This is a genomic window from Exiguobacterium sp. s133, assembly GCF_018618595.1.
In the GTDB taxonomy this organism is placed as follows: domain Bacteria; phylum Bacillota; class Bacilli; order Exiguobacteriales; family Exiguobacteriaceae; genus Exiguobacterium_A; species Exiguobacterium_A oxidotolerans.
In genome coordinates this window covers 1-57671 of record NZ_JACSMK010000011.1, presented here as the reverse complement: position 1 = coordinate 57671, position 57671 = coordinate 1, and the positions used below count along the sequence as shown (strand labels likewise).

58 protein-coding genes and 1 riboswitch (1 of these 59 running past the window's edge) are annotated in these 57671 nt (G+C 49.5%); of the genes, 33 read left to right on the top strand and 25 right to left on the bottom strand.

Going from position 1 to position 57671, the window contains the following annotated elements; genetic code table 11:
• The 3 genes in view from KNP96_RS13465 to KNP96_RS13455 are tightly spaced (at most 12 nt apart) and all read left to right on the top strand, a layout consistent with a single transcriptional unit that may run on beyond the window.
• Nucleotides 1-593, top strand: partial view of a glycerophosphodiester phosphodiesterase gene (locus tag KNP96_RS13465; RefSeq protein WP_239456723.1) — the 3' portion only. The gene continues 133 nt to the left of window position 1, outside the view; only the last 593 of its 726 coding nucleotides appear in the window; its start codon lies off the left edge, out of view; its stop codon occupies nt 591-593.
• Between the two features lie 12 nt (nt 594-605).
• Complete coding sequence (locus KNP96_RS13460) at nt 606-1082, top strand: hypothetical protein (protein ID WP_088837203.1); 477 nt, start codon at nt 606-608, stop codon at nt 1080-1082.
• Nucleotides 1072-1638, top strand: a complete 567-nt coding sequence (locus tag KNP96_RS13455) for a guanylate kinase (protein ID WP_088837202.1) — start codon at nt 1072-1074, stop codon at nt 1636-1638. Before KNP96_RS13460 ends, KNP96_RS13455 begins: the two co-directional genes overlap by 11 nt.
• 207 nt (nt 1639-1845) lie before the next feature.
• On the opposite strand, the gene KNP96_RS13450 is transcribed toward KNP96_RS13455, so the two are convergent.
• The 4 genes from KNP96_RS13450 to KNP96_RS13435 all read right to left on the bottom strand — a co-directional run bounded on the left by KNP96_RS13450 (nt 1846) and on the right by KNP96_RS13435 (nt 4608).
• The gene (locus tag KNP96_RS13450; RefSeq protein ID WP_214771099.1) at nt 1846-2382 is read right to left on the bottom strand and encodes a DUF402 domain-containing protein; all 537 of its coding nucleotides are present in this window, start codon (nt 2380-2382) and stop codon (nt 1846-1848) included.
• 66 nt (nt 2383-2448) lie between these two features.
• Complete coding sequence (locus KNP96_RS13445) at nt 2449-2940, bottom strand: tetratricopeptide repeat protein (RefSeq protein ID WP_214771096.1); 492 nt, start codon at nt 2938-2940, stop codon at nt 2449-2451.
• 68 nt (nt 2941-3008) lie between these two features.
• Entirely contained in the window at nt 3009-3452 is a 444-nt protein-coding gene (locus tag KNP96_RS13440; RefSeq protein WP_088837198.1) for a MarR family winged helix-turn-helix transcriptional regulator, read from the bottom strand.
• Nucleotides 3453-3519: 67 nt separating this feature from the next.
• A complete protein-coding gene (locus tag KNP96_RS13435; protein WP_235195154.1) occupies nt 3520-4608 on the bottom strand; it encodes a GTP pyrophosphokinase in 1089 nt (362 codons plus the stop codon).
• A 130-nt stretch (nt 4609-4738) separates the two neighbouring features.
• Between KNP96_RS13435 and KNP96_RS13430 the strand changes: the two genes are divergently transcribed.
• Entirely contained in the window at nt 4739-5875 is a 1137-nt protein-coding gene (locus KNP96_RS13430; protein ID WP_214766160.1) for a Six-bladed beta-propeller, TolB-like protein, read from the top strand.
• A gap of 196 nt (nt 5876-6071) precedes the next feature.
• On the opposite strand, the gene KNP96_RS13425 is transcribed toward KNP96_RS13430, so the two are convergent.
• Complete coding sequence (locus tag KNP96_RS13425; protein ID WP_029330285.1) at nt 6072-6494, bottom strand: organic hydroperoxide resistance protein; 423 nt, start codon at nt 6492-6494, stop codon at nt 6072-6074.
• Nucleotides 6495-6600: 106 nt separating this feature from the next.
• Here KNP96_RS13425 and KNP96_RS13420 point away from each other — a divergent pair, with 106 nt between their 5' ends.
• Nucleotides 6601-7035 (top strand): MarR family winged helix-turn-helix transcriptional regulator, encoded by a 435-nt coding sequence (locus tag KNP96_RS13420; RefSeq protein WP_214766158.1) that lies wholly within the window; start codon nt 6601-6603, stop codon nt 7033-7035.
• A gap of 20 nt (nt 7036-7055) precedes the next feature.
• Here KNP96_RS13420 and KNP96_RS13415 read toward each other — a convergent pair whose 3' ends face one another.
• The gene (locus KNP96_RS13415; protein WP_029330281.1) at nt 7056-7511 is read right to left on the bottom strand and encodes a hypothetical protein; all 456 of its coding nucleotides are present in this window, start codon (nt 7509-7511) and stop codon (nt 7056-7058) included.
• 135 nt (nt 7512-7646) lie between these two features.
• On the opposite strand from KNP96_RS13415, the gene KNP96_RS13410 reads away from it, so the two are divergent.
• The 4 genes from KNP96_RS13410 to KNP96_RS13395 all read left to right on the top strand — a co-directional run bounded on the left by KNP96_RS13410 (nt 7647) and on the right by KNP96_RS13395 (nt 11492).
• Entirely contained in the window at nt 7647-8150 is a 504-nt protein-coding gene (locus tag KNP96_RS13410; RefSeq protein ID WP_088837195.1) for a PH domain-containing protein, read from the top strand.
• The gene (locus KNP96_RS13405) at nt 8147-9598 is read left to right on the top strand and encodes a PH domain-containing protein (protein WP_214771094.1); all 1452 of its coding nucleotides are present in this window, start codon (nt 8147-8149) and stop codon (nt 9596-9598) included. Before KNP96_RS13410 ends, KNP96_RS13405 begins: the two co-directional genes overlap by 4 nt.
• Before the next feature lie 33 nt (nt 9599-9631).
• Complete coding sequence (locus KNP96_RS16955) at nt 9632-10573, top strand: alpha/beta hydrolase (RefSeq protein ID WP_214771092.1); 942 nt, start codon at nt 9632-9634, stop codon at nt 10571-10573.
• 133 nt (nt 10574-10706) lie between these two features.
• Nucleotides 10707-11492 carry a PP2C family serine/threonine-protein phosphatase gene (locus KNP96_RS13395; protein ID WP_214771090.1) on the top strand — a complete coding sequence of 262 codons (786 nt, stop codon included), beginning with the start codon at nt 10707-10709 and terminating at the stop codon, nt 11490-11492.
• Nucleotides 11493-11778: 286 nt separating this feature from the next.
• Here the strand turns inward: KNP96_RS13395 and KNP96_RS13390 are convergent, their stop codons facing one another.
• Nucleotides 11779-11922, bottom strand: coding sequence for a hypothetical protein (locus KNP96_RS13390; protein WP_214766150.1), 144 nt, complete (start codon nt 11920-11922; stop codon nt 11779-11781).
• Nucleotides 11923-12088: 166 nt separating this feature from the next.
• Here KNP96_RS13390 and KNP96_RS13385 point away from each other — a divergent pair, with 166 nt between their 5' ends.
• From KNP96_RS13385 to KNP96_RS13375, 3 genes are all read left to right on the top strand, one after another.
• Nucleotides 12089-12682, top strand: coding sequence for a hypothetical protein (locus KNP96_RS13385; RefSeq protein WP_214771088.1), 594 nt, complete (start codon nt 12089-12091; stop codon nt 12680-12682).
• 27 nt (nt 12683-12709) lie between these two features.
• On the top strand, nt 12710-13903 hold the full coding sequence (locus KNP96_RS13380) for a hypothetical protein (protein ID WP_214771086.1): 1194 nt from the start codon (nt 12710-12712) through the stop codon (nt 13901-13903).
• A gap of 267 nt (nt 13904-14170) precedes the next feature.
• On the top strand, nt 14171-15142 hold the full coding sequence (locus KNP96_RS13375) for a phosphotransferase (RefSeq protein ID WP_214771083.1): 972 nt from the start codon (nt 14171-14173) through the stop codon (nt 15140-15142).
• A 127-nt stretch (nt 15143-15269) separates the two neighbouring features.
• Here KNP96_RS13375 and KNP96_RS13370 read toward each other — a convergent pair whose 3' ends face one another.
• On the bottom strand, nt 15270-16739 hold the full coding sequence (locus tag KNP96_RS13370) for a potassium/proton antiporter (protein ID WP_239456722.1): 1470 nt from the start codon (nt 16737-16739) through the stop codon (nt 15270-15272).
• A 176-nt stretch (nt 16740-16915) separates the two neighbouring features.
• Here KNP96_RS13370 and KNP96_RS13365 point away from each other — a divergent pair, with 176 nt between their 5' ends.
• The 9 genes from KNP96_RS13365 (at nt 16916) to KNP96_RS13325 (ending at nt 27451) form a co-directional block, all read left to right on the top strand.
• Nucleotides 16916-17788 carry an SDR family NAD(P)-dependent oxidoreductase gene (locus KNP96_RS13365; RefSeq protein WP_088837187.1) on the top strand — a complete coding sequence of 291 codons (873 nt, stop codon included), beginning with the start codon at nt 16916-16918 and terminating at the stop codon, nt 17786-17788.
• 233 nt (nt 17789-18021) lie between these two features.
• Entirely contained in the window at nt 18022-18507 is a 486-nt protein-coding gene (locus KNP96_RS13360) for a GNAT family N-acetyltransferase (RefSeq protein ID WP_029330260.1), read from the top strand.
• 73 nt (nt 18508-18580) lie between these two features.
• On the top strand, nt 18581-19630 hold the full coding sequence (locus KNP96_RS13355; protein WP_214771080.1) for an oxidoreductase: 1050 nt from the start codon (nt 18581-18583) through the stop codon (nt 19628-19630).
• Nucleotides 19631-20092: 462 nt separating this feature from the next.
• The gene (locus KNP96_RS13350; RefSeq protein ID WP_088837185.1) at nt 20093-21178 is read left to right on the top strand and encodes an SH3 domain-containing protein; all 1086 of its coding nucleotides are present in this window, start codon (nt 20093-20095) and stop codon (nt 21176-21178) included.
• A gap of 159 nt (nt 21179-21337) precedes the next feature.
• The gene (locus KNP96_RS13345) at nt 21338-23017 is read left to right on the top strand and encodes a DUF2339 domain-containing protein (RefSeq protein WP_088837184.1); all 1680 of its coding nucleotides are present in this window, start codon (nt 21338-21340) and stop codon (nt 23015-23017) included.
• 135 nt (nt 23018-23152) lie between these two features.
• Complete coding sequence (efeO, locus tag KNP96_RS13340) at nt 23153-23986, top strand: iron uptake system protein EfeO (RefSeq protein WP_214771077.1); 834 nt, start codon at nt 23153-23155, stop codon at nt 23984-23986.
• Nucleotides 23987-23988: 2 nt separating this feature from the next.
• Nucleotides 23989-25230 (top strand): iron uptake transporter deferrochelatase/peroxidase subunit, encoded by a 1242-nt coding sequence (gene efeB, locus KNP96_RS13335; protein ID WP_214771074.1) that lies wholly within the window; start codon nt 23989-23991, stop codon nt 25228-25230.
• Nucleotides 25214-26893: an FTR1 family iron permease gene (locus tag KNP96_RS13330; RefSeq protein ID WP_214771176.1), complete on the top strand. Its 1680-nt coding sequence runs from the start codon at nt 25214-25216 to the stop codon at nt 26891-26893. The genes efeB and KNP96_RS13330 overlap by 17 nt, the downstream gene beginning before the upstream one ends.
• Nucleotides 26894-26989: 96 nt before the next feature.
• Complete coding sequence (locus KNP96_RS13325; protein ID WP_088837180.1) at nt 26990-27451, top strand: YflT domain-containing protein; 462 nt, start codon at nt 26990-26992, stop codon at nt 27449-27451.
• A 55-nt stretch (nt 27452-27506) separates the two neighbouring features.
• Here KNP96_RS13325 and KNP96_RS13320 read toward each other — a convergent pair whose 3' ends face one another.
• Together KNP96_RS13320 and KNP96_RS13315 are read right to left on the bottom strand one after the other, a co-directional pair.
• A complete protein-coding gene (locus tag KNP96_RS13320) occupies nt 27507-27674 on the bottom strand; it encodes a hypothetical protein (RefSeq protein WP_214766142.1) in 168 nt (55 codons plus the stop codon).
• 69 nt (nt 27675-27743) lie between these two features.
• On the bottom strand, nt 27744-28280 hold the full coding sequence (locus KNP96_RS13315; RefSeq protein WP_214771071.1) for a flavodoxin family protein: 537 nt from the start codon (nt 28278-28280) through the stop codon (nt 27744-27746).
• 151 nt (nt 28281-28431) lie between these two features.
• Between KNP96_RS13315 and KNP96_RS13310 the strand changes: the two genes are divergently transcribed.
• Nucleotides 28432-29100, top strand: a complete 669-nt coding sequence (locus KNP96_RS13310) for a hypothetical protein (protein ID WP_088837178.1) — start codon at nt 28432-28434, stop codon at nt 29098-29100.
• Here KNP96_RS13310 and KNP96_RS13305 read toward each other — a convergent pair.
• On the bottom strand, nt 29086-29934 hold the full coding sequence (locus KNP96_RS13305) for an alpha/beta fold hydrolase (protein ID WP_214771068.1): 849 nt from the start codon (nt 29932-29934) through the stop codon (nt 29086-29088). The genes KNP96_RS13310 and KNP96_RS13305 overlap by 15 nt on opposite strands.
• Nucleotides 29935-30047: 113 nt before the next feature.
• On the opposite strand from KNP96_RS13305, the gene KNP96_RS13300 reads away from it, so the two are divergent.
• The gene (locus KNP96_RS13300; RefSeq protein ID WP_214766137.1) at nt 30048-31052 is read left to right on the top strand and encodes a helix-turn-helix transcriptional regulator; all 1005 of its coding nucleotides are present in this window, start codon (nt 30048-30050) and stop codon (nt 31050-31052) included.
• Between the two features lie 133 nt (nt 31053-31185).
• Entirely contained in the window at nt 31186-31512 is a 327-nt protein-coding gene (locus KNP96_RS13295; protein WP_088837175.1) for a hypothetical protein, read from the top strand.
• A gap of 217 nt (nt 31513-31729) precedes the next feature.
• On the opposite strand, the gene KNP96_RS13290 is transcribed toward KNP96_RS13295, so the two are convergent.
• The 12 genes from KNP96_RS13290 to KNP96_RS13235 form a co-directional block, all read right to left on the bottom strand.
• On the bottom strand, nt 31730-32707 hold the full coding sequence (locus tag KNP96_RS13290) for a hypothetical protein (RefSeq protein WP_251132167.1): 978 nt from the start codon (nt 32705-32707) through the stop codon (nt 31730-31732).
• Complete coding sequence (locus KNP96_RS13285; RefSeq protein WP_214771065.1) at nt 32704-33750, bottom strand: DUF58 domain-containing protein; 1047 nt, start codon at nt 33748-33750, stop codon at nt 32704-32706. Before KNP96_RS13285 ends, KNP96_RS13290 begins: the two co-directional genes overlap by 4 nt.
• Nucleotides 33751-33752: 2 nt before the next feature.
• Nucleotides 33753-34661 carry an AAA family ATPase gene (locus tag KNP96_RS13280; protein WP_029330224.1) on the bottom strand — a complete coding sequence of 303 codons (909 nt, stop codon included), beginning with the start codon at nt 34659-34661 and terminating at the stop codon, nt 33753-33755.
• A 138-nt stretch (nt 34662-34799) separates the two neighbouring features.
• The gene (locus tag KNP96_RS13275) at nt 34800-35015 is read right to left on the bottom strand and encodes a DUF3006 domain-containing protein (RefSeq protein ID WP_157898482.1); all 216 of its coding nucleotides are present in this window, start codon (nt 35013-35015) and stop codon (nt 34800-34802) included.
• A 12-nt stretch (nt 35016-35027) separates the two neighbouring features.
• Nucleotides 35028-35894: a ComEC/Rec2 family competence protein gene (locus tag KNP96_RS13270; protein ID WP_214771062.1), complete on the bottom strand. Its 867-nt coding sequence runs from the start codon at nt 35892-35894 to the stop codon at nt 35028-35030.
• The gene (locus KNP96_RS13265) at nt 35891-36442 is read right to left on the bottom strand and encodes a histidine phosphatase family protein (protein ID WP_029330219.1); all 552 of its coding nucleotides are present in this window, start codon (nt 36440-36442) and stop codon (nt 35891-35893) included. The genes KNP96_RS13270 and KNP96_RS13265 overlap by 4 nt, the downstream gene beginning before the upstream one ends.
• A gap of 62 nt (nt 36443-36504) precedes the next feature.
• Complete coding sequence (locus tag KNP96_RS13260) at nt 36505-37299, bottom strand: DUF3307 domain-containing protein (protein ID WP_214771059.1); 795 nt, start codon at nt 37297-37299, stop codon at nt 36505-36507.
• On the bottom strand, nt 37296-37943 hold the full coding sequence (locus tag KNP96_RS13255) for a hypothetical protein (RefSeq protein WP_214771056.1): 648 nt from the start codon (nt 37941-37943) through the stop codon (nt 37296-37298). Before KNP96_RS13255 ends, KNP96_RS13260 begins: the two co-directional genes overlap by 4 nt.
• A gap of 260 nt (nt 37944-38203) precedes the next feature.
• Entirely contained in the window at nt 38204-38674 is a 471-nt protein-coding gene (locus tag KNP96_RS13250) for an NUDIX domain-containing protein (protein WP_235195152.1), read from the bottom strand.
• 296 nt (nt 38675-38970) lie between these two features.
• Nucleotides 38971-41376 (bottom strand): DNA topoisomerase IV subunit A, encoded by a 2406-nt coding sequence (gene parC / locus KNP96_RS13245; protein WP_214771053.1) that lies wholly within the window; start codon nt 41374-41376, stop codon nt 38971-38973.
• Entirely contained in the window at nt 41369-43339 is a 1971-nt protein-coding gene (gene parE, locus KNP96_RS13240) for a DNA topoisomerase IV subunit B (protein WP_088837167.1), read from the bottom strand. Before parE ends, parC begins: the two co-directional genes overlap by 8 nt.
• Before the next feature lie 159 nt (nt 43340-43498).
• The gene (locus KNP96_RS13235; protein ID WP_214771050.1) at nt 43499-43900 is read right to left on the bottom strand and encodes a CoA-binding protein; all 402 of its coding nucleotides are present in this window, start codon (nt 43898-43900) and stop codon (nt 43499-43501) included.
• 431 nt (nt 43901-44331) lie between these two features.
• On the opposite strand from KNP96_RS13235, the gene KNP96_RS13230 reads away from it, so the two are divergent.
• From KNP96_RS13230 to KNP96_RS13200, 7 genes are all read left to right on the top strand, one after another.
• A complete protein-coding gene (locus KNP96_RS13230; protein WP_251132166.1) occupies nt 44332-45372 on the top strand; it encodes a tyrosine-type recombinase/integrase in 1041 nt (346 codons plus the stop codon).
• Nucleotides 45373-45419: 47 nt separating this feature from the next.
• Entirely contained in the window at nt 45420-48020 is a 2601-nt protein-coding gene (locus tag KNP96_RS13225) for a DEAD/DEAH box helicase (RefSeq protein ID WP_214771047.1), read from the top strand.
• Between the two features lie 339 nt (nt 48021-48359).
• Nucleotides 48360-48998 carry a 50S ribosomal protein L25/general stress protein Ctc gene (locus tag KNP96_RS13220; protein WP_214771044.1) on the top strand — a complete coding sequence of 213 codons (639 nt, stop codon included), beginning with the start codon at nt 48360-48362 and terminating at the stop codon, nt 48996-48998.
• Nucleotides 48999-49089: 91 nt separating this feature from the next.
• Nucleotides 49090-49188: riboswitch (TPP riboswitch) on the top strand.
• A gap of 99 nt (nt 49189-49287) precedes the next feature.
• The gene (locus tag KNP96_RS13215; RefSeq protein WP_088837162.1) at nt 49288-49866 is read left to right on the top strand and encodes an ECF transporter S component; all 579 of its coding nucleotides are present in this window, start codon (nt 49288-49290) and stop codon (nt 49864-49866) included.
• Nucleotides 49863-51428 carry an ABC transporter ATP-binding protein gene (locus KNP96_RS13210; protein ID WP_251135799.1) on the top strand — a complete coding sequence of 522 codons (1566 nt, stop codon included), beginning with the start codon at nt 49863-49865 and terminating at the stop codon, nt 51426-51428. The genes KNP96_RS13215 and KNP96_RS13210 overlap by 4 nt, the downstream gene beginning before the upstream one ends.
• Complete coding sequence (locus KNP96_RS13205) at nt 51394-52119, top strand: energy-coupling factor transporter transmembrane component T family protein (protein ID WP_214771041.1); 726 nt, start codon at nt 51394-51396, stop codon at nt 52117-52119. Before KNP96_RS13210 ends, KNP96_RS13205 begins: the two co-directional genes overlap by 35 nt.
• 77 nt (nt 52120-52196) lie before the next feature.
• A complete protein-coding gene (locus tag KNP96_RS13200) occupies nt 52197-53240 on the top strand; it encodes an NAD(P)/FAD-dependent oxidoreductase (protein ID WP_214771038.1) in 1044 nt (347 codons plus the stop codon).
• A gap of 532 nt (nt 53241-53772) precedes the next feature.
• On the opposite strand, the gene KNP96_RS13195 is transcribed toward KNP96_RS13200, so the two are convergent.
• Entirely contained in the window at nt 53773-54576 is an 804-nt protein-coding gene (locus KNP96_RS13195) for an alpha/beta fold hydrolase (RefSeq protein ID WP_214771035.1), read from the bottom strand.
• A gap of 203 nt (nt 54577-54779) precedes the next feature.
• Here KNP96_RS13195 and KNP96_RS13190 point away from each other — a divergent pair, with 203 nt between their 5' ends.
• A complete protein-coding gene (locus KNP96_RS13190; RefSeq protein WP_214771032.1) occupies nt 54780-56000 on the top strand; it encodes a hypothetical protein in 1221 nt (406 codons plus the stop codon).
• 3 nt (nt 56001-56003) lie between these two features.
• Complete coding sequence (locus tag KNP96_RS13185) at nt 56004-57227, top strand: hypothetical protein (protein WP_214771030.1); 1224 nt, start codon at nt 56004-56006, stop codon at nt 57225-57227.
• Here KNP96_RS13185 and KNP96_RS13180 read toward each other — a convergent pair whose 3' ends face one another.
• Nucleotides 57228-57458 carry a hypothetical protein gene (locus KNP96_RS13180; RefSeq protein WP_029330173.1) on the bottom strand — a complete coding sequence of 77 codons (231 nt, stop codon included), beginning with the start codon at nt 57456-57458 and terminating at the stop codon, nt 57228-57230. It abuts the gene before it with no gap.
• Nucleotides 57459-57671 lie beyond the last annotated feature (213 nt).

The window sequence follows — 57671 nt, the reverse complement described above, 5'->3', positions numbered from 1 at the left end:
TCATCCATGACGAGACCGTCGACCGGACGACGGACGGAACAGGGCGCGTCGTTGATCTTACGCTTGCAGAACTCAAACAATTGAATGCGGGAGCGCGCTTTAAAGGTACGGGACCGCAGCGTGCGATGATTCCGACACTTGACGAAGTCTTAGAGCTCGTGGCGCCAACGCAAATCGTCCTCAACATCGAACTGAAGACGGATACAATCCGTTATGAAGGTCTCGAGGCCTACGTCGTCGAACGGTGCCGTGCCCATCAGCTTGCACCAGATCGATTAATCTTCAGTTCCTTCAATCATTACTCGATTGATACGATTCGTCAGCTTGATCCGTCGCTCGAGACAGCACTGCTCTATCCGTATCCCTTGTTTCACCCGGAGCAACAAGCGAAGCAGCTCGGGGCGAAGGGCATTCATCCGGATTATCGTCGCGTGACGGCAGAAGACGTCGCACTGGCTCACGCAGCAGGAATCTCCGTCCGCGTCTATACTCCGAAATCGGCAGAGGATGTCGAACAGATGGAGGCAATCGGCATTGATGCCGTCATCGTCAATGATCCAAAAGGATTCAAAGCGCGCCTGTCGATTGACTAAGGAGGAAGCGTCATGCGGAAGGGGTATGTGTTGACTATCATAGCTTCACTGATTGCGCTTGGCATCGGTCTCGAGATTGGTTTTCAAAAAATACCACAACCGCAACCGAAACAAGTTGCACAGTCAGCGACACGACCGGATGACTTCCAAGCAGGACTTCAAGACGCAAAAACCGAATTAGAGACCGTACAACGTTTTTCTTTAAAAAGTACGATTGAACATGACCTGAAAAGCGAGACATGGATTTATGCGACACCGACACCGGAACGTATTGCCGTCGACTGGTACTACGTCGCAAGCTATCCGGAACAACGTGTCCAGATGACCCGAAATGATGTCGCGCGCATCATTGAATACGATCGGTATCTCGTCGTCATCCGTTCGATTTACGGGGTCGTCGACGATAGCGAACTCGAACAATTCGCGCTGCGTGTTTCGGGGTATTTCATGACTAGGCAACAACAAAAGGAGGATGACGATGTCAGGTAAAATCATTCTATTGATTGGTGGATCGGGCAGCGGGAAGTCGTCCTTAATCAAACGATTACGACACGAGTATGAACATGTCCGGTTCATTCCCTCCGTGACGACACGACCGAAACGCCCGACCGAACAAGACGGGGAAAGTTATCATTTCGTCGACGTAAAAACGTTCCAGCAATTGATTCAAGAGACGGGGTTCATCGAGTACGCCCATGTCCACCGGGCGTGGTACGGAACACCTCGACAAGCGTATGAGGACGTCCTGACGACGAACGGAATCGTCATCAAAGACATCGATCCGAAAGGTGCGGCAGCATTCAAGGAATTGTTCGAAGACCGTGTCATCACGATTTTCGTGTCCGTTCCACCTGACCTGATGAAAGAACGTCTGTTGATGCGCGGGGATACACCGGAGTTCGAAGCACGGCTCATCGATTACTCGGAAGCTTGGAAAGACCGGGACCACTATGACTATATGATTGAAAACATTGATTTTGAACAGGCCTACGCGGAGTTACTTGGGATCATCTCGGAGTATATCCCAGGACAGCCATCATCGTAAAAAAAGCAGGGAAGACACATTCTTCCCTGCTTTTGTTTTGAGGTAAAGATAAAAGTGTCAACACCAAAATTAATAGACGAGCGATGGATTGGATTAACCATCTACATCGATCGTCTTTTTTGTGTCACTATTTTACAGTTGGTGGAAATTAGTAATTCCCGTGAAAAGCGAAGGGGAGCACGTAAGATGAATCGAGAAGCGCTTGAATCAGTTGACGCGATGCGCTAGCCGGAACAGATGCTGTTGAAGAAACCCGTCGAACGGAAACCGTCCCTCGGTCACGTGTTTAATCAAGTCCGTCAAGGCAGCTTCCGCTTGTTCAATCAGTCGGGCAGGATAGGCGAACGTCCGTTGATTGACGACGAACTCGTCTCGGTCGACGACCTGCCAGGTACCTGCTTGATTGCGGACATAATCGAGGTCGAGGTCGACGAAGGAAAGGGTATCCCCGTCGAGCCGTGGAGGCAGGCAGACGTTGCAGTGATAGGAGGCACCGTGTGCATCGAAGTCGATATTGACCGTGAACGGCGCATTCAGGGGATAATACTCAAGCGACTGTGTCGCGTAGGTAAAAGTCTGTCCCCGTGTGTGATGGACCAGTCTTCTGCCTGCTTGTCCATGGACGAGCACGTAGTCGTCTGTTTTTATCAGCATGTTGCCAGTCCACTCGTAATGGGGGCGGTCGGGATACTTATAGGCAATGATCGTCAGGACTGACGGTTGTGCCTCTGCTGGTCGTTTCATGAACAAGCTCCTTTCGCGCTAATAGAGGAAGAGAAGGAATCATTGAACGGTTAAGCGGGCAGTCGGTTACGTCTTTGAGACGTCATGTAAATGGTCGCGGTAATAACGGAGGGCTTGTCTGTAAGTATGGACGTCGGAGTCCGGCGTCATCGTCGTGATGACGTCAAGTAACTGTTGCATCGCTTCCTCATGCTGCTTGAGATTAAACAGCGTCAAGGCTAAAAACGTCTTCAGTCCCGTGCTGTCGGGGAAACGAGCTAAGCCTTCCGTAAAGGTGTCATGCGCAGCAGCGTATTGTCCGAGCGCCCGGTATGTACTGCCGAGCCCGATGAAGGCGTCCGTCAAAAACCGTGTGTCGAGGCCGTTTGCGATCGCAAACTCATAATGCGGAACGGCAGCCTGCTCCTCGCCGAGGTTATCGAAGCACCAGGCCATCTGGAAATGGTAGTAAGGGTTCGTACGATCGGTCTCTAACAGCTCGCGCATCATCTGTTTTGCTTGCTCGTACTGTTTCGACTGACGGAGCGTCGTCACCTGCTCTAAAGTAGCATGCGTCATCTCATCATCCTCCAATTCGGTTGCTAGTACAAAAACCCCTCCAGCTCGGTCAGCTAGAGGGGGAAATGTTAATCCTGTTGCTCGAGTTTCGTCAAGAGTGTCCGGAACGTATCAAGTTCTGCATCTGAAAACGCGGAGAAAACGTCCGACAGGTACTCCATCTTCATTGCTTCAAGTTTCCCGTACAGTTCAATTCCGTCCGGTGTTGCCCGGAGCTCGACGACACGGCGGTCGAGTTCACTGCGTTCGCGTGAAATCAAGCCTTTTTTTGTCAATTCGTCAGCAAGTGCGGTAATCATACTTGCAGAGAACTGGAATTCATTCGACAGGGCGGATGCGATTTGTGGACTTTGCCCGCAAAGCGACTTCAAAATGAAGAATTCATTCCGTGTCAAATAGGTCGTGAACATGCTGCGAACATCTTTTTTGATGGCGCGGTAGTTCATGCGGAGTCCTTTTTCTGTATCGACGATCAATTGATCGCGTTGTGCTACTTCGATTGTCGTTGCCATGTTTAGCTTCACTCTTTCCATACGATAGTTTCGTTACCCGCCATTTAGTATAGTGAAAAATTTTAGTTTAATCAATATTTTTCTCTTGAATCATCTCATCATGCGACGGCTGAACTTTTGTAATGATTTCCGTGACGTTCCGAAGTTCCGGATAGAAACGACGGAAAAAGTAATCGATCCGGTGCGTGTCGTTCCCGGCAATCGTCACGGCCATGCAGATGTAGGCGATACCGATGCCTTGGCGCGGCAAAAAAGGATTCGGCATGACTTGAGCGCATTTTAAGGCGAGTGTGCTATGACTCGAGACGGCATCGATTAGTTCACCGTAATTGCGGATGTCGACGTAATGGAACATCCGGATCAACTCATTAATCAGTTGCTGGTCGGAATCGAGCATCATTTGTGACGTGACAAGTCGCTTGTCGAGCTCGCTGATGACAGGGGAGTGGTCAATGAAATAGTTTAAGTTATCGGACGTGATCCGGACTTTATACGGGTCCGATAAGATCTGTTGGACGGTCTCATCCTCGAATTGTTTGAGTTGCTTTTTGATGTTGACGAATTCTTGATCGGCGATCTCAAGCAGTCCGGCGACGCGGCTGAAACTGCGCCGGACTTCTGCCGGGACGCTGTTCGGATTTTTATACCCTAAGTCATGTTCAATCTCTGCCCAGGCGTGTTGCAAAATCGAACGGATTTGAATTTCTGCCGTATGTGACTTGAAGCGGCCGTATTCACTTAAGGCCAGGCGTTGTTCACTCAGGGCGGCGACAAAGTGGACAGACAAGTAGCCGAACTCCGTCGTATCGAGCAACGTCGATTTATCGACGGATTGATCGCGGTCGATCGAAAATTCATTTTCAATGATACGGGCAGCTTCCCGGACGTCGTCGTGGAAATAGGTGACGATCCGGATTCCCGTCAAATCGTGGACGTCCTTGAGCGATCGGTATTTGTTCGGTTGCCGTAAGACTTTTTGGTAGAGGCTTTCCGAATCCTTCGTCCGCGAGACGATCGAATGGTATTTGATTCCGGCCGCATCGAGCAGCTCGGATAATAAAATTTTTAGTTTATCTGCGAACGCGTCATAATCTTCCTTATCATTGACGTATTCGAGCATCATCGTATTCAAGTCTTGTGCGTGCAAGCGAATCACCTTCCTCATCGTGGTATTATCTAGCTGTATTGTATCATTCGTATTCCGTAGACGCACGAAATGACCTTGTTTCAAGCGGGACCAATCGTGGGAAAAGAACAGTAGAACATGCTTAGGAGGGGTGCACAAGATGGAAATACTAGACGCGCGTGCGTTACCAGCGGATCACTCGGACATACTTCATGTCACGCCATCTTCGATTTACTTCAGACGAAAAGTCAATGCCGAACAGTACCATATCAGCCGGTTCGACCTCGAGGATCAAGAACAAGTTGATTTGTCGCAAGACGTTTTGACGGATCACGGACCGACCCGTCCGTTCGTCAAACACCAGAAAGTCTATTGCTTGAACGAACACGACCGGGCGAACGGGGGAGCGACGGAGTTATTGACGATTGATCTCTTATCCGGGAAGACGGAACAGGTCGCGACGTTCAACGTCCCGGGTGATTTGTCACTGTACTGGGTCCTCAATGAACGCTACATGGTACTGCTCCACGTCGACCGTGTGACGTCTGCCTTTTTATATGACACGAAGACGAAGCAACAACACTTGATCCATGACAAGCGGCTGTACGGGATGACGGAAAATTACCGGGAACTGTACTTTTTCCTCGTCACACTCCAAGACGTCGATTATATCGTCTGCAACACGCGCCTCGACGAATTTTCCTTTTATGATGCCCTCGAAAGCGGCTTGATTTCTCCGGAAGATCCAATTGATCACTCGGAAGGGTTATTAATCGCTTCACTTGAGACGATCGTTTCGGAAATCGAACTAGGGACAGAAGTCCTGTCCTTCAAGACACTCTTACGCCTTGACGGGGAAGGGGATACGGTGCAGTACCTCGGGGAACAAGCCGGGTTTTTGATTTTCAGTGCCTATACGGACCGTTTGAACGAAGAAGTGTTTTATCAAATCCGTGACGAAACGGACGTGACGGAACTTGGACGGATCCGCTGGAGTGATTACGAAGCATTTGATTTTACGTATGATGACGTCGAATCGACGATCTTTATCGTCAACGACCGGTCGGAGCAACACCATGAAGTGATTAATTTACGAACGGGAGCCCGTTTTTTAGACCGGGATCCGTTCGAACGCGTCTTGCGTGATCGCTTTTATGTACATGAAACGATCGGAGAAGATGCCGAGCCGATGGTGACGATTTTTGACGCCGAGCGGTATGTCCGGCACCGGTTCGATGATGCCTATTACATGATCGTCTCCGGCGAGTTGGTCATTTTATCCGTCAACCAATTGTAAAGCGAACAAACGAAGAAAACACACTGTTAATAGAAGTGTGTTTTCTAAAATAACGGACTATTTATTTCATTTACCGTAATTTATTATTAAATTTTTAACGCAAAAGACACACGGTACCTCAAAATACATCGCATTGACAATAAAAAAATACCCCTTTCTAGTAGATATCACTAGAAAAGGGCAGACAATGTTATGCTTATGCTGCGTCAGTCGTACGTGTGAAAACATCGACTTGGATGTTTCCAGCTGTCGCGCGTGAGTAAGGGCAAACTGTGTGTGCGATTTTTGCAAGTTCGGCAGCTTGTTCTTCCGATACACCACGGACGAGAACATCAAGTTCAACAGATAAAGCGAATCCGTCTGCTGCTTCGTTCAACGTAACGTGCGCCGTTACTTCGCTTCCATCATGTTTGATGCCTTGTTTACGTGCAACAAGATTTAATGCAGAATCAAAGCAAGCAGAGTATCCAGCAGCAAACAATTGCTCCGGATTTGTCGCTGATTTTTTAGATCCTGGGACTGGCATGGCGAGAGCGACGTCTAAAACGCCATCTTCTGAAACGACGCGTCCGTCGCGTCCTCCGACTGCTGTAGCTGATGATGTGAACATTGGTTTCATAATCAATAACTCCCTTTCGTTGATTCCTTATTATTAAGTAGCTTACAATTAGATTGTATACAATTTAAAAAAGAAAGCAAGTACTTTGCTTCCGAGGAGGACTATCATGTCAAACCCATTATCGTTAGATGAACAACTTTGTTTTCCCTTTTATTCGATTTCGCGGGAAATCACGAAACGTTATCGTCCGTTGCTCGAACCACTTGGACTGACGTATCCGCAATATTTAGTCATGCTCGTTTTATGGGAAGAAGATCAACAATCCTTGAAAGCCGTCGGTGAACGGTTGCATTTGGATTCGGGGACGCTAACCCCGTTATTGAAAAAGCTCGAAGCATCAGAGTTAATTCGACGCGTCCGCAATAAGAAAGATGAACGACATATCCAAATCACGTTGACAGACAAAGGGCATATGTTGCGCGAGCAAGCGGAACAAGTTCCGCTCGCCTTAAAAGAGACACTCGGCGTGTCGGAGGAGGATTTAGAACGTGTCAAACAAACGTTAAATCAATTGGTTATAAAAATGAACGGAACTGAATGATTCAGTTCCGTTCATGTTCGTTATTTACGGCGGAAACCTTCTTCTTCAAGATAGTTTGCCGCTTCTTTGTATGAATTGAAGGCACCATCGAGCAAGTCGCCTGCATAGACGAGCCATGTATCGAGGTCTTCATTCAAAAGTGTGAGTTCGAACTGGTTATCGTTGACCCACGTTTCTTCGAGCGTCTCGACCGTCTCGACCGTCGATAACGATTTGATTGCATCTTCAAGCAAAAGAATCAAGGCAGGAGCAGAAAACTCACGGATGTTGACGAGTCCTTTGTTATCGACTTCGTAGCCCGGTAATCCGGCGGCATAGACGAATCCGTTCCCGTTCGGATGAAGGTGATAGACGACGATTTTTTTCTCAAACTGACTTTCAGGAAAGTGGAAATTGACACGGTTCAGTGAAACATCTTTTCGGACGAGTTGTGGAAACGACTCAATGATGTTTAATTTTTCTTCAAATGTTAGCATGGTACCTCCTAGAATTACATTTCTACTCTTCTATATATGCGATGATTTCGGGTCAAATGTCAATGTTCGATTTAAGCCGAGTGAAACTTATTGACGATGGACTCCGTAGTTTTAAGAGAAAGGAAGTGGGAACAGATGCAATCTTCAACCTTAGAAAGTGGCTGGCAACGGTTATCACTCGACTCCGTCAAAGTCGAACGGCAATATGTGGCGATACGGTTTAGTTTGTATGCGCTTTTGATTGCCGTCATGACAACCGTCCAAATTGTGTGGCTCGACTTATCTCCGTGGTGGATGTGGATCGTGACAGGACTCGTGGCCGCGTTATTCATCTTAAAGTTTTATTACATACCGCGTCTGCGTTACGACTATTTCCGTTATCAGGTCGATGAAGAATTTTTAGGCGTCAAGTCAGGCGTCATCTTCCGTAAAATTGAAATCATACCACTCGTCAAAGTTCAGTTCATTGATACATCGACCGGTCCCTTGTTACGTCGCGCCGGCTTGATGAACATCAAAGTCAATACGGCATCCGGATTTGCGGAAATCCAGCGTCTCGAAGAACGACGCACACTCGAATTAAGACGCCATATCGAACGCTTCGCGAAACTCGAGGAGCAAGAGGAGGAATCCCTATGACACGTCGCGTCCACCCGTTATTCATCTTGATGTCGACGCTGACGCATCTCCGGTCGACGGTCATCCCGCTCGCTTTTTTATTGTTCAATGATTTAAAGAACGATGGATTCGGTTGGTATACAATCATCGGCTTTAGTGTTTTTTGTCTCGTTCTTCTCATTTCTGGAATCACTTCTTGGTATTTTTATACGTTTACGATTGATGACCAAGCGATTCGTGTCAACAAAGGCGTCTTCCGTAAAAGTGAACGGACGACACAACGGCGGCGGATTGAATCCGTCGGCATCAACCAAAACCTGCTCGAGCGTCTGCTCGGTTTAGCGACGCTGTCCGTCGAAACGTCTTCTGAAGGCGGTGAACCGGAAGTCGAATTAAAAGGTGTCCGGCTCGCGTTCGCTACTTCCTTGAAGTCGACGATTAAAGAAGAGGACGAACAGATAGAACAAACAGAGACGATGGACTCGTTTCGTGTCAGCTTGTCCGACCTGTTTTTTGCCGGCGCCTTGTCCGGTCGTCTCGGACTGGCGCTAGTCGGTTTCTTTGCAGGGTATCAACTGATTGATCAATATATCGAAAAGTATGTCGATCGTGTCTTTAATGAATTGGCGCATTTATCACTCATCCTCCTGATTGGAATCGGGTTGCTTGTCTTACTCCTCGCCTACATCGGATCGATTGTCGTCTACGTCGTTCGTTACGGTTCGTTCGAAGCGACACTTAAAGATGAACGGCTGACCATCCGTTACGGATTACTGAACCGGACGGAAGTCATCTTTCACCAGGATAAGGTCCAAGCCTTATTCATCGAGGAAAACTGGATCAAACGACGGTTCAAGCGTGCCCACCTGTCACTCAACGTCATATCGGCGAACGGGAAGGAAGAGCAGATGTTGTTCCACCCCTTCATCCGGGAATCGGAAATCGACGCCTTCCTCGACCGGTTTCTGCCGCGCTTCAAACGTGTCAAACCGATGCAACATGCGACCGACCGCGGATTCTTCTATGTCATCCGTTGGCGGCTCGTCCGGTATATTGTCTTGTTTTCAGCAGTCAATGCCGGACTCGTCTATTTTTTGACGAGCCCGCTTAAATGGATTGGCATGCTGGTGTACCTGGTTTTACCGCTCTATTACGTTGTTGCCCGGACGGGGTACCGCAATACGTGTTACGGGTTCGAACAGGAGTTGTTCGTCTTACGTCGCCAACTCGTCAACCGGGAAACGATTTATGCACCGCGTTTAAAAATCGAAGCTTTGTCGGGACACGTCTCCCGTTTTCTCGAACAAAAGGACTTGCTGAAGTTTGAAATCAATCTGCGTGGTAAAGGACATTTGAACGCAGGTTATTTTACACATAAGCAATTTGAGGACGTCCGGACCTGGTACCAACGCTCTTTTCTGAAAACAGACCGTGCAGAAGCAGGGGACATACGGTATGATAACGAATAACGCGTTATATAGGAAAAGAGAGGAGTTCATGTTGTGCGAAAAGGACTAGCAATCGTACTCGCGATACTACTCGTATTCATCGGATTAATCAGTTTTGATGGATACCGCATTCAAAAAACATTAGTCGACGAGTCGGAAGCGTCACCGATTCTTGCGGGTAAACCGGCTGATGAATCAAGTGACGCCGTGACCAAGGCAACTGAATGGTCTGCTGCCCAACCGTTCGAACAGAAGACGTTCGAGACGGATGGACGCGTTCATCACGCAGACTATCTACCTGCAACAGAATCAACAAACAAATCGGTCATTCTCGTCCCGGACGAGGAACAAGCGACGCCGGACGGAGTTGCACCACTCGTGCAGCTGTATCATGAACAATTCGGCTACAATGTCTTAGTCGTCGAACGACGGGGGCAGCCTGAAAACGGTGGGAAAAAGAATTACGGCTGGCTCGATCGGCTTGATTTGATTGAATGGACGAAACGACTTCTCGAAGAAACAGGGGACGAGAGTCACATCGCCTATCACGGGCTTGGTGTCGGCGGGTCGACCGCATTACTCGCAGCTGGAGAAGAAATGTTACCGACACAAGTCAAAGTCGTCATCTCTGAAGGTGCCTACGCCCGATTTGATGACTGGCTCAATCATTTAGCGGATCGACAGATCAGTTATCCCGCAGGACCGTCACTCGCGATGGCGAGCACGTTCAATAAATTCGAACAGGACTTCTTTTACGGTGACGTGTCAGTGACACGACAAACGAGCAAAATCATGATTCCGACACTGTTCATCCATGGGACGGACGATCAACTCATGCCATCGCGGATGGTTTATGAACTGTATCAAGCAAAACCTGGATTGAAGCAGTTATATCCGGTCCGAGGAGCGGGTCATGGTCAAACGTATCTCGAAGATCAAGTCAACTATCAAAAACGCTTAAAATTATTCATCCAGCCATTCATGACAACGAATTAAGCCGCATCCCTCACGTCACTACAGCCGTAGTCGAAGTGGGGGACTTTTTTTGGATTAATGAAAGGGAAAATGTTCCAAATGACAGCAGGTGTGGTATTCTCGATAGAACAGACAAAATAGGGGGGAGTCAGGCATGTTTAGCTGGGTCGGAAGTGAAGAAGCGTATGTCGATCAAATCGACATACGGCAGGTGGGTCCGGTCGTTCTCGGACGGTTCGGTGGCTGCTCGACGGCGGGTCAAACAAAAAACGAAGATGGTTGTCTCGTCATGACGGGGACGGACTGGGAGTTGACCGTCTTACTCGATGCCCATAATTCGGCAGAAAGTGCCGAACTCGTGGCGGAGCAATTTTTGATGTATCAAGAGCGGTTGCATCAGCAACTCGAACAAGCAGCCGAGTCAGTCCTTCCGACGTTCGAACACATCATCCTCGAACTATTGACGGAAGACACATTTCGCGCACGATGCGAGACGTGTCGGGGGGAGACGGCTTGTTTAGTCGTCGTCCGGAAAGGAAACTATGTTTTTTGGTTGTCGGTTGGAGATTGCATCGCGCATCTGTTCCATCCGGAGCTTGCCAGGTTAGGTCAACACAGTCTCAATCAACGGCAATTCTTTGAATGGATCGGACAAGTCAATACGTTTGCGTTACCTGTCCCGTGTTATACCCGCGGCATCCGTGAACTGCGTCAGGGACACAACCGGATCTTTTTGACGACGGACGGACTCGTCGAATGTCCCGGTGAACCGTTCAGCGATGCGACGGACATCGGTCGCGCGTTTCGCGATACGGAGGCGCAGGATGCCGTTTTGACCTTGTTGACGACGATCAAGCACCATGCTGTCCGGGACAGTACGACGATCTTGACGTGGTCGATCGATGTTACAGGTGACGTGACACAACCGAGTAATGCTTAGGCATGAACAATTACGTTCGAAAGGAATGAATACAAATGGGTTTTTACATCATGTTGCTGTCATTCATACTAGGAATCTACTTGACAATTTTCAGCATTTCGCGCAGGAAACGGAAGCGTTCCTACATATTGTTTCTCGTCCCGGGGATCCTCCTGGTCATCTTTGCCGTGTATCTCGCAAGACCGCATTAAAAAAAGGGAGATGGATTTCCGGGGCGAACACCGGAGAACCGTCTTCCTTGTTTTTTGTTAATCGAGAGACGTGCTCCCGTTTGAGTCAACACCGCTTAGGGGGTTTGCTCATCAAGCGGTTCGATTTGTTCCGTTTCGACAGGTGGATCCAGTTCATCTGCTTCGTTCGTCAAAGGAAACGCGATCCCGGCACTGGTCAATAGCGTGATGAGTGCGGCATTCGTTAGTGTTTGGCGCATCGTTGCTCACTCCTTCTTTTGTTATCCTACGAAATTGAAAAAAGAAAAGTTACACTTTTTGATTATTCTGAACATTTAAGTGGGATTCGTCAAGTAATCGTCATCTTCACCTAAGTATTTTTCCCGATAAACCGTTATACTTAAACATGGAAAAGAGGGATGTCGCTTGAAATTAACGAAAGCTAACACACGCATTTTTGAATCATTGTTACCCCGTTTGAACGTTAACGCGGAAGAACCGGAGCGAACGGACATCGAACGTCAACTGCAGGCTGATTTGTATGAAGCGCAGCGGCAACAACGACCGTTCGAAGAAGTCCATGGGCAAACACCGGAAGCGCGACTCGACATGATGATTGCAGCGATTCCGGAACAGCGTCGTGCTGAGACACAAAAACGCTGGACACGGAACTATGTCTCAAGCATCTTGATGTATATTTTCATCGAGGGAATCGATGGCGTCTTTCAGTTCGCACTCGCCGACTATTTGTTGTTCTCAATCATCGCCTTGTTCTTGATTGACGCGATGTCGATCTTAATCACGTCACCGAAAATACGTGACGTCAAAGGACGTGTCTGGGGACAGTTCATCATCAGTTTCGTTTTATTTGCAACGTATAAAGCGGTCTTGATTACGTTCGTCCCGAATCCCGATGTCATCTTCCAAGTCAGCGGGACACCTTCTTACATCATCGGAGTCGGTGGTCTGATTGCGTTATACCTCTACTGGTCGAAGAACCCGCTACGAAAACGCGCCTAAACGAATCGAGAGAGGAGTGGACGGATCATGGAATTTACGCACTGGAAAAGACGCTTACAGGATCACTTCGAACGAATGGGCTTTAACTTACGGATTGAACGCCTTGCCATGCAAGACATCATTAAGCTCGAGGCGACCCACGGAGCCTTTTTGTTCTTCCCCGTGACGATCAACTTATATGAACGGATGGGCTGGAAAATGATTGCGATTGAATCGCACCATCCGGATACGGTCGAGGATGCGTTCGCCGAAGCACAAATCGAATCGTTGTTCCAACTGACGATGGTGACATTCGAAGAAGAAGAGCGTGAGTTTTTACTCGGCTTCTATAGCAATACCGGTCGTTATTTGACGGACCGTCAATCTCCGACGGGGCAGTTGCTCGCGGCAATCGAACGGGAGTGGTATGACGGAGAAACGATCCGGATTGAAACGTTCGAGGAATTTCCTGGACTGTTCGTGGCACCACCGTTCGCACACCAAGCGTACGCATTCGCCGCAGCGGAAGGCAGGTGGCACATGTTCGTCGGGCGGACGGGACGCCCGGCGAACGATTACCGGTTCGATGGAGCAGTCCTGATGCCGCACCGGATTGCCGATAATGAACTGTTCACGATGACGCCGCTTGCGGTTGCGATTGATGATACGGCAGGATTGCGCGACCAATTGCATGAGGAACGGTCAGAAATCAAACGATTCCACAGACAAGCGATGGAGACGATTCGTGACTACGATCCGTCGTTCGGCTTCGCTTGGCGCGGGACGGTCACATTCTTTCATGGCATTCCCGTCGACCCTTTTGCACAGCGGTTATGGCTGGAAGACGGACAAAAACGGTTCCGGATCATGCAAAAAGCATCCCAACGGATTTTAGCACTCGGCGACACGTGTATCGAAGCGATTCATGCGCTTGACGAGGCCGTCAGCGCCGGTGAACCGGACGGGACACCCGTCAGTGCTGTCGGACAACTCATCCTCGGGATTTGGCAACAGTTTGAGTCCGATGAACGGACCTACTTGACAGAGGTCGTCTGTACCGGGATTTCACGGACACAGGCGGAGAACCGGATCCGGCATGGCTTAGCGCGCCAAGAGGCAGTCAATTGGATTGAACGTGCACAAAACGGACGTGACCACTTCCAGTTCGCAGGACTATCCATTACATTACCGCACCGCCCACCCGGAACGATCGAGATTAGACGAGAAGAGGAACAACGATGAACGTCAGCTACACTCGCGAATCTGTCTGATACGACTTCACGCATCAGACAGTTGACGGACCACTTCGATGTCCGGTACATTCGTCAGCAGGAACAAACGCTGGTAGAAAACAAGTAAATTCTATTGAATGAGGATCGAACCCCCGATGTCTTCGCCCTGCGAAAAAACGTCGGGGGTTTTTTCGCATAAGTTAACGGTTCAATCGATTCTGGCGCCTCTCAAGGCGAAAAAGTTCGTAAAAAATAACGGAGATAACAGGAGAAACATATGGAATCATACCGATTTGATCAGATTTGTGTATTGTTTGATTTAGGCGAACGGACAGAAGACCCACGCCCCCTTTCCGGCGGTTTCATCCATGACATGTATGGACTGAGGACGACAAAAGGACATTATGCTGTAAAATGCTTGAATCCGCAGATTATGAGACGACCTGACGCGTTTGCGAACTTCAAAAACGCGGAAGATTTTGCATTGCTTGCAGGTCGGCACCTTTCCGCTCTTCCGGCAAAACGGATACGGGGGGAAGCGGTGCAAGAGATAGCTGACGAGTACTTTCTTATTTTTGACTGGGTCGACGGCAACCTGCTTTCCTTGAAGGAGATCCAGCCATCCCATTGTAATACCATCGGGACCTATCTCGCAGGCTTACACCAACTTGATGCTGGCATGGTCCCCGCAGTGGTTGGAACGATTAGCCACGACTGGACAACTCATCTCAAAAGAGGCCAAGCAATCGACGCCGAGTGGAGTGTTGCCCTAAGCGAAATCACCGAGGCGTTAAAAGTGTGGAACGAGCGAGCAGTGCGAGCAGAAGCGTTCCTATCCAACGCTTGCGTCATGAGTCACCGCGACTTGGATCCTAAAAATGTCTTATGGACGAAAAACGACCTGGTCGTCATTGACTGGGAATCGGCGGGTCCGATTCATCCTGTCCTTGATGTCCTTGAGACGGCGCTTTACTGGTCAGAGGATGAGACGGGGCATCTGAACAAGCAGAAGTTTCAAGCATTTTTTAGTGGTTACACAACGAAAAATAACCTAGGGGATGCGAAATGGTCGGCTGTAATCGCCTGTAGCTATTCGAGCAAACTTGATTGGCTCGCTTATAATATCAGCCGGACATTCAGTGCGGATAAAACGGAGCGACGAATCGGTACAGAACAGGTGAAACAGACGATCCTCGACTTAAAACGCCACACGGACCGGATGGAGACGCTGAAAGGCTGGCTGACTTAAACGTCGCAACAACATCCATCTGGGATAGGACTCTTACGTCTGAACAAAGTACCGGACATCCCGTCCAACATCCATCACAGGACCGATGATCCCGCTTTTTTCACGGAATCATCGGTCCTTTTTAACTTTAAAGACCAAGCGAGGCAATCAGCTTTCGAATCCGTTCTTCCGATTGTTTCGGCGTCAGAATCAGGAGTTGATCGCCACCAATCAATCGTGTCTGACCGCGGGGGGTAATGATGGCATCGTCACGAATGACGGCGACGACGAGCAGATCCTGCGGCATCTCAATCTCTTGCAATGTTTTCCCGTCAATCCGACAGAACGACGGGACACTGACCTCGACGATTTCAGCATTCGGATTTGCGACTGTCATGAATTGAATCAACGGCTCAATCCCGATCGTTGGTTTCACTTCGAGCTTCATGACACGGACAATCCACGGTAAGGCCGTTCCCTGCAGTAAAGCCGATGTCATGACAGTGAAGAAGACGATGTTGAACAAGAGATAGGAGTTCGCAAGTCCGCTCGAAAGCGGATAGGTCGCAAGGATGATTGGTACGGCGCCGCGTAGTCCGGCAGCCGTGATGACACTTTGCTCCCGGTAATTGTAGTGAAAGGGAAGAAGTGAGATGAAAACAGCGAGTGGTCGTGCGACGAGAATCAGCGTCACGACGATGATGCCTGAAATGAGCAGCATCTGCGGATCGAGCAGTTGGCGCGGGAAGACGAGCAGTCCGAGCATGATGAACATCCCGACTTCTGCCAGATGCGACAAGCTGCCGCTGAAACGAATCAAGATGTCGCGGTAAATCATGTCGTGGTTACTGATCCAAATGCCTGTCACGTAGACGGCGAGGAAGCCACTCGCATGGATACTCGTCGCGATCCCGTAAGACAGTAAGGCGCCGCTGATCAAGAGTGTCGGATACAGGGCCGATGCTTGAAGCTGAATCCGGTTCATCAATTGTGTCAAGAACCAGCCGATACAGAGACCGACGAGTAAACCGATTCCCATTTCGTAGAATAAAGACAGGACGCCACTGATAATCGAGAAACTTTCCGGATCGAGCGCAAGTTCTGTAAAGAGAATCGTCAAAAAGACAGCCATCGGATCATTTGTTCCGGACTCCGCTTCCAGTGTATGTTTGACCTTCTCATCGACAGGACGTCCGCTCAGTAAGGAAAAGACAGCCGCTGCATCGGTCGAGCCGACGAGGGCGCCGACGAGTAACGCCATCGGCCAGCTGAAATCAAGAATGAAGTGGGCGACGAGTGCAATCAAGCCAGTCGTGATGACGACGCCGACCGTCGCAAGCGAAAGGGCAGCAGGGAGGACTTGCCTGAAATCGCCCCATTTCGTGTTGAGACCGCCATCGAACAAAATGATGACGAGGGCGATTGTTCCGAATAGACGCGCTTGTTCAAAGTCAGAAAAAGCAATCCATCCTGCGACATCCGTTCCTGCAAGAATGCCGACGAACACGAATAAAATCAAGGTCGGGACGTTGAGACGAAAGGAGAACTTGGTCGTGATGATTGCGAGTAGTAACAAAATACCGGCAAGTAGTAAGACGGTTCCTTCATGCACATGCATACCTCCTCGAATCGGGGCAGGGTTCTCTTCTGTTACGTTTAGTATACGCTATTCACCTCTTTTGCAGGCGGAGAAGTCTTTTTTTGAAATGATGTGTATAAATCGACGGAAAAAGGAAAACACTCAATATATATGCATGTAAACGAAGAAAGCGTAATTAGAGGAGGAAAATGGAAATGAACATATGTATCGTGACAGGCGCAAACTCGGGGATGGGAATGGTGACAATCCAAGCGTTGCTTGAACGGGGGGACCGCGTCATTGCGACCGTCCGCTCAGAGAAGAAAGCAACACTGCTCGTCCAAATGTTACGTGAACATGGGGTGTCGCATACGAATCTTGAAATCGAAATCGTTCAACTTGACCAACTGGAATCCGTCCGCCGGTTTGCAGACCACTTGTTTGAGCAGATTGGTCGCATCGATCGCCTGATTTTAAATGCCGGGGTCATGGTCCCGCCGTATCATTTGACGAAAGACGGCTTCGAATCCCAGTTCCAAGTCAACTACCTGAGTCACTTCTATTTGATTGAACGCTTGCTGCCGCTCCTTCAACACGGAAACGATCCACGGGTCATCTCGATTTCATCGCTCGCCGGGGAAGGTGGACTCGTCCGAACAGATATCGAACTGGAATCGATTGCCCATGTTAAAAAAGAACAATACAACCCGATGCGGTCGTACCGCGAATCGAAATTGCTACAGATGGTCCACATGCGTGAACTCGCGGACAAGTATGGGGACGATGTGACATTCGTCAGCGTCCATCCCGGCATCGTCAATACCGACTTGTTCTATCGTGGCAAGTACGGCAAAGCGATGAAGGTGCTTTTAAAGCCGATCGCTCAAATCGGTTACTGGACCGGGAAACTGTATACGCCGGAGTACGGGGCGAAAACCGCACTGTACCTCGCGACGACGAATGACCGGCTCGACAATGGCGGCTATTACGCCGATTCCGCACCACGTCTCAGTAACCCGGTCGTCGAGGATACGCGCTACCGTGAAGATGCGCGCCGTCTATCGAAAAAATGGGTCGGACTCGACTGAAGACAAAAAAAGGCCTACCGGCTCGTGGGAAGCCGGTAGATCCACGTTGTGAAGACTGGGGGTCTGATCACACTTTTAGAATACGATATTTAAAAATAAAATTGTAGAATATGAAAAAAATCACAAAATGATGCGTTTTTATGATTTTTTTTTAGCGATGCGAGCAAAACGGTTTTCTTCTGGTGCAGTTTTCGTTAGGATAAAGAAGAATTTTTGCTTACAGGAGGTACAACATGATACGACTAGCTACATCACAAGACGTTCGAAACATCGCAACACTACTCGAGCACAAGGCGCTCGCACTCCAAGCGACGGGCAGCACACAGTGGTCTGCTTACCTTGAACAAGACATCGAAACACTCGTCCAAGAGGATCTTGATGCCGGAAGACTGTTTGTTTTTGAAGAAAACGACCAGTTGCTCGGTTCCGTTGCCCTGCTTCCTTCGATGGAATGGGATCGCTCGTTATGGGCAGATACAGAAGGTCTTTATATCCACCGGATTGTCGTCAGTGATTTGGCGAAAGGACGCCGCGTCGGAAAACAACTTCTTGATTATGTAATCGAGTTGACGGATTACGAAGGGGAAACACTTCGCCTCGACTGCGTGGCGTCAAATGCATTTTTAAACGACTATTATACGTCGGTCGGTTTTACGTACCAAGGAACATATGACGGATTTTCGACATATGAGTACGAACGAATCGAAGCGACGGCATAATCGGTCATTTGTTCAAGACAAGTCGTAGCCGCTTTGTTAAGGTAAAAGAAAAGTAATTGCGAGGAGTGATAGGATGCGACTTCAGATTGGCTTCATCGGCTTCGGTAAGAGCACGACCCGTTATCATCTGCCTTATGTCATGATTGATCCCCATTTCGAGGTGACGTGGATTTATAATCGGACGGCAAAACCGGAGTTAGAGGAAAAATATATGGACAAGCTTCCCGCAGTCCAGTTCACGACGGACCTCGACAAGATGTTGTCGGACGAGAAGCTTCAAGTCGTCGTCATCAACACACCGCCTGCGACGCATTTTGCCTATGCCTTGAAGGCGTTGCAACAGCAGAAGCACGTCCTCGTCGAAAAACCTTTTACCGTCACAGAACAAGAAGCGGTGCAACTGTTTGAGGAAGCACGTAAGCAAGGCGTCAAGCTACTCGCCTATCAAAATCGGCGTTTCGATAGCGACTTTCAAGCCGTCGCCCAAGTCATTGCGTCCGGAAAGCTCGGTCGCATCGTCGAAGTCGTCTCGCATTTCGACTTGTATCGCCCGGATGCGAAGCCGGCGGATACGGCGAATGAGAACGGTGCGCTCTATAGTCTCGGCGTCCATACGATTGATCAAATCATTGCCTTGTTCGGAAGACCGAACCAAGTCGCTTATGACATCCGAACCGTCCGGGGTACTGCGATTCCGGACGATACGTTTGCGCTTGATTTTTATTATGACGATTTCAAGGCGAGTGTACGAACGAGTCATGTCGCACTGGCACCCGCTCCGCGCTGGATGATTCATGGGACGAACGGGACGTTCATCAAACAGCATGTCGATCGGCAAGAGCTTGACTTAAAAGCAGACTACTTCCCAGGGGAAGAAGGATTCGGGGAAGATTCGGAAGATGATTTCGGTCGGTTACTCTATCATGACAACCACAATCATCTTCAAAATGTCCGGATTCCGAGTCCGATCGGTGACTACGGTAAATTATATCGGGCATTTTACCGGAGTATCGTTGAAGATGCGCCTCTTCCAGTGACGGAAGAAGAAACGACGTTCGTCGCCCATGTGCTCGAACAGGCGTTCACTCAACCGTCACCGTTTATCGTCAATATTAAAAATTGAATTTCATTTAAAAAGCTACAGGGTCGCGACCGATTACTTTTCGTGCTTTAAAAGCGATTCAAGACGGATTGCGCTTTAAAACGTCTCCATGCCCGGCTTTTTGGTCACGGTATCAGCTAAAAAGCGTCATGTTTCGTTGACTCCTACGGGAAAAAGTGCGTTTTTAACGCACGTTCAGAGGCAGGCAAGACCCTGCGCGTTGGCCGCTAGGATCCAAGGAGCAACGGTTTGCGCCTCGCCCGAGGAACGCAACGAACAAAGACGCTTGATCTCCCGATAGAACTTTGTCTACAGTCTAAATCTTCTTGTTGTGCATATACAACAGGAGGATTTTTTTTGTTACAAAGAATGAAGATATTTCTATTTTTTCAGAATTTTATTTTGAAATCATGATTATTATTTCAATAACTTGGGAAAAATGGTGTATATCATCGTATTGTCATTCTGTTAAGGGGGTCTATCATGAAGAAGTTTTTCTCAAGTGTCATCGTCGCTGGTGTTCTGTTTGGCGTATTCAGTCCGTCGCTCGTCGCACATGCCGCCACGAAGCTGACCATCACGACCGCAGTCTTACGTGTCCGTGAAAAGCCGACGACCTCAAGCAAGATTCTCGGGAATGTCGTCAAAGGAAACGTCTATACGTTAAAAGGAACATCGGGAAGTTGGTACAAAATCACCTATAAATCACGGACGGGGTACATACACAAAGATTATGTGAAGACATCGACGACGTCCTCGAAATACACATCGACCGGCACGAAGTATACGACGGTCGGGACGTTAAACGTCAGAACGGGCCCGAGCACAAAATACAAATCCGTCACCCAGCTCGGTAAAGGGGTCAAAGTCGCAACGTATGGCACGTCAGGGAGCTTTACACGTATTTTGTATAGCGGGAGCTACCGCTATGTCTCGACACAGTACTTAACGAAAACGAAGCCAACGAGCAGTACGACTAAAAAATTAAATGTCCCGTACTACAATCAATACACGTTAGGCTACCCGTCAGGTTGCGAGTTCGTCTCGTTGAAGATGGCGCTCGCCTACAAGAAAAAGTCTGTTTCGGCTGCGTCGCTCTATAAACAACTACCGAAAAGCATCAGCAATGCGACCTACAAAAATGGGAAATACTACTGGGCCGATCCAGAAAAAATGTTTACGGGTGATCCGGCCGGGACGCTCTCTTACTACAAAAACTGGGGCGTCTATCCAAAAGGCATTCTCCCGCTCGCTAAAAAATACCGGAGTGGCGCCGTCGATATCTCCAAACAAGGTGTCAGTAAGATTGAACGTGAAATCCGGAGCGGGAATCCCGTCATCGTCTGGGCGACCGTTGATTTCAAAAATCCATATGGCTACTTCTCTTGGATCAAGCCGGACGGCAAAACGTTCACCGGGTACCGGAACTATCACGTCATGCTCGTGACGGGTGTTTCAAGCAGTTCGTTCTACGTGTCTGATCCGTACCGTGGGAAATACGCCGTCAGTCGCGCACAGTTCACATCTGTTTATAACACGACGGGACAATATGCGTTATCCGTTCGTTAACCGGTCTCCTGACAAACGACTTTCACCTTTTCCAAAAGGGCGGAAGTCGTTTTTTTTCGTTGAATCGTCACCTAACGTTTCCTTATTTTTGAAAAAATAAGAAAAAGGCAGAAGAAACAGGTACACTAGTACCATCTAAAATAAAGAAAGGGTGGAATGATGGAAGAACAACGAATCACCCAACTGGAACAGGAACTCGAGGCGTTGAAGTTACGTGTCGCGCAACTCGAACAGCTGCATCCTGTTCCGCATCCAACGTCGACTCCGGAGCAAAGTACGGTCGCGACACCGAAAAAAAGACCCGCCTTCGTCAAAAAAGACGACACGTTTTCACCAAAAATCAAACAAATCCGGACGCGCGATGAGTGGGAACACATGATTGCGACCATCTGGTTACCGCGCATCGCCGCAATTTTTGCCGCGATTGGGGCAATTTTCTTATTTTCTTACGCCTCGATCTCCGGCTGGGTCAATCCAGCGGTCCGAGTCGGCAGCGGAGTGCTCATCGGATTGCTCTTAATCGGAGTAGGCGAGTATCAGTATGAGAAAAAGCGACGAGAACTCGGCGTCGGGCTCGTCGCGACGGGGACCATCGTTTCTTTAGCCGCCTTGTTCGCTGGCATGGCGTTGTATCAATTCTATTCGCCGGGTCTTGCCTTCTCGCTCGAACTCGTCATTTTATTCATTACGTTCGGATTAATGTTATGGATGGCGTCACGTGTCCTCCTGATTCTCGTCTCAATCACCGGATTTTTACTCCCGTTTCTGCAACTGGCGGACGAAGCGAACGTTTCGTTGTTTTTACTGTATGAAGTGATATTGTTCGCCGCCTTGTTCTATGCCGCGGTTCGCTTAAAAACGATTCTCGGTTTCGTCGTCAGCTGGGGATTCCTGACGATCGCTCTTGTTACAGCGATGAGCATGGTCGGCTTTTCACCACCGTCCACGTCTGACGAAATCTCACTGCTTGCTGCGTCGCTCGTCAGCTACATCGGGACCGCCTTCACTGGGCAACGTCTCCGGATGAAGTGGAATTATCCGAGTTACGGGGCCGGTCTTATTGTGATTGCGAGTCTAGCCGTCATCGATTGGCAGTGGGGGACACTGATTGCCCTCGCGCTGGCAGGGCTTGCCTATAGCATCGCTAACTACTCAAAAGATGCCTGGCACAATGCAGTCGGTCACGCGACGGTGTTCTACGCGATCACGCAAATTCCCTATGACATACTCCGACTGAGCGAGCAGTTCGAAACCCTGTTGTTCGCCTGCATCCTGATCGGCCTTTGGTTCGTCAAACGCCAGCACATGCCGTACCAACGGATGATCGCTCTCGCTTTGTATGTCTACTTCATCTTCGACCAGATTACGCAGTCGGGTATGTACGCGGCAATGAACGACTCGTTTCGTCTTTCGGTCGTCGCCTTAGTACTTGCGACGAGTGGTTTAATTTATTTACTCGTGCAACAACACCGCGCGATGGTCGAGGACGGGACGTTCCAGATCAGTCTAGTTGTCGCAGCCGTCGGCGTCCTGACGACGTATACGTTACTCGTCATGGAACTGCCGTTTTATGACGGACTCGACGAAACGAATCGCAGTACGACATTATCGGTTGCCTACATTTTACTTGCCTTGCTTCTCGTCACGATTGGTCGGATCCGTAATTTGTCCGTCTGGCGATTATCCGGTCTGCTGCTACTTAGCGTCAGTGCGATTAAGCTGTTAGTGTTTGATTTATCGTTCTTGACGCTCGTCCAAAAAGCGTTTGTCTTTATCGGGTTTGCAATCGTAGCGTTCATCATTTCACGGACGTATTTTAAAAAGCGAAAAAACAACTAAATGAGCAAAAACCCGTCCTGATGACGCTCGTCAGGACGGGTTTTTCATGTTAGCTCTAAATTTATATTGATAACGATTATCATTATCGTCTATACTAACAACTGAACTTACTTAACGATTTGGGGGAAATGAATCATGTCACATAAGAAAATCCTTACGGCGAGCGTCTTGTCACTCGCGACCTTGTTAGCTGCTTGCGGGGAACAAGAAACAGCGACAAAAGCGACACCGAAAACAGCGGACGGCCAATTCGATCAGGTCGTCGCCGATTACCGCGATTATGCGATCAATGAACTCGATGCCTTCACGAATAAAACAGAAGCCTTCACGACGGCCGTCAAGGAAGGGGACCTTGAAAAAGCGAAAGCGCTCTATGCACCGGCGCGGATGCACTATGAACGGGCGGAACCGATCGCGGAAGTTTTCGGTGACCTCGATCCGAAAATCGATGCCCGTGCAGGTGACGTCAAGGAATCCGAGTGGGGCGGTTATCACCGGATCGAACAAGGCTTGTTCGAAAAGGGAACAACAAAAGGGTATGAGCAATACGCGGAGCAATTGATGCAGGACGTCCACCTCTTGCGTGCAAAAGTCGAAACAGTCGACGTGACACCGGAGCTTCTCGTGACGGGGGCAACGGATTTATTGAATGAAGTCTCGACTTCGAAAGTGACAGGCGAAGAAGACCGCTATTCACATACCGATCTTTATGATTTTGCAGCGAACGTCCAAGGGGCGGAAAAAATTTATCAGTTATTGAACCCGAGCCTGATGAAACAAGACGACGCATTGTCAAAAGAGATCGCAGCGCGCTTTGAAGACGTCAATGCCTTGTTAGAAGCGAAGAAAACGGAAAAGGGGTACGTCCTCTATACGGACTTATCAAAAACCGACGTTAAACAGTTGAGTCAAGCCATTAACGAACTGGCAGAACCGCTGTCGAAGATGGGCATCGTACTGGAGGGATAATCATGACACGACCAACATTAGAGGCTGGCATGACGCGGCGTGATGTCTTAAAAGTCGCCGGCCTGACCGGTCTCGGTGCAGCTTTTTATGCAAGTGGTGTCGAACGCTTCTTACCGCGCGCCTTGACGGCTAAGGCGTCCGATCAAGTCCCGTTTTACGGCACCTATCAAGCGGGCATCATGACGCCGGCCCAAAATCATGTCCAACTCGTCGCTTTTGACGTCAAGACGGATCGCCGCGACGAGCTGATTGATTTATTGAAGCGCTGGACGCGGGCTTGCGCGCGCTTATCAGCAGGACTATCGCTCGGCGAAACAGATAGTGCCTACATCCCACCGGACGACACCGGTGAAGCAGAGGGGTTATCTGCAAGTCACTTGACGTTCACGTTCGGTTGCGGAATTAGTTTATTTGAAGGGGATCGTTTCGGCATCGGCCATAAACGCCCGGCACTCTTACGAGATTTACCGACGTTTGATTTGGACCAGCTCGATGAGAAATGGTCCGGCGGGGACTTGATTGTCCAAATTTGTGCGGACGACCAGCAAGTCGTCTTCCACGCGTTACGCAACTTGACCCGAATCGGACGGGGGGTCGTCAAGATTCGCTGGACGCAAGCCGGTTTCCAGCGGTCGAAAGTGGCAGATGCGACAGGCGGGACACCGCGGAACTTGTTCGGATTCAAAGATGGGACAGGCAATCCTGACGTGACGAAAGCGGCGACGCGGGAGAATACGCTGTTTTATCAATGGCGTGATGGTTCACCTTGGCTGACGAACGGGACGTTTCTCGTCGTTCGCCGGATTCAGATGCACCTTGAAGTCTGGGACCGGACGATTTTGAAGGAGCAGGAGCGGACATTCGGGCGTGAACGGGCGTCCGGGGCACCACTCGGTTCAAAAGATGAGTTCGCGTTCGTTACACCGACGAAACGGATCGCACGGGGGGAAGCAGAACTACCGGCAGACTCGCATACAGCAGTCGCGCATGGTGAAGGAAAGGTGCAACTGCTCCGACGCTCCTACTCCTACCAGGATGGCGTTGATGAGACGACAGGCGCATTAGACGCCGGTCTGTTGTTCCTCTCGTATCAGCGATCGCCGGAGCAGTTCATCACGATCCAAGAACGGCTCGCAACTTCTGACCGGATGAATGAATACATTACTCATCGTGGAAGCGCGCTGTTCGCGTGTTTCGGCGGCATTCAAAAAGGAGGTTACATCGGTGATGCGCTCTTTGCTTAAAGCTGCCTTACTCGTGTTCCTTATATGTAGCACGCTCATCCCCCATGCGGGTGCAGAGGCGAAAACCGATGCCCTTTACGTGTCGATTGGTCAAGCCATCTCAGCCGTGAAGGCGGAAGATCGCGATGCACTTTCAAAACGAATCGCGACGTTAGCTAAACAATCAAAGGAACTGGCTGACTCAGATGAAAAAGCCGTCATCTTAAAGCGTTTATCGACGCTGAAACAACATCAGGATGCGTCGTTCGCGACGATCAGTGCGGACTTGACGGCACTGTCGACGGCCGTCCGGACGCTCGAAGAAACAATGCGTCCCGCGCAGGATTCGACGGCCCGGACCCGTCTGCTTGATTTGCATGAAGTGACCAAGCAAATGCGGCAAGCGGATGCGGGTGAGCGAAAGACACTCGAACAGACCTTGTTAAAGGAATGGACGGCCCGTGAGAGCGTCGTCCGGGAAGAAAGCATCGGTCACTACGGAAAAGTCGAGATGGCGTTATCTGCGATTCGCATCGCACAAGCGCGCCAGACATTCGACCAGACGGAATGGAACGAGGCCCTCGACCAGTTTGATACAAGCATCGACTCATTCGTCGAAGGGGACATCGTCAAGACGGCATCAGTCGAATTGACCGATTTGATCCGTTTACTCGATCAGGCGTCGGATGCGCTCGTTGCAAAAGACCTTGACGGGGCCCGGTCGACTTTGACGACGTTCATCGCCCAGTGGCCGAGCGGAGAAGGGGCGGTCCGGACACGAGACAGTGCTTTATATACGCAAGTCGAGACGGACGTCCCCTTATTGCTCGCCCGCTTAAACGGGGAGACGCGGAACGCGACAATCACTTCGTTACAGGAATTAAGCGCATCGCTCGGACAACTGACCGACCAGACGAGCTATACGTTCGTCGACGCGATGCTCGTCATGGTCCGGGAAGGACTTGAAGCGTTGCTGATTATCAGTGCGCTCGTCGCCTTAACACGTAAAGCGAATTTACGGGGGGAACGGCACATCTGGTTCGGAGCCGTCCTCGGGCTTTTAGCGAGTGGTCTGCTTGCGCTAATCATTCAATTTTTCTTCTCGACCGCGCTCGCAAGTGTCGGACGAGAGCAAATTGAAGGATGGACCGGCTTGTTCGCCGTTCTCGTGATGTTACTGGTCGGAAATTGGTTACATTCGAAAACGGCCATTACTTCCCGTCAGACGCAACTCGTGTCCGACCTATCGCGGACTTCACTCTTCATCGTCAGTTTCTTGACGATTTTCCGGGAAGGTGCGGAGACATTACTCTTTTACGTCGGGATGGCACCGGCGATGACGCCACTCGCCTTAGGTGGAGGCATTTTGGCAGCTGTTCTCTTGATCGGACTCGTGTCAATTGCAGTCATCTATTTCGGTGTCCGTTTGCCGATTCGCCGTCTATTCTTAGGCGCGACCATCTTAATCTATATGATGGCCTTTAAGATACTCGGTGTAAGTCTACATGCGCTCCAACTGACAGGTGTATTGCCTGTCCATCCACTTGCGCTGCCGCCCGTCGCCTGGATCGGATTTTATCCGACGATTGAAACCGTGGTGCCGCAAGTGCTGGTAGGTCTCATCATCATCCTGACCGTACTTCGTAAACAACGACGCGGCACGTCACTAAAGAAAGTTTCATAAGCAGTTTTTGAAATCCATGTTTTATTCATTATGTTTCGGGAATAACTTTATATTGAGACAGCCAACTGAGGCTTAGTATGAAGGAGATGAACGAACATGATTGAAACACGTATTGTCCGTGACATGACTGGCGTCGATGCAGAAATAACGAGTTTAAAGTCAGGCGGGTATTCAAATAAACAAATTTATATTTTTGCAAAAGACGAGGAACTGGCAGAACGGATTGCGAACGATACACAGACGCTTGCTTACCGCGTTACGAAAAAATCTTTTTTTGAAACATTGATGGCGACCGTCCGTAGTAATCGAAAAGATCGTATCGCCCAACTATCTGAACTTGGCATGACGAAAGATGTTGCAGAAAGTTTGGAAGATGAAGTCCGCCATGGCCATATCGTCATTGTCGGATCAAAGTCAGACTTAATCAACCCGGCCTATGCCGCATCTTACGTCGCAGATGAATCGAAAGATTATGGAGCGGGTGTACCGAAGCTTGAAGAAGAGGAAACGACGACAACCTTGCCTGCCGACCAAAATGTGAAGCTCAAAAACGACTAAACAGTCAAAAGACGCATTTGCGATTGCAAATGCGTCTTTTTTTGTCCTATACGACTTAACGAGAAGGCTCGATCGGATTTAAGGGAGTGGAGTGAGAATCAAGTCGTGGTCGCACGACCCGTATTTCTTCATCCGTTTGAAATAGCTGTTCTAGTAAAACGATATGATTGCGTGTCTTAAGTCGTTTCCACTTGCGTTCATTGCGTTTTTTCGACTGTAACATCTAGCACCACCTCCGATTAGTCTGACTACAGAATGGAACTAATCAAAAGATTCCCTTACATAACTTTCCTTAAACGTACGCTTTTGACATTTTTTCTCGGAACGCATCAATCTCTGCAAGGGCGACCGTATCGCGTTCGACGTCCCCCGGTGCATTCCCTTCCGCGAGGATCGCCGTTTCAAGATGGGCTCCTAAAAAGGTCGCGATATGCTCGAACTGTGTCACAAGGGCGCGTCCTTTTTCTTTCGGATCATCGCCGCCGACAGCAATCAGGTGGAATCGCTTGCCTTGCATCCGCTCACGGAAACGTAAGTCTTCATCACGCAACGATTCACTGAAGCGGTCGATGAAGAGCTTCATCTTCGTGGACATCGAATACCAGTAGATCGGCGTAATGAACACGATGTCGTCATGCTCGAGCATTTCTTCCACGATCCGCCGGTAATCATCGCCAATCGGTAAGAACCCACCATGATGCCGCCGGTCTTCCACAGGTTGAATCATCGTGTTGGCTAAATCGACCGACACATGAGGAATGCCCTCGAATGCGCGGACACCGAGCCATTCACTGTTCCCTTTTCTAGAACTGCCGTAAATCGTATACATCTTCGTTTCATCTCCTTTATTAATCGCTATTTGTCCATTGTAAGACAAAGGAAACGTTGAAATAAACTGATTTGCTTCTAAGAATGGTTTTGAAAACCGGGATTGCGGAAAAAGACTATCAGCACACCAGGAAAAGAGGAGGATACGTCTGATGGAAAGAAGTATTTTGATTGCTTTAGAAAAACACCTTTATGTGATGCACCATGATTTAGACGGTCTCGCTCGTCTCATCACGAAAAAGTTCGTTCATCTCAGTCAAGTCGCAGCGTCCGTCGAACATTTTCGTCGGATGAGCTTTGATATCTATAAATCACGGGAATCGTTGGCTCAAATTTCGCCGCAAGTCCTCTATGAGACGGCACTTGATTATGAGGACTGGCTTGAAGAGGAGTTTGATCAAATCCCACCGAGCTGGATGCTCAGCCGTGATGAGGAACTAGCACTTGATCAACTTTGGTGGTTTGAATTTTTCCGGATTCAAGCTGAACTCGAGGAATGGCTCAGCCTGTACTTAATTCGTCGAATCCGTGAAGACATTCGGTATGTACCCCCTGTCATTGAAAAGAACGCCTATGCATTATCGGACGACGCCCGTCATGTCTTTTGGCGTTTGTTGCAACGGTCCGTTGCCAAACCTTCGTCGAAAATCAAAGCGAATCAACTGTCCTGTCGAATGGGCATCGCAGAAATCGCCCGCTGTGCCCGCTTGAACGAAGAACGGACGGAGCAGGCGATCGACGAATTGACGGCCCGGGGAATCATCTCGATTGTCGAGGAAAATGAAAAAATGAAGCTACATGTTCGTTTACAGGTGATTTAATGTGATGAAGCGTTCAATCATTCGTTCATCTCGTCGTGCTGAAGGACCAATCCAAATCAAATGACCCGGACTTTTCGATTCGATGAACTGGGCATGGGGGATCAGACGCTGCGTATAGCGGGCATGCTCGAACGGGACAGCGCGATCGGCTTGTGAATGGACGATTAGGACTGGGCAGCTGACCGTTTCGAGTGTCTGTCGCTCAAGCTGCTGAGTGATGTCGAACAAGACGCCGCGCCCGGGACCGTTCTGTAGTCCGACGGCATACAATAAGCGTTCATCCTCATGCGTCAAGAGTGACCGAATGTCACTACGTTGCAACAGGCTCGTCATTTCGACCATCCGGACGGACGCCTCTTCAGGAAATTTTTTTAACTTATCTTTAACATACGTCCATAATACCCACTGAATGAAGTGGAGTGGACGTTGCAAGAGCGGTTGAATCAATACGTTCTGGTATGGAAGTGAAATTTGATGAGACATCGCACACGCTAAAACGAGTGAGCAAGCAGCATCGTTTTGGCTCGCTAGGGCGATTGCTGTCGGACCGCCTGCTGAGATACCGTAGATGGTATAGCGCGTAAAACCACGTGCTTGCATCCAACCTTTATAGAACGTAGCTAGCTCGACAGGAGACTCCGCTAACCGCAGCGGGGTTTTTCCGTATCCGGGACGTGACGGGACAATCACGCGGTACCCGGCTTGAATTAATTTTTCGACATGATAGATTTCCCGGTAATCGGACTGTGTACCGTGGATTAACAAAATGATGGGACCTGTTCCGCTATCCCGGTAATCAAATTGTTGTTCCTTCCATTCACCAATCAAATGCATCCAAATTCTCCTAACGATATAAATTTTACCAATTTATTGTTAATATTATTATTTATTTACGGTATACTCGAAGTATAATCAAATACCGTAACGATAGGAAATGAGGATGTACCGTGCCTACTGAAAAATTATCAAACCGTGATCGCTTACTGGCTGTTCGGGATATTTTTGAAAAATACTCGGACGAAGAGGAGACCTTGACGTTAGAAGACTTGAGTATCGCTTTATCAAAACGAGGATTGATTGAAAAATTATCACGAAAATCGCTGAAGGACGATATTGAGGCCCTCGCGAAAGCAGGGTTTGATGTCGTCAAAGAAGAGACGAAAAATGGACTGGCGACGCCATATCATCTCGTCAGCCGGCGGTTTGAGCATCACCAGTTGCGTTTACTCGTCGACGCGATTGCAAGTGCGAAATTCATTTCGGAAAGTGAGACGAAGGCGCTTGTTCGAACGATTCAATCATTGACGAGCGAGCGGTTGGCGAAGACGTTGAACCCCGTCATCCATACGGTAAAAAAACCAAAAGGAATGATTCCGTTCTCGATCGATACGATTCAAAAGGCGATTACGGAACAAGAAATCATCAGCTTTCAGTACCAAGGGAAGTTTAATGAACGGACGCGGAAGTTCGAGCTCCGCCGAGATGGTGATTTTTATCTCGTCACACCAGCGCACCTAATTGTCGATAACGGGAACTATTACTTAATAGGTCGTGATGAACGTGTCCAGCAGATTCGGACATATCGTGTCGACCGGATCGTCCAGTGCAGTGTATTCGAACCGGCAGAGACTCCGGTCGAGGTGGATCCTTCCTACTTGAGTAACATGTTCAACATGTACGGAGGGGAAGATGAGCAACTGACGTTAAAATTTCACGAAAGCGTCATGCCGACGGTCGTCGATCGATTCGGGACGGATATCCGCTGTCGACGAATCGACGAGGAATGGTTCGAGGTTAAAGTCAGTGCCCTCTTCTCGGAAGGCTTCATGATATGGTTGATTCAATTTGCTAACCAAGCTGAAATCATCGAACCGAGCATCCGTCGTGAAACCTTTAAAGAGAAGGTCCTTCAGTTGGCGCGAATCTATCAGGAAAGTTCTGTTGTAAACTAACGCTGCGAAAAGTGTCCTTGCAAGTGAAAGGACACTTTTTGTCGTTTTTTGTCGTATATTCATATTTGAATATTTTCGCGTATCTTTTCCGTCTACTATTAAGGGTATCTGATACTTATGTAGGAGGAACGTCATGCAACAGATGGAAAATCGCCGTACACGGGGCTGGATGGATGGACTATTGTATCTATTCTTCGTCTGTCTATCCTATACTTCCTGGTACTTATTGTTTATTTTCGCTTTTAACTTACTTTTTGCGGAAGAACTATTAGAAACGATGGATATCGTCATTTTTGGTTTTAGTCCACTCTTTGCACTAGCCATTACAGTCTTTTCGATTCGTCTCTTTAAACGTCGTGGTCAACTCAAACATATCCCGGTAATTCTTGTCGTCTATTCGCTTGCAACGAGTATTTTACTGTATTATTCAATCGCTTATTCGGTCTTACCACGGCTGTAACGAGACTTGCATCATCCCGTTATTTGGAATATGCTACGCTTATAGCTCATGCCAATAAGGGGGGATACCATGAACACACAGTATATCCTCGACTGGATGCCGTTAGTGCTTCCTGTCGGTGCAATCGTCTTTATCGTCGTCATCGCACGTAAAGCATCGAAAATTGATTCAACTAAATGAAAAATCTCCATCTCTGTTACAGAGATGGAGATTTTTTTTATTGTTCAATACGTTCCCGAACCTGACGACGGAAAACTTGTAAATCATAGGCGGGTTCACTTTGACTAAACTCGATTCCGTCGATCAAGCGGGCATTGCGTTCGACTTCCGGGAAGGTGATTCGCTCAAGCCATTCGTATGTCGTCTCATCGCGTTTGCGTGGAAAGGCTTGCTCCAATTGCGAGGCGAGTTGGAGCAACGGATGCTGACTGTGCTTTTTCGCGACCTTCGTCCGCTTTTTGGCGGTTGGTCGGACGATCTCGTCCTGCTCCACCGTGACGACGCGTCGTTTACGGAGGAAATAGAACATCAGTCCGACGACGAGGAGAGCCAGTCCGAGGGCGGCATAATTAAACACCTGGACCGTCGCGGCGTTCATTGCCCCTTGTTTGATGGGTTCGACCGCTTCCATGTTGCCGAGGTTTGCACCAGTCTGCATTTTTTCATCGACCTTTTCCGAAAGCGGAATCGTCCACGTAAAGAGTGAACCGAATATCTCGAAGGCGGGGCGCATTAAATTTGCGACGGATCCGAACAATGCTTCCTTCATCAGGCGAAGAAGGAAAACGAGCAAAAAGCTAAGTCCGAAGGCGAGCGTGACGCTCGTCAAAATCCGGCGCCACTCGACGAAATGTCGCTTTAAGAATGGCGTCAGGACGAGTAGACCAAGCAAGACATAGGCGAGGAGCGGTGGTGTCAGTCCGGGGTACAAGAAACAAATCCCGACGAAGACAGCACCCGTCAAAGCAAAGCGGTACTCGAGTTCGATCGTCTCGAGGAAGGCACCGATCGCAGTCGCTAACAATAAGAAGATGCTGATCAATGGTGATACATAAAACAGGGCGAGCGCAGCAATCACTTGCAGAAGAATCCGGACTTTCCGAACGGGTAGGACGGCAAGCAGCGCAAAGGCAAGCAACGGGAGTGCCATCGTCTGTAAGAGACTGATGATGAGTAACCACCAAAGCAACATCATGCGCTCACCTCCTTTTGCCGATGACCGAGGTGGATCGCGGCAGTCGTCGACGGGACGGCCCGTTGGAGACGTTTCATGAAGTAGCGGCGCTCAAGCGGTAAGTCGTACTCTGACAGGCGCGCCAAACACTCCATCGTCCGTAAAAACTGTTCCTTTCCTTTTCCGGACGGAACATGATACCACTGACCATCCCGATTGACCATCGAAATCCAAAGACTGTAAGAGGCACCTTGTTTTTCAAGTTCCCGGATGATTGTCGCACCACGGGACAGCAGTTTTTCAAAGTCACTCCGTAAGGACAATCCGTCACCGGACAGACCGTCGATGATGACGGCATAATCATGATTCCGGACACGGTCGTATTGATAGGAATAGAGTTCGCTCGTCTTCGCATATGCTGACCAGTAAATTGTCTTGGCGTCTCCCGCATAAGGGACGACGGAATGAAAGCTCGATCGGTCCGAGAACGGGCTCGACCGATCAACCGTCTCACCGGGGATTTGCCGTTCGTTCCATTCGACGGAAGCAGGGGCGAAGTCCGGGAAGACATGCCCGAGTTGTTGAATCGGTAATGTCAAGTAGACCGTCATCGTATGGAACGGATCTGAAATCATCACATCGAACGACTGAATCCGAATCGTTCCGCGATGTGCGGCGATGACGTCAATTTCGAACGGAACGATTTGATTTTTACCGACGAACAGATGATGCCGCCAAAATTGACTGCCTGCACCATCGATTCGGACCTGATCCCCGAGCAAGCCGGATACAGTGAGTTTACCGAGCGGAAACCTTGCCCGGTTTTCTAAAGCAAACGGGATGGCGAGTTCATCGTCACGAAAGGCACGTGTCGTTTCGACCAGTCGGACGTCGATCTGATTAGCTAAGTATTCGAGACACTTCGGCATATACCAGCCGTAGAGGACATAGGCGACGAATAGACTGGCGAGGACGAGTGAACCATATAGGGCGCAAAAGACACCACTTACCCCGACGAGAAATAAGAAGATGGGATGGAATGCTTTAGGTGTAATCAATTGCATGGTTACACCTCAGTCGGTACAGTCAAAGATTCAAGGGTTTGTTTGACGAGTCGTTCATTCGTCATCTTTAACGTCGCTTCAAGGGTCAAGACGAGACGGTGGGCGAGCAAGGGGGTGGCCAAGCTCTTGATATCTTCCGGCGTCACGTAATTCCGCTCATGCATCCAGGCGCGTGCTTTTGCCGCTTTCAGCAAGGCGAGCGTCGCCCGCGGACTTGGACCGATTTCGATGTCACGGTGCGCTCGTAGGGCGTCACATACATCAAGGAGGTAGTCCTCGACCGTATCTTCGATGGTTACGGCTGCGACTTCCTGTTTCCAGGCGTTCAATTGCTCGAGTGGGAGATGAAGATCCATCGCCTCGAGATGCGCGCCCCGCAAAAGTGCTTTTTCAGCAGTCCGGTCGAGCGGCGTGAACGAAAGTTTGAACAGAAAACGATCGAGCTGAGCTTGAGGCAACGGGAACGTTCCTTGTCCATCGAACGGGTTTTGTGTCGCGATGACAAAAAAGTGTTGCGGTAACGTATAGGACGTGTCACCGATTGTGACTTGTGCTTCCGCCATCGCTTCAAGGAGCGCTGACTGGGTGCGCGGGGTCGTCCGGTTGATTTCATCGACGAGGACGATGTTGGCGAACAGAGGACCGAATCGTTGTTCGAATGAGCCGGTCAACGGATTGAACAACTCCATTCCGAGTAAATCGGTCGGTAGCGTGTCGGCTGTACACTGGACACGGGAAAACTTCGCATCGAGCGACTGCGCCAATGCCTTAGCGAGTGTCGTCTTGCCGGTACCCGGTCGATCTTCCAGTAAGACATGTCCTTCGGCGAGCATGCCGATCAACAGATGATCGATGACATGGTCCTGCCCGAGGACGGATTGTTTTAAGGATGTACGTAGTTGTTGAAACATAAAATAATTCCCCCTTGTTTTCTTCTTCTCACTAAAGTGTACGAAAATTCAGATAAAACCGCCAGTAATTCTCGATATTCCTTCTAAATAATTCCATTAATCCGTAAAAAAGCAGACACGCTGTGTCTGCTTCCTGCGTCAATCCTCAAACAGTTCATCCATCAACTGGTCGATTTCCTGGCGACGCGCCACCGTCTCGGTACGTAAAATCCGGATCGAGCGCCCTTGCCATTCCAGCCGATCGCCGACTTCTGCTGCGACCGGCAGTCGTTCTCGCGGGAGTTGAATCGTTTCCCGTGCTTCCGTCTCACACAAGGCGAATGCCTCCTCAAAAGCTGTGACCGTCATCTTCATCGTCATGCCTCCTTAGTTCGGACGGAAGTCTTTGCGACTTGTGACGGTAATCGCCATCCCATCCGATGTGTATTCAATCGTCCCCATCCGGTCCGTCCGGTCGATTGTGATGCTCTCTGCTGCTAAGGCATTCATGACTATCGGCCGGGGATGGTTGTAGGCATTTCCTTCTCCCGCTGAAATTAAGGCACGTTCAGGGTGGACCGCTTGCAGAAATGGAATCGACGACGATGTATCGGCACCGTGATGACCAATCTTTAAGACATCTGCCTTGACGTCAATTCCGGCTGTTAGTAATTGTTGCTCCGTCCGAGTCGGCGCGTCCCCCATGAAGAGGAACGTATTCTCCTCGTGCGTCATCTTCAGGACGGCACTCCAACTGTTTAAATCACGGGTCCCGTCCGTCAAAGGAGCGATGATCTCAAAATCGGCTGATTCACTCGGAATGACGACGCCGGCTTTCGCCGTTTTGATTGTCACCCCTTCATTTTTAACAGCAAGCAAAAAGTCACGATAGGTATCGGTCGTGTGATTGACACGCGGGGCGTAGACTTGGTCGACATCAAATGCTTCAAGGACGGTGTCGAGTCCGCCGATGTGATCGGCGTCAGGGTGGGTCGCGATGACGGCTGTTATGCGTCTCACCCCAAGCGCTTTTAAGTAGCGGACAACGTCATCTCCTTTCCCATTGTTGCCACCATCAATCAAAATCGCGTCCGTCTTCGTCCGGATGAAGGTGCTGTCACCTTGTCCGACATCAAATCCGTATACCGAGACCGTCGTTTCGGCGCGGTCGGTGCGTAGCGCTTCGTCCTCCCGCGTCATATAGAAAATGATGATGAGACCGAGGGCGAGCAGAATCGTCGAAGCCCATTTCATCGTCTAACCTCACTCTTTTCAAATTGATAGAGCATCCCGTTGCGCGGGTGACGGAAGCGGGGGCCGGTGTAACCACGTTTTTTCAGTGCCGTGCGCATCAATAACATCATTCCGCCGTGACCGACGAGGAGAACGCGTTCATTATTCTCGAACGCCAATTGATTCAACAACACTTCAATGCGTTGGTTGGCATCTTTAATCTGCGCCTGAATCCGTTTGCTGAACGGAGCGACAAGCCGACCGATGATCGCCCAGGCGAGGAAGGGGAGGCGAATCCGGGAATTGATTGTCGGGAACGGCACTTCCCGTAAAAGGTCGGTCACGATGATCTCATCCTCATAGACACTCTCCGCTGTCTGGATCGCCCGCGGCATACTGCTCGCATAACAGATCGTCCAGTCCGTCTGTCCGAGTTCGACCGGTTTGACATCGATCGCCGAGCTATCGTACCGTTCAATCCAAGCTTCGATATCGGAAGCGCTAATCCAACCTTTCGTCGGATATCCTTCTGTGACCCGGTGGTGTCTGACTAATCCAATCGTTTTCATTTTTGTTCGACGGTCTTTCTGGTAAAGCCAGGAAGCCGTCTCACCTCACTTTCTTTCTCGTTCTATAATACGAAGCGAATGGCGATTCCGCAGAGGAGTGCGCTCAAAATACTAAGTAAACTGCCGATGATATAATATTCCGCAAAACGGCGGTCTTCAAACTGCTTGAACCGCGCCAATGCTTTGAGAGCGATGATGAAGCCGATTGCACCAACCGCATTGACGGCGACGAGAATAACGATGATTGCCCGCTCGACGAGACCGATATAGCGACCAACGCCATTAATCTCTGTCGTGTAACTGCGGGCCGAATCCTCAACCTCGTGGGTGACGGAACGGCTGATCCCGTTCAATTGTTCCTTACGAGTCACTTTCCGCTCGAAATGGGATTCAATCAATCGGGGAGCGAACGGTAGCAGCAAGGGGGCGATGCCGCGTCCGACCAGTTCCGTCGCAACCAGGCTCCACATGATGATCCAAAGCACTTGGAAGGAGAGGGTGATAGCACTTGGCCAACTGATTGGGAACATCACCGCAATCAGACCAATGATGATGCCGATATGTAACAGTTGATCAATCCAAAAAGCCGGTGCCGGTTTGATGATCCGCTTAAGTTGCGAGCGGTCAATGACGGCGTGTGATCCGATAATCGCACTGAAGAGATACAGGGCACTTGCGAGCTCGAATTGTCCGGTCAGGTAAAAATAACTTAAGACAGCCGCTGTACAGAGGCTATGTATCCCGAGATGGACGAGCAGGGGGCGAAGCTTCCGGTGCTTGTGCTCCGCGATCCGTTTACCTTGCAGCGGGAAATCGGCAATGAGATGGGCAATCAGAAGGCTCAACAGTAAATTCATCCAATCGCCTCCCAGACCTGGAGTTGCTCGAGCGCTTGTATAAAAGCCGTTTCGAGTTGCTTCCGTTGTTTACGTTGCGAGCGGGCAACAAGTTTCGCGACGTTAATTCGGGCATCTTTTTCTTGAAAACCCATTTTTAGTCCGATTTCTTCATACGTTGCGTCCGGGAATCGGTCCATCAGTGTATGGAGCTCGACTTGACGATCTGTTTTCCCAAAATAAGCGGGATACAGCATATCGACATAGCCTGTTAGTAAAGCAGCCGGGAAATAAGGGGGGCCGGCGAAAACGATTTGATTGTCTGATTTTTTGGCCGCCTCTTGCGCTTGGAAGGCAAAAATGATGGCGCTACCGTTCGCTTCGTCGGCTTCTGTCGTCGAAAGCGTTTCATATTGACCAAATCCGACGCCGACATAACCGTCGAGCGGACTATTAACGAGTTCGAGTAAAACAGGATAACAGATTGGGTAGCTTTGGAAAACACCGAGTAAGCTGTCTCCAGACTTGATTTGAAATGGGACGAGTGCGTCTTTAAACTGATCATTTAATTGCTCCGCTAACGTCCGGAGTGTCTGCAATAATTCTTCTTTGTGCGGAAAAGTGCGTGAGTTTTTGACGTCAAATGAAATGGCGACGGCTTGCATCAAATTCCTCCTTTGTTACTGATAATCCGGTTACAACCGTAATGTTACCGACATAAAGGTAACAAGTGATTTGTTACTGTATTTAGAGTAACAGGGGTGGATGTAAAAAACAAAGGGGCAAACTGACTATTTTTTATGGGGGACATGCAAAAAAATTATTTTTTTGTTAGTTAACATAACATATATTATCAATAGTTAAATAATCTTGTCTCATAAGTAAGGTAAACTCAATATAGTGAGACAAAACAAAAAACACGACATTAGCCGTGTTTGCGACAATCATATGGTTGATTACGTTCCAACCGATGAATGAGCCGATCAAGAAAAATATGATGCCGGCGTTCGAGCTGTGTGATGCGATCAAGCGGCAACCAGGCGAAATGGAAAAAATCACCGCAATCTTGACCGTCACCCGCAACACAATGCGTCCATCTGTTTTCTTGGCATTCGATATGGGCATGATAGAAATACGTGTAATGGACCCGCATCCGCTCTGGGTAACGCATCTCTTCTTCGCCAACGTATTGAACGGTCGCAAGTGATAGACCACTTTCTTCCAACGTCTCGCGGACGGCTGCTTCCTTGGCGATTTCTGCGTCTTCAATCGTCCCGGCAGGAATCTGCCAGTCACTATCTGGAGCTGATTGTGGATGAAAAACAAGTAGTTCCCATCCCTCTGGTTGTTCCCGTGTGATATAGATTGCTACTTTTTCGCGTCGTCTGAATTTCATCTTCATCACCTCTCCAGTTAGGCAGATGGCACAAAAGCAGCTAAGGACGGATCCGTAGCTGCTTGAGAAATACATATAAGCTACGCTTCGAACCGCTTCGCGTCTGATGTGACATGCTTGACCTGACCATTTTCTTTTATTGTAGCGGTTATTGGTCACTCTTTCAATTTGTAAACTAAAGATTCACCGATAATTTGTGGAAATAATCTAAAAAAATGATTAAAAAGACGACATTTCCTACAAAAAGACAGAAAAAAAGACGTCCCCCACGCTTCATCGTGAGGGACGTCTGACCGTCAAACGGTATACCAGTCAACGAGTGGACCGAATTTTTCTTCATCATACGCAAACGAACCATTCGATAAGCGATCGAGATAAGACAAGGAACCGATTTGAATCGATTTTGCCTGCTCTTTTCCGATTAAAAGGAGTTCTTTTTGATTCGTGACATCAAGTAACGCCGCTACCTGATGCGGTTTTGATTTTAAATCACGCAACAATTGCTGACCACGTAAGGCACGATTCGTGATTTGGAACTGATCCGAAAGGCGCATCTTCTTCAAGGCACCCCGCTGTGTCAGTAAGACGATATTCGGTGCTTGCATAAAGGCAATCGCCCCTGCGACGACATCATCATCCTTCAGGTTGATGGCTTTGACACCTGCTGCCCGAACGCCGACGACCGGTACATCGTCTTCCGTGAACCAAAGACCAAAGCCGTTTTGCGTTGCGAGGAACAATTGTTTCTCGCCAGTTGAGACCGCAGCATAGAGGACCTCGTCATCTGCTTTTAAGCGGACGCCTTGCAATGGTTTCGACTTCCGCTGGGCATTGTAATCGCTCAGTTTCGATCGTTTGACCATTCCTTGGCGAGTGACGAACAGACAATGTGACGTTTCGTCGAACGTCCGGACGAGATCAATCGAGAGGACACGGTCGCCCGGTTCGAGTGGTACGAGATTGGCGACGTGTTGTCCGCCATCCTTCCATTTCGTATCTGGGAGCTGATGGACCGGAATCAATAAGTAATTACCGCGTATCGTCCAGACGATGACGTGATCGGTCGTCATCGCTTGCCCTTGATAGAGCAGACGATCCTGTTCCTTCATCTCCGGGAGGTCGTTCGAGGCACCGAATGACCGGAGCGACGAGCGTTTGATGTAGCCGTTTTTCGACATGAAGACCATCGTTTCTTCGACAGCGATCATGACTTCCGTCTTCAGTTTCAGTTCTTCGACCTCAGCTTCGACGGTCGAACGGCGTTCATCCGCGACTTGATCCTTTAAGATGCTCAATTCTTTAATGATGAGGCGGTTCCGCGTCTTCTCATCGTTCAAGATTTTCTCGAGACGCGTGACTTCCTTCTCGAGTTTTTCAGCCTCTTCCTGCAATTCGACGATGTCCGTATTTGTCAGGCGATACAGTTGGAGCATGACGACGGCTTCCGCTTGGCGGTCCGAGAAAGAGAACCGTTCAATCAGGTTCTCTTTTGCTTCCGCTTTGTTCGTCGCAGCCCGAATCAGACGAAGTGTCTCATCGAGGACGGAAATCGCTGTCATCAAGGCAGAAACGACTTCCTGGCGGCGTTTCGCTTGATCGAGATCAAACGTTGTCCGGCGGATGACGACTTCCTTGACGTGGCTTAAATAAGCATCCAGTAAGGCGAGCACACCCATTTGACGCGGTGTCCGCTCATGGATGGCGACCATATTGTAGTTATAGGCGACTTGGAGGTCGGTTTGTTTGAGGTAAAAATGTAAAATCCCCTCTGCATCAGCCTCTTTTTTCAGTTCGATGACGACACGCAGTCCATCCCGGTCCGTTTCATCGCGGACATCAGCCACTCCTTCGACTTTACGGTCGAGGCGTAATTCTTCCATCCGTTTGACGAGATTTGCTTTGTTGACTTCGTATGGCAGTTCCGTGATGACGATTTGCTGACGTCCCCCGCGGAGTGTCTCGATTGTCGCCCGCGACCGGATGATGACTTTCCCGCGTCCTGTTTCGAACGCTTTTTTGATCCCGTCGAGCCCTTGCACGACGCCACCAGTCGGGAAATCAGGTCCTTGCATGTGTGTCAGCAGGTCGTTGACGTCATTGACCGTGCCTGAGATGCGACCGATTGCCGCATCGAGGACTTCGCCCGCGTGGTGCGGAGGAATCTCTGTCGCGTATCCGGCAGAAATCCCGGTCGAGCCGTTCATCAACAAGTTCGGTAACAACGAAGGTAAAACGAGTGGTTCTTCCGTCGTATCATCAAAGTTGAGGGTATAATCGACCGTCTGTTTATTGATGCCGTCTAGAATCAAGCTTGAGACTTTCGAGAGACGCGCTTCCGTATACCGCATCGCGGCCGCGCTATCGCCGTCGATCGATCCATTATTCCCTTGCATGTCGACGAGCGGGTACCGTAACTTCCACTCCTGACTCAAGCGGACCATCGCCTCATAGACAGACGAGTCGCCGTGCGGGTGGTAATTGCCGATGACGACCCCGACCGTCTTGGCAGACTTCCGGTACGCACGGTCATACAGATTCCCTTCCGTATGCATTGCATAGAGAATACGCCGCTGGACGGGTTTGAGCCCGTCGCGCGCATCCGGTAAAGCCCGGTCTTGAATGATGTATTTCGAATAACGTCCGAACCGGTCACCGACGACCTGTTCGAGCGATAAATTTAAGATGTTTTGTAAATTAGACATGCTTTGTCACACTCGCTTTCGTCACGTGTTCGTTTTCAATGATTGAGATGTCTTCCGCGAGTCCGAACGCGACGTTATCTTCAATCCATGACCGGCGGTGGCCAACGTTATCGCCCATCAAGACGGAAACACGTTTTTCAGCAACGGCGGCGTCGTCGATCGTGACGCGAATCAAAGTCCGGGTCTCAGGATCCATCGTCGTTTCCCAAAGTTGAGGAGCATTCATCTCACCAAGTCCTTTGTAGCGTTGGATCATATAGCCTTTACCATACTTTTTCGTTGTTTTCGCAAGTGTGTCTTCATCCCAGACATACTCAAACTTCTCCGTTTTCCCCTTACCTTTCGAGACACGATACAGCGGAGGTAAAGCGACGAAGACTTTTCCGGCGTCAATCAACGGACGCATGTAACGGAAGAAAAACGTCAGCAGGAGGACTTGAATGTGGGCCCCATCGGTATCGGCATCGGTCATGATGATGACCTTGTCGAAATTACAGTCGGACAGGTCGAAATCTGCCCCGACCCCGGCTCCAATCGCATGGATGATCATGTTGATTTCTTCATTCTTCATGATGTCCGCGAGTTTCGCTTTTTCCGTATTGAGGACTTTCCCGCGTAACGGTAAAATCGCTTGGAACGTCCGGTTCCGTCCTTGTTTCGCAGAACCGCCGGCAGAATCTCCCTCGACGAGGAACAATTCATTTTTGTCGGCGTTTTTTGAAGCGGCCGGTGTCAATTTCCCGTTTAAGATGCTGGAACGTTTCTTTTTCTTGCCGTTGCGCGCTTCTTCCCGGGCTTTGCGGGCTGCTTCGCGAGCTTGTGCCGCACGAATGGCTTTTTTAATGAGCAAAGTCGCCGTTTGCGGGTTTTCTTCGAGGTACGTCGACAGACGGCGGCTGATGACGGCGTCACAACTCGTCCGTGCTTCAGGAGAACCGAGTTTTGACTTCGTTTGTCCTTCGAACTGGAGGAATTCTTCCGGAATCCGAATCGAGACGATCATCGTCAAGCCTTCCCGGATATCATTGCCGTCGAGATTTTTATCTTTTTCTTTTAATAAACTATTTTTACGGGCATATTCGTTCATAACGCGGGTCATTGCCGTTTTCGAACCGACTTCATGGGTTCCGCCGTCACGCGTCCGGACGTTATTGACGAACGACAGGACGTTTTCCGAGTAGGCGTCCGTGAACTGGAACGCGATATCGACTTCGATTTCGTTTTCGACGCCTTCAAACGCGACCGTCGGATGCAGGACATCCTTGTCGTCGTTCAAATAACCGACGAACTCGCTGACCCCTTCTTCGTATTGGAAGACATCTGCTTTGTCGGACCGTTCGTCCGTCAACGTGATTTTCAAGCCTTTTAAGAGGAAAGCGGATTCACGAAGACGTTCAGCGAGCGTTTCGTAGTTGTATGTCAAGGTACTGAAAATTTTCGCATCCGGCTTAAAATAGACAGCCGTTCCTTTTTGACGCGTCGCTCCCGTCTCAAGTAACGTCGTTTTAGGCATTCCGCCATTTTCAAACGTTTGCTCGAACTGTTTTCCGTCACGATAAATCGTCACCTTCAAGTCTGTGGATAAGGCATTGACGACGGAGGCACCGACACCATGCAATCCACCAGATGTCTTATAACCGCCTTGACCGAATTTTCCGCCGGCGTGGAGAACGGTGAAGATGACTTCTGCCGTCGGTTTCCCCGACGCGTGCATTCCCGTCGGCATCCCGCGCCCGTGGTCACGGACCGTGATGGCGTTATCTTTATGGATCGTGACATCGATCTGTTCCCCGAACCCGGCAAGGGCTTCATCGATTGCGTTATCGACGATCTCATACACCAAGTGGTGGAGTCCACGATGATCGGTCGATCCGATATACATACCTGGGCGCTTCCGGACAGCTTCGAGTCCTTCGAGCACCTGGATGGCATCGTCATTATAATTGTTTAAATCTGTCGCCATAGTTTTCACCTCATATAGAAAAACGCCGATTTTCCAAACATTCGTTCGTTTTTCTAGTAGTCTGTATCTAATTGTAGGCATCTTCTTGCTATCTGACAAGGGGGAACGTAAAAAAGACACTCACTCGCGTTTGAGTAAGTGTCTTGATTTGACTCGAAATCATAAGTATTGGTGTTCGATTTTGATGCATCGATTTTCGATATACGGGATTCCTGCCCCGAGCGCTAAACTTTCCGCTTCGACGCTCGACAGACCGAGCTGGTTCCAAATCATCCCGACGTCGCCATGGGCAACCGCTTCTTTTGCAGCGTCCGCTAAAAACTCGGAGCGACGGAACACGTCGACGATATCGATATGACCCGGGATGCTATCGACCGTCGGATAAACTTTTAATCCGTTCCATTCGTCAAGCGTCGGATTGACGGGAACGACCTCGTACCCGTTCTGCACAAGATAATCGGCGATCCAGTTCGCAGTTTTCCCGGAATCACTTGAAATCCCGACGACGGCAATCCGTTTCGCTTCTTTTAGTAATTGGCGTGCTTGTTGATCAGAAATCATTCGTTTCTCCCCCTATACGTAATTGAGTCAATCTTCTTGTCTATACCCGAATCACTTTCGGTTAAGCCGTGTTTCTAAAAGTTTGCAACAATTCCGAGAAAAAACGAAAAACGATCTGTACGAAAATGAGACGACCAACCACCTGTCGAAGTCATGTTCGATGCAACTGAGAGCGAAATTGGTTTTCAAGAATATTTTTCTGAATTCATTCTATCAAGGTGACATAATACAATTATTGTTCTGTTTGACATAAGAAAATACACCTTTCGTTGATTTGCATCGAGTTGACCAGTCACCCGTTAGTCGGAAAGTCGATGCAACTGAGGTCTCCCTGTCTGACAATTTAATATTGCGTGAAATAACTATTTCACGCAAACTAGTGTACCGTCTACCAACGTTTGGTATAGTAAGGTCAGAGGGGGAATAGACTGATGAGTTTATTTAAAAATCTAGGAAAAACCGTTAAAACCGTCCAAATTCCGGCCCATACCGTTGATCTACCAGGCTATCACCGGATGCCGGAATTTATTCGCGATTACATCGACCACTTAGCTTCAAAAAATTTCTCAAAAGCAACGATGCGTCGTTATGTGTATGATTTTGATTCGTTTTTTAGCTTTGTCGCCGCCGCGTCAGGGCAGGATGTCCGGGCGATTGATATCACGCAAGAGGCGTTCCTTGAGATTGACGGCGCGGGAATTGCGGCTTACGCCGAATACTTAGCCTTGACGAAGGGCAATGCGCCGAGTGTCATCAACCGGAAGTTGTCGGCGTTACAATCGTTATTTCGCCATTTGATCGACATCGGCGTCCTGTCGGAAAACCCGGTCGCAAAAATCAACCGTCCGAAACAGGCAAAACGTGATCCGGTCTACTTAACGAAACGTGAATGGGATGAATTGATTCAATTGCTGCCGTCGAACATTGAGATGAATCCGCGGGAGGCGGCCCATTATGAGCGTGACCGCGTCCGTGACGTGACGTTGTTCCAGCTACTCGGCTATAGCGGGATGCGTCTCAGCGAGATGACACAATTGACGTGGAACGATCTCGATTTTCATGAAGGGACGATTCGGGTGATTGGTAAAGGCAACAAGGAGCGGGTCATCCCACTTGCGCAACCGGCACGCGTCGCCCTCAGAAAGTATGCCGCCCATTATCAGTTGTCGATGCGTGGGAAAGATGCTGTATTCGAAAAACAAGGGAAACCGCTCAGCCCGCGGGCGGTCCAACATATATTAAAGCGGCATACCGATCGGTTACGATCGGTCTTACCGTTTTTGGAACGAAAACAAATCACACCGCACAAGTTACGGCATACGTTTGCGACGCGTCTCGCGACAGGCGGCGTCGATGTCTTGACGATTCAGCAACTCCTTGGGCACGAGTCCGTCGCGACGACTCAAGTCTATGCCCATATCGGCGATCAGGAGAAAAAACGGGCGATTGAATTATTTGATGGTGAACGATAATAGTATTATGTCACCTTATAGTAACTTTATAGTAAAGGAGACCACAGATGAATTTTGGATTAAGTGAACGAAAAATCAAACAAATGTCAGATACCTATGCCTTTCGCCGCGGAAAACGGTATGTGACGGCAAAAAAAGTGACCTTACGCAACTACACACCGGGTGACCTCTTCGTCGAGGCGGAAGTTGCCGGTGAAACACGTTTTCACGTCCACGTTCATCTCCGGGAAACGGGTGTTGACGCCGGATGCAACTGTCCCTCGCTCGCCATGGATGCCTCGTTTTGTGGGCATATCGTCGCAGTGCTGTTAGCCTTACAACAAATTCAAGCCTACGGGACGCCCGGACCGAATCGTCCGGCCATCACACCGTTTTCAGCGCAACCGACAATTGAAGATGCCGCAGCTGCAACCTATCTTGCGACATTGACACGCGAAAATAAAGCGCAGCTCCGGTTTGACGTCCGCGACGGCGGGATTGCACTCGAAAGCCTGACGACACAGCGCAGTTATCTCTTGTCCCTGCCCTACTTCGACCGTTTACTGAACGACCGCGACTGGTTACGGGAACGGGCGGACATCTGGATGAGCGCCGCTGTCCGGGGCCGACTCGTCAGCGGATCCCCTCGCGTCAAACTGGCTCTCGACCGGATCAATACCCGCCTGGAAGTCGTCGTCACGTTTGATTACGACGGCAAAACCGTCAACCCGTTGACTCCGACACGCTGGATCGGGCGTGACTTGTCGACGGAGCGGGCGGTGACGCGTTATTTGGAAGCGACAGGACTCTGCGCGGATCAAGCCCGTTATGTAGTAGAAGGAGAAAGTAATCACTACGTTGTCTTAAAAGGTTTACTTGACCCGATGGTTGCCCTCGGTCAACTCGAGTTATACGCGACGGCGAGCATCAAAACGGCATTGCTCCCCGGTCCATTCCATCCGAAAATTGAAGTCAACGTGACGAAGCGACTCGATTGGTTGACGTTCAAGTTTTCGATGGACGGGATTTCAGAACAAGAACTGTCGGCGGTCCTCGCGTCACTCGTGACGCAAAAGACGTACCACCGTTTACGCTCGGGACAATTGTTGTCGCTTGAAGACCGTGCCTTCACGCAAATCAAACGGCTGTTACAGGAAGTCGAAGCGACGGAACAGACGTTACTTGAAGCGGAATTGACCGTTCCTGCCGTGCCGAACTTGGCCCTGTTGACCCCGGCTGCTTTCTTGACGGTCCACAGTCAACTGAAGGAACGATTGCTCGAGATGAAAGCCGGAAAAACAGAGCGACTGGCGTTACCGGAACCGCTCGCGACACAACTTTTGCCGTATCAGCAAGACGGCGTCCGCTTCTTCAAGAGTCTTGCGGCACACGACTGTCATGGCATCTTAGCGGACGAGATGGGACTCGGCAAAACGATTCAAGCCATCGGTTATATCGAAACGCTCCCGAGTTCACGTGTCTTGATCGTCGCCCCGGCGTCACTCCTCTACAACTGGGCAGCAGAGCTGCACCGCTTTGCCCCGACACGCACCGTTCGTGTGCTCAGCGGGAGTCGTGCGTCGCGCTTACGACAGCTCGAAGACTTGCCGGACGACGTCATTCTCATCATCTCCTACCCGTCGCTCCGGCTCGACATCAAAAATCATCAAACGATCCATTACGATTGTATCTTTTTTGATGAAGCACAACATCTGAAGAATCCACGGTCGCAGACGACGGTCAGCTTAAAACAACTGTGGGCGACGCGGCGGTTTGCCTTGACGGGGACGCCGCTCGAAAACAAGACGCTTGATCTCTGGTCAATCTTTGACGTCGTCTTCCCGGCACTCTTGCCGGACCGGCAACGGTTTCTCGACTGGTCAGCACGGGACGTTCAACAATTCGTCGAACCGTTTTTGCTGCGCCGGACGAAAAAAGATGTTTTGCAACAGTTGCCGGCGAAACAAGTCGTCCATCAGTACACGGAACTGACGGCGGCACAGAAAAAACTCTATGCCGCCCACTTGGCAAAGTTACAGCTCGAGACGTTACAGCATCTCGATCAGTCAAAACCGGAAGAACGGATGAAGTTACTCGCCGGATTGACCCGGCTCCGGCAAATCTGTTGCGATCCCCGGTTGTTCGTCGAAAACTACCGTGGTCGGTCGGCGAAACGGGACCGGTTGCTCGCCTTGATTCAAGAAAAACGGGCAGCAGGCAAACGGATCTTAATTTTTTCACAGTTTACAAAAATGCTCGATTTGATTCGGGACGACCTGCATGAGTTGCACCTCCCTCATTTCGAACTGCGCGGGGATACACCGATTGCGGAGCGTCTCGAACGCTGCGACCGTTTTAATGCAGGCGAAGTCGATCTGTTTTTGATTTCACTGAAGGCGGGCGGCACCGGACTGAACCTGGCGACGGCGGATACTGTCATCTTATATGACAGTTGGTGGAATCCGGCTGTCGAACAGCAAGCGGCTGACCGGGCACACCGGATGGGACAAACACAGACGGTCGAAGTCATTAAATTAATCACGAAAGGCACGATCGAAGAAAAAATCATCGAGCTGCAGGAACGGAAAGCGACACTCGTGACGGACATACTTGAACAACCGGCGTCACTTGCGTTATCGGTCGATGAGATGGTTCAATTGCTTGAATAAGAGGAAAGGCACCGATTTCTTAATAGGATGTAAACCGTTGCTGCTCTAGGGAGAACAGGTTTCTGGCTATCGTTTTTTCGCCGGTTGATGTTTAGCTTTTAATGTTACGGGGGTATAACTATCATAGCACCGCATCAGCGAGTTGCTTTTACAACCACATGTTTCTCAATATCAGCGTAATGACCTGGGAGAGAAATGCTAACCACTCACTTCGATCTTCATTTTTATGAAATCAATTTGAAATAGCATTCGATGCACCGTCTTGATCCGGAACGATTCGTTCCACTCCTTTCTTCATTACCTTTTGAGGGCTATACCAAATTCAAGGGGGAAATGAACATGTCAGTAACATTAAAAGTAGAAGAACGCGAAGTACGCCCACGCTCACTTAGAAAGCAATTACGTCATGAAGGAAAAGCTCTTGGTGTCGTGTATGGTTACAAAGTGGAAAGTACACCGATTGCCTTTGACGAAAAAGCATTGATCAAAGTCGTTCGCGAACATGGTGAGAATGCACTTGTTGCACTTCAAATCGGTGGTAAAAAAGTCAACACACTGATCAATAAACTCGATATGGATATCTTCACACCAACAATCAAGCACGTTGAATTCATCGCTGTTAAAATGGATGAAGAAACAGAAGTCGAAACAGATATCGTCCTCGTCGGCGAAGCGGCTGGTGCAAAACTTGGTGGATATCTTTCACAAACACTCTTTAAAGTAACAGTTGCAGCTACACCAGATAAATTACCGGAACGCGTCGAAGTCGATGTGACAAATCTTAACCTCGGTGATTCTCTATCGGTTTCGGATTTACCGGAAGAAAAAGAATACCGTATCGTTACGGAAGGTGACATTCAAGTCGTTGCCGTCGTCGAATCGACACTTGAAGCGGATCTCGAAGAAGCAGATGCTGAAGAATCAGCTGAAGCGACAGAAGAGGTTTCTACTGAAGAACACACGGAAGAAAAAGAATAATTTTTCTTACCCTCCCCTCGCGGAGGGTTTTTTTATCTGTATTGACAACTGTCAGTAGAGTCGGTACAGTAAATAGCGTACACATTATATGCACATCCACTAGGGGAGCCCATTGGCTGAGACGATTCACTTCGGACCCTTTGAACCTGATCTAGTTCATACTAGCGTAGGAAAGTGGAGCGGTAATTCGTTCAATTTTTCTGCATGTTTGCAGATTCAGCGACCGCTCTCTTTCATAGAGGGCGGTCTTTTTGTTTGTCTGGTGGTTGTGCCAAAGGGAGATAGGAACATGAACAGTTGGAAAATGAAAGAAATCATTGTCATGATGATGTTGTCGGTTGCTTGCGGGGTACTCTACTTAGGGTGGTCGACATTGTGGTTACCGATTTCCGCGATCTTCGGACCGGTCGGATCGAACTGGATGTTCGGGATTTGGGTCATCGCGAGTCCGCTTGTCGCCTACATCATTCAAAAGCCCGGGGCAGCACTGATTGCAGAAGTCGTCGCCGCGGCTGTCGAATTATTCACGGGGAGTCACTTCGGATTATCGGCCTTATTGATTGGTTTCGCTCAAGGAATCGGTGCCGAAATCGCTTTTGCCCTCTTCGGATACCGGAAGTTCAACACAATGACGTTAGTTCTATCCGGAATGTTCGCCGCAATCGGCAGTATGGTCTATAGTCTTGTCGTCAATGGTTTCGCCTACTATACGACGACGACACTTCTGTTGACGTTTTCCCTTCAACTCGTCAGCGGTGCATTGCTCGGTGGATTACTTGCGAAAGTCATCGTCGATGCGCTCGTCAAGACAGGGACGTTGAACGGTTATGCGATCGGGCGTAAGCGGCGGAAGCCGGATGCAGCATGATTCATTGTAACGACTTGTCTGTCCGCTATCCTGGGCAACATGACAACGTCCTGCACAAGGTGACGGTGACGCTACACGAAGGGGAAACGACGTTGCTCGTCGGACCGAGCGGCAGTGGGAAAACGACGTTTTTACATGTTCTCGCCGGCTTATTACCTGACGCGATCGAAGCCGATGTCAGCGGCCACTGCAAAACGAATGGGACGGTCGGAATCCTTTTTCAAAATCCGGACGACCAGTTCTGCATGCAGACCGTCGGAGCGGAAGTTGCCTTTAGTCTTGAAAATCGCTCAGTCGACCGCAGTCAGATGGATGACCGGATTGACGCCGTACTGGCACGTGTCGGTCTGGACGTGCCGCTGACGACACCGATTATGCAACTGTCAGGAGGGATGAAACAACGACTCGCCCTCGCCTGCGTCCTAGCGCTTGAGCCGGATATTCTATTGCTTGACGAACCGACGGCGCAACTCGATCCGGCAGGACATCGGGTTTTGATGCAGCTGATTGAGGAACTCCATCACGACCGGACGTTGACGCTCGTTCTGATTGAACATCAGCTTGACCGCTGTGTGACGTTCAGTGACCGGGTGCTCGTCTTCGATCACGGCGGAACGATTTTACGCGATGGTCCGCCGCTTGATGTCTTCGGTCAGCATCGCGCTGAACTCGAACGACGCGGCATTGCAACACCGCTCCTCTACCCGTATGAACTGGAAACCGTGCCCCCCGCTTCTTCCCAGGCGGGGCGGTTACGAAAAACGAATAACATCCGTCCTCCGGTTCGGCACGACACGACGTTCGCGCTGACGCGCACCGCGATTAGCCGGCGTAAGCAAGTGATTGTCGATAACCTGTCGCTTGCAACACACGCCGGAGAATGGATCATGGTCGTCGGATCGAACGGTGCCGGGAAAAGCACGTTGCTCGAAACACTGGCGAAATTGATTCCGGCGCAAGGCGGTACGGTCCGCTTGTTCGAAAAAGAACTGCGGACATGGAAAAGTCGGAGCTATTACCGACACGTCGGATTCGTCTTTCAACAGCCAGAGCTCCAATTTCTCAAGCAGACGGTCGAAGACGAGCTCGTAATCAGCATGGATGCACCGACGCCGGAGCGGATTGAAACGGCGTTGCAATCCTACCGGTTAACCCATGTCGCCCGTCAGTCGCCCCTCGCTCTGAGCATGGGTCAAAAGCGACGGCTCAGCGTCGCGACGATGTTGTTAGAACCAAAAGACGTCCTGTTGCTCGATGAACCGACGTTCGGTCAAGATGCCGAGACGACAGGTCAACTCATCGAGATGTTCGAGCAGGCTCGATTAAACGGGACGACGCTGATCATGGTGACGCATGACATGGAGCTGGTCCACCAGTATGCCGACCGGGTCCTCGTCCTTGGTGACGGGCGACTTCAGTTCGACGGCACACCGGACACTTTGTTTAAAGACGAGACGTTACTCGAGCATAACCAACTCTCTCGTCCGTTATCGTATTTGTATCAGCAACTCGAGGAGGTGAAACGTCGTGCAGGAAAACGACTCCCCGCTCGCGCGTATTAATCCGGCACTCAAGCTCGGTGCCCTTCTGTACGTGATGGTGCTTTTGATTGCGGCACCGACGTTACGCGAAACGATAGCCTTACTTTTACTCGCTGCGGTCGGATTGGGCTGCTCCGGTTGGTCACTGTTGATGCTCGCCAAACGGGTCTCCCCCTACCTCGTCTTGTTCTTGCTGACATTTTGGATGATGGCAGCCTTCGGAAAAGGCAGTACGGAAGTTTGGTCATTCGGTTGGTTTCGCGTGACGGAAGAAAGTATCGGTCACGCCTGGTTGATCGCACTGCGGATGCTTGCCTTCGTCTTCCTCAGTTTGACGTTCATCGCGACGACCGACCAAACCCGGTTCGTCATGAGCCTGATTCATCAGTGCCGGCTTCCGGACCGGCTCGCCTATGGCTTTTTAGCAGGGATTCGTTTTATTCCGATCTTTCAGCAGGAAATAAGAACAATCCGTCAAGCACGGCGGGTCCGCCAACAGCACTCGATTTGGCCATGGCAGACGTTTTTCGCCATCAGTTTACCGCTTTTTACGAACAGTATCATCCGTTCGGAACAAATCGCGATTGCGATGGAAGCGCGTCGGTTTCAAGCCGAGCGGACGTATTATGTCCGTCCGGTCGTGACGCGTCACGATCAAGTGTTTTTTGCTCTCGTTTGTCTCGTGGCGAGCTTGCTTCGGATTGTCCTATGACATTCATTAGATTAACGCAGACGGATTCAGGGAATCATAGTCTCGGAAGCAGTTAATTTAAAGAAGTAGGTGAAGGTTTGAAGCGAATCGTATTAGTCGGGGCAGGTCATGCCCATTTAGAATGTATCAAAGAAGGCACGCATCCGGATGTTGAATGGATCGTCATCAACCCGTCCCGTTATCAGTATTATTCAGGAATGTTCTCCGGTCTTGCGGACGGCACGTATCGACTCGAGGAGACCCGGGTCGATGTCAAAGCACTCTGTTCTCTTCACGGAAAGACATTGATGGAGGACCGTGTCACGCGGATCGATCCGCAAACGAAACAAGTTTTCTGTCAGTCAGGCGAAATCATTTCTTACGACGTCGTATCGTGTAACATCGGTTCGAATGACTGGAATGTCTCAGATGCAACGTCACGCGTCACAATCAAGCCGAATTATCAAATCGATCAGGCGCTCCGTCAGTTTAAAGAGGCATCGTCGCCCGTCATCGTCGGGAGCGGTGCTGCTGCAATCGAGATGGCGGCCTCATTCCAATCGGACGGTTGTCCGGTCACACTCGTCCATGATGAATCGCTCCTCGCAGGACACCCGGCAGAAGCGAGCATCCTTGACCGGTTGGATACGCTGGGCGTGACACGCATCGTCGACCGGTTCGTCTCTCTTGATGAGCAAACCGTCCGGCTCCAGTCGGGCCAATCATTCAAAGCGGATGCCGTCCTGTTTTTAGGTGGCGCGTCAGCGCTTGATTTGTTCAAGGCATCCGGCCTCTATTGTGACGACCGCGGATTTTTGCTCGTCCACGAGACGTTCCAGTCGCTAGAGGACCCTTCTCTGTTTGCCGTCGGCGACTGTGCGACGCTCGCCGCATATCCGAACACACCGAAGAACGGTGTAACCGCCGTCCGGCAAGCACCGGTCTTGCTTGAGAACCTTCTTCGTTTCATCAATCAGGAACGTTTGCGGACGTTCCGGCCGCAAACGCGTTACTTGACGATTCTATCGATGGGACATCAGCAAGGAACCTTGCTTTACGGACGACACTATCAGACGAATCATTTGAGCTGGCGTTTGAAACAATGGATCGATCGCCGGTTCATCAAAAGTTATACGACATAAGAACTCGAATTTCGAATGAACTGGGTGTTCGGTTCAAGGCGGAACGTGCACTAAGGTGTCTGCATGTGGAACCTCCTAAAACAGAGAGGTATTCATTCCTCAATCTAGACACAAAAACAGCCATCACATACTTGCGATGGCTGTTTCAGACTGTAGACAACGTGCTATCAGGAAATCAAGCGTCTTTTTTCGTTGCTTTCCTCGGGCGAGGCGCAAGCCGTTGCTCCTTGATCCTAACGGACAACGAGCAGGGTCTTGCCTGCCTCTGAAAGTGCGTTAAAAACGCACTTTTTCCCGTAGGAGTCAACGAAACGTGACGCTTTTTAGGGAATACCGTGAGATAAATCCAAATATGCAGACGGTTTAGAGCGTAATCTGTCTTGAATCGCTTAGAACCGCGAACGATTGCCGCTTTGAATACGAGGTGAGACAGGGAAGCGCATCTCGATATAGAATTTTCAGGCTTCATAACCGTTTGTCTACAGCTTTAACAGCCATCGCATACTTACGATGGCTGTTTTTGTGTCGTTGATTATTTTAAGAACGCAAGTAACGTATCGTTGAATTTTTCGCGTTCATCGAGTACTGTCCCGTGCCCGCTCTCTTCAAATGGTTCGATGCGTGAGTTCGGGATTGCTTTTTGCATTTCTTCCGCAAATTCAAACGGACAGACTTTATCTTTTTTACCGTGAATGATTAACGTCTCGACGTCAATCTGCGGCAATTCATCCCGTAAGTCTTCGTCGCGCAAGGCGATTGCCGATAAAATCGTGCCGTGAGAAGAGGCTGCGACACTTAAGTTGTGGAACCATTGTGTCATCGGTTCTGAATGGTCTTGTTCAAAGAAGATTTTTCCGAATCCTTCAAGCATCGCCGGACGGTCTTTTCTCGTATCGGCAATCAAGTCATCGACTTCGTCTTTTGTCATCCCGTACGGGTACCCTTCCCGTTGCGTGAAGACCGGAGCTGCAGCACCCGCAAGAATCAATTTCGAGATTTTGCTCGATCCGTGGTTGAGCAGATAGCGTAACGCAATCCCGCCACCCATGGAAAAGCCGAGTAACGCTGCGTCTTTCAGTTCGAGCTGCGTAATGACTTGATCGATGTCAGATGCCATCGTTGCATAATCATATCCGCTGGCTGGAGCATCCGATTTGCCGTAGCCGCGGTAATCAACCCCGATGTAACGGTAGCCGGCGTCGAGCAAGGCATTCTTTTGATATTCGAACATGTTGTTATTCGCTGGCCATCCGTGTAACATGACGACCGGTTGTCCTGAACCGACATCTTCGACATAAATTTTAGTTCCGTCAACTGCTTGAATGAATGTACCCATTTGAATAACCCCCGTGTAGTAGTGAAATCCGTGCATGATTGAGTATTACCCCGTTCTGATAGATTATTAACATCTTAAGGTTAAAGTGAAATGAAAAATAGATAAAATATGGAAAAAGATATGGTAAAATAAGTAGAAAACGACGGGGAGGGATTGTCATTAAATCATGGTCACTGGCATTAGGACTGGCCTGCAGTCTCATCTTGTCCGGGTGCGGTCAAGAACGTTTATTGAAGCTTGAGTCCGTACCGGCGTATTGGTCAGCCGAAAGTTTTGTCAATCGGCAATTTGTAGACGATGTACCGGCAGAACAGAAAAAACAGATGTTAAAAACGTGCAAGAATAAAAAGACGACGGCACTGCCCTCATCCTACCGGATCCTTAATACATATGAGATGTACTTTTCCTTAAAAACGCTTGAAATGTATGGAGCTCAAACCGAGGTCTTTTATCTCGCTGAAAAAGAAAACCTGTACCTCGCCTGCCGGTCGCGGGATACGCATCAATTAAAAATTCATCCGGTCGAAGCGAAAGACCATCCGTGGGTGAAGGTAGACCAAGGAACGGACAAAACGCCCTTGCAGACGCCGACATTTTTCCCGGTGACGGAAAAACAGCGGACACGCCATGCGGATCAAAATCGTGAAGCGAAAACAGAGGGTGATTTCAGCCGTCGTCTCGCACCCTTCCATAACTTACATATGCCGATTGCGGGACAGGTACTCGTCATCCTGACAGAGAACAACAAAGAGCACGTGCTCGTCGATGTCCCGACTTCGTTCATCAACCAGACGACAGACTTTTATTTGACGACGCGTCCGAGCGGGAACGGAGCAAATGCGATATATCATTCGATTACTTTCGAAAGTCCCGGTTGGTACCTGCAGGACCGGATCGTAATGACGACATATGATCAGGAAAAAGTCGACATGACGTATCATCCCTTACCGGAGACACTTACGGCGAATCAAACGATTCCGTATGTGACGTTACGCGCAAAAAATGAGCTGGGCGATGTAGAAGAAAAAACCTTGTCCTTACGATATCAACCGGTTTATCAGAAGGTGAAGTTATTCGAAATGGACGATGAAGAACGCAATGACGGAATCGAAGGTTTCCTCCATCCGACGATCGAGTCCCTGCAAGAAGGCAATATCCGCAAAATTGGTATCATGCCGGATGAATTATCACTTGCCCTCGCGAACGAACTGAAACAGGTCACCCTCGAGCAACCGCAAGGAAATAAACCGTCGCTTCAGTATTTAACACTCGTCGACAAGGGGAAAACACAAACGTTCACCGTGTATTTAAAAAAGCGTGCCCAGAAAACAGATGTCTACCTGCAAGACACAACCTCGAAAAAAGGTACAAAATTGTCAGGTGAGCTGGCTGCACAGCTCGCGGAACAGATTGAGGGGGAATGAGATATGCGCATACGGTTCGTGTTGGCACTCTGCCTCGTATTCTTGAGTGGCTGTGCTGAAGATCCGGAACCGGTCCGGTTCAGCTATGTACCGGACCTTTACGATACGTTAAACGTCAGCGACTTCAAAAGTGCCGATCCGAAACTGGGGAGCCTGATTCAAGAAGTCTGTCATCAAAAAAAGGTCAAGCCACCAAAACAGTATACCGTGGGTGACCATTATTACGTCTCGCTCGTCAACATCGGACTGTTCATCGAAGGGACGCGGGCGACGTATATCGAGGCGGACGGTCAACCATACCTTTATTGTGATGACATGCGGCATCTGCCGACGTTCCATTCGTTAACGAAAAAACAAAAATCATTTTCAACTTCAGCCTTGAAGAAACCGGTGAAAAAGATCGAAATCAAGAACATTGATCCGAAAAATCGTCAACTGTACAGCCATCTGGTCGATCATGTTCGCAAGTCGCAAATGCAGTTGACACTGCCGACGACGGGATACCTCGTCATCCGGGCGACGAATGATCAGACGAAAGAAACAACCGTCACGAATGTGATGGAATTGACGCCGTTTGCTCACGGGATACCGCACTTCGTATTTATTGATAAGACGTACATGGACGACCGACATCAGATTCGTCCGCACCTGCTGACGGATGGGATCAATCTTCTTTTTGAAGCGCCGATTATCGAGGCGGAAAAACCAGTCAAGGTACGCTTTACACCGGCAGAACCGAACAGTCAGGGTGAGTATGGATCGCTACAGGTAACTACGACATCAGGAGAACGGTCGCGCTATACGTTGACCGTCAGACAGGAGTCCGAGCTACCGCCAGGCATCAAGCTGCTACCGGATGACGACGACAGTTCGGAGTCCCCCCACCATGCCGTTTTTCATGACCGTCCGTTTCCAAAGGTCGACTACACACAAAAAACGCCATATGACGAATTGAGCGAGCAGGAATTCCTGATGACATCCGTCGAGGAAATGAAGACGTTGACAGGATTGATCAAGCAAAGTCAGGTCGCGGAGAAAAAGGGAAAACTCGCAGAGCGGTCCTATTTGACGCTCTTCAACGGAGATCAAGCACAACAGTATCGGATTTATCTCGATCGACGTGTCAAAAAGACGGATATCTACCTTGAAGACCGGACGCGGAAAATCAGCTTTAAATTGACGCCGGAAGCACGGAACTTACTGCTCGATTCCTATCAGATCAACTGATTAGAACAAAAAATGCTGGGTGACATAAATGAGACAACATACGAGGATGAAGACAATGCCTTCTTGCAACCACTCTGCACGGGACAGCGGTTCCCGCAAAAACGAGGCGCAGCCAATCAGGATGGCAAAGAAATAAAGATAGACGAATCCACCTGACAGTAAAAAACCGAGAATCAATACCATGCCGAATACTACGGTCATACCGGATACAATCAGTTTCCGTCGCGTCATTCTGTCTCACCTCTGTTGTCCGTTTTAACTCATTTACCCGTTTCTGCAAGAGAACATGTAAAATGCCTGACATCCGAAGAACGGGTGTCAGGCATTTCAGACTGTAGACAAACCCTCATATCCACTTGGAAATGAGGGTTTGTCTTATGTATGCGTAAAAAATATGACACTCCATTAGGATTCCGACTGGAATCCCATGACCAATTGGCCAAT

Coding starts and splice junctions, on each gene's coding strand:
- KNP96_RS13460 (WP_088837203.1), top strand. CDS start 606: ATGCGGAAGGGGTATGTGTTGACTATCATAGCTTCACTGATTGCGCTT.
- KNP96_RS13455 (WP_088837202.1), top strand. CDS start 1,072: ATGTCAGGTAAAATCATTCTATTGATTGGTGGATCGGGCAGCGGGAAG.
- KNP96_RS13450 (WP_214771099.1), bottom strand. CDS start 2,382: ATGAAACGACCAGCAGAGGCACAACCGTCAGTCCTGACGATCATTGCC.
- KNP96_RS13445 (WP_214771096.1), bottom strand. CDS start 2,940: ATGACGCATGCTACTTTAGAGCAGGTGACGACGCTCCGTCAGTCGAAA.
- KNP96_RS13440 (WP_088837198.1), bottom strand. CDS start 3,452: ATGGCAACGACAATCGAAGTAGCACAACGCGATCAATTGATCGTCGAT.
- KNP96_RS13430 (WP_214766160.1), top strand. CDS start 4,739: ATGGAAATACTAGACGCGCGTGCGTTACCAGCGGATCACTCGGACATA.
- KNP96_RS13425 (WP_029330285.1), bottom strand. CDS start 6,494: ATGAAACCAATGTTCACATCATCAGCTACAGCAGTCGGAGGACGCGAC.
- KNP96_RS13420 (WP_214766158.1), top strand. CDS start 6,601: ATGTCAAACCCATTATCGTTAGATGAACAACTTTGTTTTCCCTTTTAT.
- KNP96_RS13415 (WP_029330281.1), bottom strand. CDS start 7,511: ATGCTAACATTTGAAGAAAAATTAAACATCATTGAGTCGTTTCCACAA.
- KNP96_RS13410 (WP_088837195.1), top strand. CDS start 7,647: ATGCAATCTTCAACCTTAGAAAGTGGCTGGCAACGGTTATCACTCGAC.
- KNP96_RS13405 (WP_214771094.1), top strand. CDS start 8,147: ATGACACGTCGCGTCCACCCGTTATTCATCTTGATGTCGACGCTGACG.
- KNP96_RS13395 (WP_214771090.1), top strand. CDS start 10,707: ATGTTTAGCTGGGTCGGAAGTGAAGAAGCGTATGTCGATCAAATCGAC.
- KNP96_RS13390 (WP_214766150.1), bottom strand. CDS start 11,922: ATGCGCCAAACACTAACGAATGCCGCACTCATCACGCTATTGACCAGT.
- KNP96_RS13380 (WP_214771086.1), top strand. CDS start 12,710: ATGGAATTTACGCACTGGAAAAGACGCTTACAGGATCACTTCGAACGA.
- KNP96_RS13375 (WP_214771083.1), top strand. CDS start 14,171: ATGGAATCATACCGATTTGATCAGATTTGTGTATTGTTTGATTTAGGC.
- KNP96_RS13370 (WP_239456722.1), bottom strand. CDS start 16,739: ATGCATGTGCATGAAGGAACCGTCTTACTACTTGCCGGTATTTTGTTA.
- KNP96_RS13365 (WP_088837187.1), top strand. CDS start 16,916: ATGAACATATGTATCGTGACAGGCGCAAACTCGGGGATGGGAATGGTG.
- KNP96_RS13360 (WP_029330260.1), top strand. CDS start 18,022: ATGATACGACTAGCTACATCACAAGACGTTCGAAACATCGCAACACTA.
- KNP96_RS13355 (WP_214771080.1), top strand. CDS start 18,581: ATGCGACTTCAGATTGGCTTCATCGGCTTCGGTAAGAGCACGACCCGT.
- KNP96_RS13350 (WP_088837185.1), top strand. CDS start 20,093: ATGAAGAAGTTTTTCTCAAGTGTCATCGTCGCTGGTGTTCTGTTTGGC.
- KNP96_RS13345 (WP_088837184.1), top strand. CDS start 21,338: ATGGAAGAACAACGAATCACCCAACTGGAACAGGAACTCGAGGCGTTG.
- efeO (WP_214771077.1), top strand. CDS start 23,153: ATGTCACATAAGAAAATCCTTACGGCGAGCGTCTTGTCACTCGCGACC.
- efeB (WP_214771074.1), top strand. CDS start 23,989: ATGACACGACCAACATTAGAGGCTGGCATGACGCGGCGTGATGTCTTA.
- KNP96_RS13330 (WP_214771176.1), top strand. CDS start 25,214: ATGCGCTCTTTGCTTAAAGCTGCCTTACTCGTGTTCCTTATATGTAGC.
- KNP96_RS13325 (WP_088837180.1), top strand. CDS start 26,990: ATGATTGAAACACGTATTGTCCGTGACATGACTGGCGTCGATGCAGAA.
- KNP96_RS13320 (WP_214766142.1), bottom strand. CDS start 27,674: ATGTTACAGTCGAAAAAACGCAATGAACGCAAGTGGAAACGACTTAAG.
- KNP96_RS13315 (WP_214771071.1), bottom strand. CDS start 28,280: ATGTATACGATTTACGGCAGTTCTAGAAAAGGGAACAGTGAATGGCTC.
- KNP96_RS13310 (WP_088837178.1), top strand. CDS start 28,432: ATGGAAAGAAGTATTTTGATTGCTTTAGAAAAACACCTTTATGTGATG.
- KNP96_RS13305 (WP_214771068.1), bottom strand. CDS start 29,934: ATGCATTTGATTGGTGAATGGAAGGAACAACAATTTGATTACCGGGAT.
- KNP96_RS13295 (WP_088837175.1), top strand. CDS start 31,186: ATGCAACAGATGGAAAATCGCCGTACACGGGGCTGGATGGATGGACTA.
- KNP96_RS13290 (WP_251132167.1), bottom strand. CDS start 32,707: ATGATGTTGCTTTGGTGGTTACTCATCATCAGTCTCTTACAGACGATG.
- KNP96_RS13285 (WP_214771065.1), bottom strand. CDS start 33,750: ATGCAATTGATTACACCTAAAGCATTCCATCCCATCTTCTTATTTCTC.
- KNP96_RS13280 (WP_029330224.1), bottom strand. CDS start 34,661: ATGTTTCAACAACTACGTACATCCTTAAAACAATCCGTCCTCGGGCAG.
- KNP96_RS13275 (WP_157898482.1), bottom strand. CDS start 35,015: ATGAAGATGACGGTCACAGCTTTTGAGGAGGCATTCGCCTTGTGTGAG.
- KNP96_RS13270 (WP_214771062.1), bottom strand. CDS start 35,894: ATGAAATGGGCTTCGACGATTCTGCTCGCCCTCGGTCTCATCATCATT.
- KNP96_RS13265 (WP_029330219.1), bottom strand. CDS start 36,442: ATGAAAACGATTGGATTAGTCAGACACCACCGGGTCACAGAAGGATAT.
- KNP96_RS13260 (WP_214771059.1), bottom strand. CDS start 37,299: ATGAATTTACTGTTGAGCCTTCTGATTGCCCATCTCATTGCCGATTTC.
- KNP96_RS13255 (WP_214771056.1), bottom strand. CDS start 37,943: ATGCAAGCCGTCGCCATTTCATTTGACGTCAAAAACTCACGCACTTTT.
- KNP96_RS13250 (WP_235195152.1), bottom strand. CDS start 38,674: ATGAAATTCAGACGACGCGAAAAAGTAGCAATCTATATCACACGGGAA.
- parC (WP_214771053.1), bottom strand. CDS start 41,376: ATGTCTAATTTACAAAACATCTTAAATTTATCGCTCGAACAGGTCGTC.
- parE (WP_088837167.1), bottom strand. CDS start 43,339: ATGGCGACAGATTTAAACAATTATAATGACGATGCCATCCAGGTGCTC.
- KNP96_RS13235 (WP_214771050.1), bottom strand. CDS start 43,900: ATGATTTCTGATCAACAAGCACGCCAATTACTAAAAGAAGCGAAACGG.
- KNP96_RS13230 (WP_251132166.1), top strand. CDS start 44,332: ATGAGTTTATTTAAAAATCTAGGAAAAACCGTTAAAACCGTCCAAATT.
- KNP96_RS13225 (WP_214771047.1), top strand. CDS start 45,420: ATGAATTTTGGATTAAGTGAACGAAAAATCAAACAAATGTCAGATACC.
- KNP96_RS13220 (WP_214771044.1), top strand. CDS start 48,360: ATGTCAGTAACATTAAAAGTAGAAGAACGCGAAGTACGCCCACGCTCA.
- KNP96_RS13215 (WP_088837162.1), top strand. CDS start 49,288: ATGAACAGTTGGAAAATGAAAGAAATCATTGTCATGATGATGTTGTCG.
- KNP96_RS13210 (WP_251135799.1), top strand. CDS start 49,863: ATGATTCATTGTAACGACTTGTCTGTCCGCTATCCTGGGCAACATGAC.
- KNP96_RS13195 (WP_214771035.1), bottom strand. CDS start 54,576: ATGGGTACATTCATTCAAGCAGTTGACGGAACTAAAATTTATGTCGAA.
- KNP96_RS13185 (WP_214771030.1), top strand. CDS start 56,004: ATGCGCATACGGTTCGTGTTGGCACTCTGCCTCGTATTCTTGAGTGGC.
- KNP96_RS13180 (WP_029330173.1), bottom strand. CDS start 57,458: ATGACGCGACGGAAACTGATTGTATCCGGTATGACCGTAGTATTCGGC.